The sequence below is a fragment of the Streptomyces desertarenae genome, assembly GCF_042681365.1.
Lineage (GTDB): Bacteria > Actinomycetota > Actinomycetes > Streptomycetales > Streptomycetaceae > Streptomyces > Streptomyces desertarenae.
Window position 1 is genome coordinate 1 of sequence record NZ_JBHUFU010000004.1, and the last position, 57,135, is coordinate 57,135.

The 57,135-nt window shown below is 76.0% G+C and carries 47 protein-coding genes (1 of these 47 only partly in view); 26 read left to right on the plus strand and 21 right to left on the minus strand.

Annotated elements, in window-relative coordinates; translation table 11 throughout:
• Window positions 1–320 precede the first annotated feature (320 nt).
• The 3 genes from ACFSJS_RS08060 to ACFSJS_RS08070 all read left to right on the plus strand — a co-directional run bounded on the left by ACFSJS_RS08060 (window position 321) and on the right by ACFSJS_RS08070 (window position 3,758).
• Entirely contained in the window at window positions 321–1,055 is a 735-nt protein-coding gene (locus ACFSJS_RS08060; protein WP_380898352.1) for an MIP/aquaporin family protein, read from the plus strand.
• 119 nt (window positions 1,056–1,174) lie between these two features.
• Entirely contained in the window at window positions 1,175–2,695 is a 1,521-nt protein-coding gene (gene glpK, locus ACFSJS_RS08065; protein WP_380898354.1) for a glycerol kinase GlpK, read from the plus strand.
• 184 nt (window positions 2,696–2,879) lie between these two features.
• A complete protein-coding gene (locus tag ACFSJS_RS08070; protein ID WP_380898356.1) occupies window positions 2,880–3,758 on the plus strand; it encodes a Rieske (2Fe-2S) protein in 879 nt (292 codons plus the stop codon).
• A gap of 111 nt (window positions 3,759–3,869) precedes the next feature.
• On the opposite strand, the gene ACFSJS_RS08075 is transcribed toward ACFSJS_RS08070, so the two are convergent.
• Window positions 3,870–4,274: a DUF742 domain-containing protein gene (locus tag ACFSJS_RS08075; protein WP_380898931.1), complete on the minus strand. Its 405-nt coding sequence runs from the start codon at window positions 4,272–4,274 to the stop codon at window positions 3,870–3,872.
• Between the two features lie 155 nt (window positions 4,275–4,429).
• On the minus strand, window positions 4,430–6,835 hold the full coding sequence (locus ACFSJS_RS08080) for a sensor histidine kinase (protein WP_380898358.1): 2,406 nt from the start codon (window positions 6,833–6,835) through the stop codon (window positions 4,430–4,432).
• Window positions 6,836–7,145: 310 nt separating this feature from the next.
• On the opposite strand from ACFSJS_RS08080, the gene ACFSJS_RS08085 reads away from it, so the two are divergent.
• The gene (locus tag ACFSJS_RS08085; RefSeq protein ID WP_380898361.1) at window positions 7,146–7,454 is read left to right on the plus strand and encodes a hypothetical protein; all 309 of its coding nucleotides are present in this window, start codon (window positions 7,146–7,148) and stop codon (window positions 7,452–7,454) included.
• Between the two features lie 202 nt (window positions 7,455–7,656).
• Here the strand turns inward: ACFSJS_RS08085 and ACFSJS_RS08090 are convergent, their stop codons facing one another.
• From ACFSJS_RS08090 to ACFSJS_RS08115, 6 genes are all read right to left on the minus strand, one after another.
• Entirely contained in the window at window positions 7,657–8,037 is a 381-nt protein-coding gene (locus tag ACFSJS_RS08090) for a VOC family protein (RefSeq protein ID WP_380898363.1), read from the minus strand.
• A 216-nt stretch (window positions 8,038–8,253) separates the two neighbouring features.
• Entirely contained in the window at window positions 8,254–12,912 is a 4,659-nt protein-coding gene (locus ACFSJS_RS08095; RefSeq protein ID WP_380898366.1) for a hypothetical protein, read from the minus strand.
• A 67-nt stretch (window positions 12,913–12,979) separates the two neighbouring features.
• On the minus strand, window positions 12,980–13,909 hold the full coding sequence (locus ACFSJS_RS08100; protein WP_380898368.1) for a hypothetical protein: 930 nt from the start codon (window positions 13,907–13,909) through the stop codon (window positions 12,980–12,982).
• The gene (locus ACFSJS_RS08105; RefSeq protein ID WP_380898370.1) at window positions 13,906–15,420 is read right to left on the minus strand and encodes a hypothetical protein; all 1,515 of its coding nucleotides are present in this window, start codon (window positions 15,418–15,420) and stop codon (window positions 13,906–13,908) included. The genes ACFSJS_RS08100 and ACFSJS_RS08105 overlap by 4 nt, the downstream gene beginning before the upstream one ends.
• 67 nt (window positions 15,421–15,487) lie before the next feature.
• Window positions 15,488–16,978, minus strand: a complete 1,491-nt coding sequence (locus tag ACFSJS_RS08110) for a HEAT repeat domain-containing protein (RefSeq protein WP_380898372.1) — start codon at window positions 16,976–16,978, stop codon at window positions 15,488–15,490.
• Between the two features lie 298 nt (window positions 16,979–17,276).
• Complete coding sequence (locus tag ACFSJS_RS08115; RefSeq protein ID WP_380898374.1) at window positions 17,277–18,785, minus strand: DNA-binding protein NsdB; 1,509 nt, start codon at window positions 18,783–18,785, stop codon at window positions 17,277–17,279.
• Between the two features lie 246 nt (window positions 18,786–19,031).
• Between ACFSJS_RS08115 and ACFSJS_RS08120 the strand changes: the two genes are divergently transcribed.
• A complete protein-coding gene (locus ACFSJS_RS08120) occupies window positions 19,032–20,156 on the plus strand; it encodes an aminoglycoside phosphotransferase family protein (RefSeq protein ID WP_380898377.1) in 1,125 nt (374 codons plus the stop codon).
• 248 nt (window positions 20,157–20,404) lie between these two features.
• On the plus strand, window positions 20,405–22,462 hold the full coding sequence (locus tag ACFSJS_RS08125; RefSeq protein WP_380898379.1) for an N-acetylmuramoyl-L-alanine amidase: 2,058 nt from the start codon (window positions 20,405–20,407) through the stop codon (window positions 22,460–22,462).
• Window positions 22,463–22,523: 61 nt separating this feature from the next.
• On the opposite strand, the gene ACFSJS_RS08130 is transcribed toward ACFSJS_RS08125, so the two are convergent.
• Window positions 22,524–23,021 carry a glycosyltransferase family protein gene (locus tag ACFSJS_RS08130; protein WP_380898381.1) on the minus strand — a complete coding sequence of 166 codons (498 nt, stop codon included), beginning with the start codon at window positions 23,019–23,021 and terminating at the stop codon, window positions 22,524–22,526.
• A gap of 101 nt (window positions 23,022–23,122) precedes the next feature.
• On the minus strand, window positions 23,123–25,963 hold the full coding sequence (locus ACFSJS_RS08135) for an ATP-binding protein (protein WP_380898383.1): 2,841 nt from the start codon (window positions 25,961–25,963) through the stop codon (window positions 23,123–23,125).
• A 293-nt stretch (window positions 25,964–26,256) separates the two neighbouring features.
• On the opposite strand from ACFSJS_RS08135, the gene ACFSJS_RS08140 reads away from it, so the two are divergent.
• From ACFSJS_RS08140 to ACFSJS_RS08150, 3 genes are all read left to right on the plus strand, one after another.
• Window positions 26,257–27,333, plus strand: coding sequence for an isoafricanol synthase (locus ACFSJS_RS08140; protein WP_380898385.1), 1,077 nt, complete (start codon window positions 26,257–26,259; stop codon window positions 27,331–27,333).
• Between the two features lie 53 nt (window positions 27,334–27,386).
• Entirely contained in the window at window positions 27,387–28,124 is a 738-nt protein-coding gene (locus ACFSJS_RS08145; protein ID WP_380898387.1) for a leucine-rich repeat domain-containing protein, read from the plus strand.
• Window positions 28,125–28,314: 190 nt separating this feature from the next.
• Window positions 28,315–30,171 (plus strand): serine hydrolase, encoded by a 1,857-nt coding sequence (locus tag ACFSJS_RS08150; protein ID WP_380898390.1) that lies wholly within the window; start codon window positions 28,315–28,317, stop codon window positions 30,169–30,171.
• 213 nt (window positions 30,172–30,384) lie between these two features.
• Here the strand turns inward: ACFSJS_RS08150 and ACFSJS_RS08155 are convergent, their stop codons facing one another.
• Window positions 30,385–31,845, minus strand: coding sequence for a serine/threonine-protein kinase (locus ACFSJS_RS08155; protein WP_380898392.1), 1,461 nt, complete (start codon window positions 31,843–31,845; stop codon window positions 30,385–30,387).
• Between the two features lie 235 nt (window positions 31,846–32,080).
• Between ACFSJS_RS08155 and ACFSJS_RS08160 the strand changes: the two genes are divergently transcribed.
• The 4 genes from ACFSJS_RS08160 (at window position 32,081) to ACFSJS_RS08175 (ending at window position 34,839) form a co-directional block, all read left to right on the plus strand.
• Window positions 32,081–32,833 (plus strand): phosphodiesterase, encoded by a 753-nt coding sequence (locus tag ACFSJS_RS08160; RefSeq protein WP_380898394.1) that lies wholly within the window; start codon window positions 32,081–32,083, stop codon window positions 32,831–32,833.
• Between the two features lie 83 nt (window positions 32,834–32,916).
• A complete protein-coding gene (locus tag ACFSJS_RS08165) occupies window positions 32,917–33,375 on the plus strand; it encodes a DUF4383 domain-containing protein (RefSeq protein ID WP_380898397.1) in 459 nt (152 codons plus the stop codon).
• Window positions 33,376–33,499: 124 nt separating this feature from the next.
• Window positions 33,500–34,447, plus strand: coding sequence for an MBL fold metallo-hydrolase (locus ACFSJS_RS08170; protein WP_380898399.1), 948 nt, complete (start codon window positions 33,500–33,502; stop codon window positions 34,445–34,447).
• Between the two features lie 137 nt (window positions 34,448–34,584).
• Window positions 34,585–34,839, plus strand: coding sequence for a hypothetical protein (locus ACFSJS_RS08175; RefSeq protein ID WP_380898401.1), 255 nt, complete (start codon window positions 34,585–34,587; stop codon window positions 34,837–34,839).
• A gap of 68 nt (window positions 34,840–34,907) precedes the next feature.
• Here the strand turns inward: ACFSJS_RS08175 and ACFSJS_RS08180 are convergent, their stop codons facing one another.
• From ACFSJS_RS08180 to ACFSJS_RS08200, 5 genes are read right to left on the minus strand one after another with little or no spacing between them, the layout of a single operon-like run.
• Window positions 34,908–36,281: a PP2C family protein-serine/threonine phosphatase gene (locus ACFSJS_RS08180; protein ID WP_380898403.1), complete on the minus strand. Its 1,374-nt coding sequence runs from the start codon at window positions 36,279–36,281 to the stop codon at window positions 34,908–34,910.
• Window positions 36,282–36,288: 7 nt separating this feature from the next.
• Window positions 36,289–37,317 carry a SpoIIE family protein phosphatase gene (locus tag ACFSJS_RS08185; protein WP_380898405.1) on the minus strand — a complete coding sequence of 343 codons (1,029 nt, stop codon included), beginning with the start codon at window positions 37,315–37,317 and terminating at the stop codon, window positions 36,289–36,291.
• Entirely contained in the window at window positions 37,302–37,772 is a 471-nt protein-coding gene (locus ACFSJS_RS08190; protein ID WP_380898406.1) for an anti-sigma regulatory factor, read from the minus strand. The genes ACFSJS_RS08185 and ACFSJS_RS08190 overlap by 16 nt, the downstream gene beginning before the upstream one ends.
• A 19-nt stretch (window positions 37,773–37,791) precedes the next feature.
• Window positions 37,792–38,205 (minus strand): STAS domain-containing protein, encoded by a 414-nt coding sequence (locus tag ACFSJS_RS08195; RefSeq protein ID WP_380898408.1) that lies wholly within the window; start codon window positions 38,203–38,205, stop codon window positions 37,792–37,794.
• Window positions 38,202–39,077: an STAS domain-containing protein gene (locus ACFSJS_RS08200; RefSeq protein ID WP_380898411.1), complete on the minus strand. Its 876-nt coding sequence runs from the start codon at window positions 39,075–39,077 to the stop codon at window positions 38,202–38,204. Before ACFSJS_RS08200 ends, ACFSJS_RS08195 begins: the two co-directional genes overlap by 4 nt.
• A gap of 479 nt (window positions 39,078–39,556) precedes the next feature.
• Between ACFSJS_RS08200 and ACFSJS_RS08205 the strand changes: the two genes are divergently transcribed.
• From ACFSJS_RS08205 to ACFSJS_RS08240, 8 genes are all read left to right on the plus strand, one after another.
• Entirely contained in the window at window positions 39,557–40,525 is a 969-nt protein-coding gene (locus tag ACFSJS_RS08205; RefSeq protein WP_380898413.1) for an anti-sigma factor RsbA family regulatory protein, read from the plus strand.
• Between the two features lie 85 nt (window positions 40,526–40,610).
• Window positions 40,611–40,979, plus strand: a complete 369-nt coding sequence (gene trxA, locus ACFSJS_RS08210; RefSeq protein WP_380898415.1) for a thioredoxin — start codon at window positions 40,611–40,613, stop codon at window positions 40,977–40,979.
• 419 nt (window positions 40,980–41,398) lie between these two features.
• On the plus strand, window positions 41,399–42,391 hold the full coding sequence (gene dhaK / locus ACFSJS_RS08215; protein ID WP_380898417.1) for a dihydroxyacetone kinase subunit DhaK: 993 nt from the start codon (window positions 41,399–41,401) through the stop codon (window positions 42,389–42,391).
• Window positions 42,392–42,562: 171 nt separating this feature from the next.
• Window positions 42,563–43,156, plus strand: coding sequence for a dihydroxyacetone kinase subunit DhaL (gene dhaL, locus ACFSJS_RS08220; protein ID WP_380898932.1), 594 nt, complete (start codon window positions 42,563–42,565; stop codon window positions 43,154–43,156).
• Window positions 43,153–43,581, plus strand: a complete 429-nt coding sequence (locus tag ACFSJS_RS08225; protein ID WP_380898419.1) for a PTS-dependent dihydroxyacetone kinase phosphotransferase subunit DhaM — start codon at window positions 43,153–43,155, stop codon at window positions 43,579–43,581. Before dhaL ends, ACFSJS_RS08225 begins: the two co-directional genes overlap by 4 nt.
• Before the next feature lie 87 nt (window positions 43,582–43,668).
• Window positions 43,669–44,127 (plus strand): RrF2 family transcriptional regulator, encoded by a 459-nt coding sequence (locus ACFSJS_RS08230; RefSeq protein WP_380898421.1) that lies wholly within the window; start codon window positions 43,669–43,671, stop codon window positions 44,125–44,127.
• Window positions 44,128–44,752: 625 nt separating this feature from the next.
• On the plus strand, window positions 44,753–45,316 hold the full coding sequence (locus ACFSJS_RS08235; protein ID WP_380898423.1) for a winged helix-turn-helix domain-containing protein: 564 nt from the start codon (window positions 44,753–44,755) through the stop codon (window positions 45,314–45,316).
• A gap of 285 nt (window positions 45,317–45,601) precedes the next feature.
• The gene (locus tag ACFSJS_RS08240; protein ID WP_380898425.1) at window positions 45,602–46,294 is read left to right on the plus strand and encodes a lysophospholipid acyltransferase family protein; all 693 of its coding nucleotides are present in this window, start codon (window positions 45,602–45,604) and stop codon (window positions 46,292–46,294) included.
• A gap of 40 nt (window positions 46,295–46,334) precedes the next feature.
• Here the strand turns inward: ACFSJS_RS08240 and ACFSJS_RS08245 are convergent, their stop codons facing one another.
• The gene (locus ACFSJS_RS08245) at window positions 46,335–46,976 is read right to left on the minus strand and encodes a GNAT family N-acetyltransferase (protein ID WP_380898427.1); all 642 of its coding nucleotides are present in this window, start codon (window positions 46,974–46,976) and stop codon (window positions 46,335–46,337) included.
• Between the two features lie 74 nt (window positions 46,977–47,050).
• Here ACFSJS_RS08245 and ACFSJS_RS08250 point away from each other — a divergent pair, with 74 nt between their 5' ends.
• The 4 genes from ACFSJS_RS08250 to ACFSJS_RS08265 all read left to right on the plus strand — a co-directional run bounded on the left by ACFSJS_RS08250 (window position 47,051) and on the right by ACFSJS_RS08265 (window position 50,891).
• Complete coding sequence (locus tag ACFSJS_RS08250) at window positions 47,051–47,500, plus strand: VOC family protein (protein WP_380898429.1); 450 nt, start codon at window positions 47,051–47,053, stop codon at window positions 47,498–47,500.
• Window positions 47,501–47,616: 116 nt separating this feature from the next.
• Window positions 47,617–49,041: an FAD-binding oxidoreductase gene (locus tag ACFSJS_RS08255; protein ID WP_380898431.1), complete on the plus strand. Its 1,425-nt coding sequence runs from the start codon at window positions 47,617–47,619 to the stop codon at window positions 49,039–49,041.
• A 245-nt stretch (window positions 49,042–49,286) separates the two neighbouring features.
• Window positions 49,287–49,655 (plus strand): VOC family protein, encoded by a 369-nt coding sequence (locus ACFSJS_RS08260; RefSeq protein WP_380898433.1) that lies wholly within the window; start codon window positions 49,287–49,289, stop codon window positions 49,653–49,655.
• Between the two features lie 828 nt (window positions 49,656–50,483).
• Complete coding sequence (locus ACFSJS_RS08265; protein ID WP_380898435.1) at window positions 50,484–50,891, plus strand: four-helix bundle copper-binding protein; 408 nt, start codon at window positions 50,484–50,486, stop codon at window positions 50,889–50,891.
• Between the two features lie 56 nt (window positions 50,892–50,947).
• Here the strand turns inward: ACFSJS_RS08265 and ACFSJS_RS08270 are convergent, their stop codons facing one another.
• The 3 genes from ACFSJS_RS08270 to ACFSJS_RS08280 all read right to left on the minus strand — a co-directional run bounded on the left by ACFSJS_RS08270 (window position 50,948) and on the right by ACFSJS_RS08280 (window position 53,802).
• Window positions 50,948–51,913: a hypothetical protein gene (locus ACFSJS_RS08270; protein ID WP_380898437.1), complete on the minus strand. Its 966-nt coding sequence runs from the start codon at window positions 51,911–51,913 to the stop codon at window positions 50,948–50,950.
• Between the two features lie 162 nt (window positions 51,914–52,075).
• Complete coding sequence (locus ACFSJS_RS08275; protein ID WP_380898439.1) at window positions 52,076–53,323, minus strand: DUF1266 domain-containing protein; 1,248 nt, start codon at window positions 53,321–53,323, stop codon at window positions 52,076–52,078.
• A gap of 194 nt (window positions 53,324–53,517) precedes the next feature.
• Window positions 53,518–53,802 (minus strand): GlsB/YeaQ/YmgE family stress response membrane protein, encoded by a 285-nt coding sequence (locus ACFSJS_RS08280; RefSeq protein ID WP_380898440.1) that lies wholly within the window; start codon window positions 53,800–53,802, stop codon window positions 53,518–53,520.
• A gap of 848 nt (window positions 53,803–54,650) precedes the next feature.
• Between ACFSJS_RS08280 and ACFSJS_RS08285 the strand changes: the two genes are divergently transcribed.
• Entirely contained in the window at window positions 54,651–55,322 is a 672-nt protein-coding gene (locus tag ACFSJS_RS08285; protein ID WP_380898442.1) for a histidine phosphatase family protein, read from the plus strand.
• 95 nt (window positions 55,323–55,417) lie between these two features.
• Here the strand turns inward: ACFSJS_RS08285 and ACFSJS_RS08290 are convergent, their stop codons facing one another.
• Window positions 55,418–57,135, minus strand: the 3' portion of a protein-coding gene (locus ACFSJS_RS08290; RefSeq protein WP_380898444.1) for an NADP-dependent isocitrate dehydrogenase. 502 nt of this gene lie beyond the right edge of the window; only the last 1,718 of its 2,220 coding nucleotides appear in the window; its start codon lies beyond the right edge, outside the window — the gene reads right to left on this strand; it ends in the stop codon at window positions 55,418–55,420.

Below are 57,135 nucleotides of genomic sequence, written 5' to 3' on the forward strand. Positions count from 1 at the left end.
CCGCCCGGCCGCGCACCGCGGCGGCCGGGCGGCCGGCGGACCGCCCTCCCGTACGGCGGCGCGGCGGACCCGGCCACCGCGCGGCGCCGATCTCCTTGACGCTTCCCCGGGCCGGGTGAACACTTCCGACTATCAGACGGTATCGCCGTATGTCGGGCACATGGCCGCGCACCCCAGGGGCGATTCCGCCGGACACGCGCGCCCGCCGCGGACGCCGGGCGGGCCACGGGCCCCGCCGTGCCGCCGGATCCGCCGGCGCGGTACGACGCACCCGCAGGGACGCCCGGGCGGCCGTCCGGGGCAAGGCACGAGGAGCGGCAATGAACTTCCCCAACGGCGACATCTTCCTCGGCGAGATCATCGGAACGGCGATTCTGATCCTCTTCGGCGCGGGGGTGTGCGCCGCCATCACCCTCAACCACTCCAAGGCGCAGAACTCGGGGTGGGTCGTCATCGCCTTCGGCTGGGGTTTCGGCGTCCTCGCGGGCGCGTACACCGCGGCGCCCCTGTCGGGCGGGCACATCAATCCGGCCGTGACCGTGGGCATCGCCGTGCAGAGCGGGGAGAACTGGGACAAGGTCCCGGTCTACCTCGCCGGCCAGCTCCTGGGCGCGATGCTCGGCGCGGTGCTGGCCTGGCTCGTGTACTACGCGCAGTTCTCGGCCAACCGCGACAGGGACACCGCGACGCCCACCCTCGGCATCTTCTCGACCATCCCCGAGATCCGCAGCCCGGTGGCCAACCTCGTCACCGAGATCATCGCGACCGTCGCCCTGGTGCTGCCGATCCTGGCCTTCGGCCTGACCACGGGCCTGGGGGAGTCCGGCGCGCTGATCCTGGTCGTCGCCCTGCTGGTCGTCGGGATCGGCCTGTCCCTGGGCGGGCCGACCGGCTACGCCATCAACCCCGCCCGCGACCTGGGCCCCCGCATCGTCCACGCGCTGCTGCCCATCCCCAACAAGGGCTCCTCCGACTGGGGCTACTCGTGGGTCCCCGTGGTGGGACCGCTGATCGGCGGCGTCCTGGCGGCGCTCGTCTACGGCCTCGCCTTCTGACCTCCCGGGGGGCGGGGGCGGGGAGGAACGAGCGGAAGCGGGAACAGCGGGGGGAAGGAGCAGGAGCGGGAACAGCGGAAGAACCGGGCAACCAGCAGAAGGGCACCGAGGTAACCGTCATGACGGACACCGCACCCACGTACGTCGCCGCGATCGACCAGGGCACCACGTCGAGCCGCTGCATCATCTTCGACCGCGGCGGCTCGATCGTCGCCGCCGACCAGCGCGAGCACCAGCAGATCTTCCCCAGGCCCGGGTGGGTGGAGCACGACGCGACCGAGATCTGGTCCAAGGTCCAGGCCGTGGTCGCCGGCGCGCTCGCCAAGGCCGGACTGCGCGGCCGCGACCTGGCGGCGATGGGCATCACCAACCAGCGCGAGACCACCGTGCTGTGGGACCGGTCCACCGGCCGGCCCGTCCACAACGCCATCGTCTGGCAGGACACCCGGACCTCGGCGCTCTGCCGGGAACTGGGGGGCGAGGCGGGGCAGGACCGTTTCCGCGACCGGACCGGCCTGCCGCTGGCCAGCTACTTCTCCGGCCCGAAGGCCGCCTGGCTGCTGGAGCACGTGCCGGGGCTGCGCAAGCGCGCCGAGGCGGGCGAGATCGCCTTCGGCACGATGGACTCCTGGCTGATCTGGAACCTCACCGGCGGCACGGACGGCGGTGTCCACGTCACGGACGTCACCAACGCCAGCCGGACGATGCTGATGAACCTGGAGACCCTCCAGTGGGACTCCTCGATCCTGGACGCCATGGGCGTGCCCGAGGCGATGCTGCCCGAGATCCGCTCCTCGGCCGAGGTGTACGGCGACACCGCGGTCGGGACGTCCACCGGAGTGCCGGTGGCCTCGGCGCTGGGCGACCAGCAGGCGGCCGTCTTCGGGCAGACCTGCTACGACGTGGGCGACGCCAAGAACACCTACGGCACCGGATCGTTCCTGCTGCTGAACACCGGCCACCGCCCGGTGCCGTCCAAGAGCGGGCTGGTGACCACGGTGGGCTACCGGCTCGGCGGCGAGCGGCCCGTCTACTGCCTGGAGGGCTCCATCGCCATCACCGGGGCGCTGGTGCAGTGGTTCCGGGACCAGCTCGGGATCATCCGGGAGGCGGCCGAGATCGAGCCCTTGGCGGCCAGTGTGGAGGACAACGGCGGTGCCTACATCGTCCCGGCGTTCTCCGGCCTCTTCGCCCCCTACTGGCGATCCGACGCGCGGGGCGTGATCACCGGCCTGACCCGCTACGTCACCAAGGCCCACCTGGCGCGGGCCGTCCTGGAGGCCACCAGCTGGCAGACGCGCGAGGTCGTCGACGCGATGTACCAGGACTCGGGGGTGGAGATCACCAGCCTCAAGGTGGACGGGGGCATGACCGCCAACGGGCTGCTGATGCAGCACCAGGCGGACGTGCTCGACGTGCCGGTGATCCGCCCGGTGGTCTCCGAGACCACCTGTCTGGGCGCGGCGTACGCGGCCGGCCTGGCCACCGGCGTCTGGTCCGACCTCGACGAGCTCAGGGCGCACTGGAGGAAGGACGCCGAGTGGACCCCGCGGATGGAGGCCGCCACCCGGGAGCGGGAGCACCGCAACTGGCGCAAGGCGGTCGAGCGCAGCCTCGGCTGGGAGGAGGACGCCGACTGAGCCCGCCCGGTCCGCCGGGGACGGGGACGTGCGGGTGCGGCCCGCCGGGCACCGTGCCCCCGGCGGGCCGTTTACGTTCCACACCGCTCGGGAACTGGGCGGTATGCCTGTTTACCGGAACATTCGTGCCGCTCTCTCGGCCGTGCGGTCGGTGCTCCCGGACCCCGAGGGCCCGGGACGGGTGATGACCGCCGTGGAGCGGCTGGAGGGCTCCCCCCGCCTCGACCCCGTGCTCGGACCGCTCCGGCGCGCCGTGTACGCGCTCCCGCTGGGCGACGCGCGCGACGTCCTCCACGGCCGCTGGGTGGGCCACCCCGTGCACCCCCTGATGGTCCAGGTGCCCATCGGCTCGTGGCTCTCCGCCGCCGTCCTGGACCTGCTGCCCGGTCAGCGCCGCGGCGCCGACACCCTGGTGGGGCTCGGTCTGGTCGCGGCCGCGCCCGCCGCCCTGGCGGGCTGGGTGGACTGGGCCGACCTGCGCAAGCCGCAGATGCGGGTGGGCCTGGTGCACGCGGCGACCAACATCACCGCCGTCGGCCTGTACGCCGCGTCGCTGGGCGCCCGGCTGCGCGGCCGGCGTGCGCGGGGACGCCTGCTGGGACTGGCGGGCCTGGCGGCGGTGGGCGTCGGGGGCGCGCTCGGCGGCCACCTCTCCTACCGGCAGGCGGCCGGGGCCAACCACGCCGAGCACGTCTCCGCCGTGGTCGAGCCCGGCTGGCACCCGATCGGCGACCTGGCGGACCTGCCCGTCGGCGAGCCGGTGCGGCGGCGGATCGACGAGACGTCGGTGCTGGTCTTCCGCGAGACCGACGGGACGGTGTACGCGCTGGCCGACCGGTGCAGTCACATGGCCGGCCCGCTGTCGCAGGGTACGGTCGCCGACGGCTGCGTGCGGTGCCCGTGGCACGGCAGCGTCTTCCGGCTGTCCGACGGCTGGAACGTGCGCGGCCCCGCGACGTCGCCCCAGCCGGTGTTCGAGACCCGGGTGGTGGACGGCCGGGTGGAGGCGCGCCTCGTCCGGGACCCGGCGCAGGCGCACCGCCCGGCCCCCAGGCCGGTCTGAGGAGCGGGGCGCCCCGGTCCTCCCGGGGCCTCCCGCAGGGCGGGCCGGTCCGCCTCCCGGCGGGTCCGGCACCTTTCCCCGTGCCCCTTCCGCCGCGCCGCGGCCCGGCCCTCAGAGCGCCCGCAGCCCGTCGATCACGTGGCGCAGGATCCGTTCGTCCGGCAGCTCCGCCCGGGGCACGGGACGGGTGACGCGGACCAGCCCGGCGGTGACGAGGTCGCCGACGAGGACCCGGACCACTCCCACCGGGAGGTCCATCCCGGCCGCCAGTCCGGCGACCGGCTGCGGCGACCGGCTGCACCGGGCGACGATCTCCCGGTGCTCCGGCCCGAGCACCCCGGTGCCTCCCGGTGGGCCGGGCGGTTCGGGCGTGTGCGGCCGGGCACGGGCCCGCCGTTCCTCCGGCGCACCGGACGCGCACGTCTGCGCGGCGCGCTCGGGCGCGTCCGGTTCGGCGATCACCACGGCGAGCGCGTCCAGATCCTCTCCGGCGCCGGTGGTGCGGCCGCGGGTCATGGCGTACGGCCGCACCACCGGTCCGGCCGCGTCGTCGAGCCACCTGTCCGTCACGGCGGCCTCACCCCGTCCCGCGGGCGCGGTACCGGGCGGTCCGCGGACGGGATCCGGCCCGCCCGGCGCGGCGGCCGGGCCGGGGGACGGCCCCGCCGGGCTCACCCTCCTGCCGGACGGCGTCCCCCTCCGTGCTCCGTGATGCGGTCATCGCCCGTCCTCCTCGAGTACGTCGGTCGCGGTGCCGCCTCGTCCGAGCCGTTCCCCCCGGCCGGTGCGTCCACACCCGTACCGGCCGGTGCGTCCGCACCCGTACCGCCCGGCAGCCCGGCGTTCCGCCGCCCGCGGCGCAGACCGTGCTGGAGGGAGGCCATCCGGTCGCGCGCCGCGGCGGCGTCCCCGGTCCGGCTCCGCTCCGGGACGCGGCCCTGCCCGCCGCGCCCCCCGCGCTCCCGGTCCCGCCCCTCCCCCGGGACCGGCCCGGCCTCCGCCCGGCGGTGCGCGCCGGAGCCGGGTCCCTCCAGGGCGTCCGGGGCCTCCTCCGAACCCCCGGTACCGCCCGGGGTTCCCCGCCCGCCGGCGGGCCGCGCGCCGCCGCGCAGCGGAAGCCCGGCGGCGGTGCGGACGCCGTCCGTGCCCCTTCCCCCGCCCCCGGCGTCCCGCGCCTGCGCACCGGCCTCGGAGAGCAGCCTCTCGGGGATGAGCACCACGGCGGTGGTCCCGCCGTACGGGGAGGGCTGGAGGGAGACGCGGATCCCGTGGCGCTGCGCGAGCCGGGAGACGACGAACAGGCCGAGCCGGTCGGTGTCCGAGAGCCGGAAGTCGGGCGTCTCGGCGAGCCGCATGTTGGCCTCCAGCAGCGCCCGGGGGGACATGCCCAGGCCCCGGTCGTGGATCTCCAGGGCGAAACCGCTGGGCACCCGCTCGCCGAACACCTGCACTCCGGTGTGCGGCGGCGAGAACACCGTGGCGTTCTCCAGGAGTTCGGCCACCAGGTGGGTCAGGTCGGCGACGGCCGGCCCGTCGGCCGCCAGCGGCGGCAGATCGCGCACCTCGATCCGCTCGTACTCCTCGACCTCGGCGACCGCGGCGCGCACCACGTCCATCAGCGGCACGGGGGTGCGCCACTGCCGCGACGGGGCGGCGCCGGAGAGGATGACCAGGCCCTCGGCGTGGCGGCGCATGCGGGTGGTGAGGTGGTCGAGCCGGAAGAGGTCGGCCAGTTCCTCGGGGTCCTCGGTGCGGCGCTCCATGGCGTCCAGCAGGGTGAGCTGGCGGTGCAGCAGCACCTGGCTGCGGCGGGCGAGGTTGACGAACACCTCGGAGACCCCGCGGCGCATCTCCGCCTGGTCGACGGCCGCTTCGACCGCGGCCCGCCGGAGGGTGTCGAGGGCCTTTCCGACCTGCCCGATCTCGTCGCGCCCGTACTCCCGGCGCGGCGCCTCGGCCTCGACGTCGATCTGCTCGCCGGCCGCCAGTCGCCGCATGACGCCCGGCAGCCGCACGCCCGCGGCCTCGCACGCCTCGCGGCGCAGCGCGTCCAGGTCGCGGACCAGGCCGCGGCCCACGCGGAAGGAGACGGCCACGGAGACGAGGACGGCGGCGAAGCCGAGGATCCCGGCGATCCCCGCGCGCAGCAGGACGGAGGCGGCCTCCGGTTCGACGCGCCGGTGGTGGCGGACGCCCGTCTCGGCGTCCATGCGGCGCAGCTCCTCCAGGGCCGTCTGGGAGACCCTGCGCCAGCGCTCGGGGTGGGAGGCTCCGACGGCACCCGCCGCGCCGGCCCCGATGATCCCGTCCTCGGCGGCCCGCAGGGCCCGGCCGTCGGGGCCGGCCCAGAAGTCCTCGTAGCGCTCGCGGTCCTCGGCGGGGAGCATCGCCAGGTGGAGGCGGTAGGTCAGCTCGCGTTCGGCCACCCGGTCGGAGAAGGCGCGCAGTTCGTCCCCGGACATCCGGCCGGTGACGAACGCCGCGGCCATCAGGGCGTCCTGGCGGGCGAGGTACTCGCGGGCGCGGGAGAGGCCGATGAGGGCGCGGCCCTCCTTGTCCAGGCGGACGTCGTCCAGGCCGCGCACGGCGGCGAGGAAGTCGTGGCAGGGATCGACGAGGGCGTTGTAGGCGTCGTAGGCGTCCCGCCGCTCGACGGTGTTGTCGGCGACCCCGGCACGGACCTTCTCCAGGCCGCCGAGCCTGCGCAGCAGCTCGTCCAGCCGCTCGCGGGCGTCGCCGTCGAGCTCGTCCCGGACCCGTCCGCCGGCGGCCCCGGAACGCAGGGCGGCCACCGCCCGGTCGGTCTCCCGCTGCCTCTCGCGCAGGGCGGACAGGGAGTCGGAGCGGCGCGGATCGGCGAGGTGGACCAGGACCTGGCGGCGCTCCCGCTGGACGGCCAGGACGGTCGCGCGGACCGGCCCGCCCAGCTCGTCCGCCACGGCGGCGGCGTCGAGCAGCCGGTCCGCCTCCCGACCGGTGATCACGGTGGCGAACGCCCAGATGGAGGTGAGCGCCACCAGGGGGACCAGCAGCAGCGCCACGATCTTCCGGCGGATCGACTTGCCGCGAAAGCGCATGGCCTCCCCTACGTCCGCCCCGCTTCGCAGGGGAACGGGTTTCCCCGGCGAACGGCGCGAGCCTACTACCGGCGGAGGCGGCCCGTGGGGCGTCCGGGCCGACCCGTGGCGCCGCGGTGGCCGTTCCTGTGCGGTCGGGGCGTTCCGCTGTGGTACTCCGGTCTCCTGACAGTGCGTGGGACGCGTCCACGTGCCGCGGGTACGGGGAGACCGGATGGGTGTGAGCAGCGACGACCGGGGGACGGGCGGATCCGGGCGGATCCGCCCGGAGGCGGTTGGGGATGCGGTGTACGAGGAGGGTGGAGATTGCATGGACATCTTGGACACCGTGGACGGGGAGTCCGGAATGCCCGATCCGGTGCGGGTGGCGGCGGTGCGTGCGGTGATCCTGGTCGCGGTGACGCTGGTGCTGGTGATGGTCGCCGTGCTGTGCTCGCTCGCCCGGGTGTGGCTCGCCCTCCCGATGGTGCTGGCCGCTGTGGCCGGCACGGTGGTCACCACCTGGGGCGTGCTGGACGTGTGGGTGACGCGGCAGATGTGGATCCAGCGCAACGGGGTGGTCTCGACGCCCGGCAGCGTGGCACGTGAACGTGCGGTCTTCCGCAGGAGGCACGGTTAGGGCCGGTCCCGTCCCCGCCCGTCGGCCGGGTCGAGCCGCCTCGCCACCGCCGGGGCGGCCGCGAGGTCTCCGGTGGACTGGTTCCGGGTCGGTGAACCCTCCACACCGGAGACCTCGCCCACGCCACGATCACGGCACGCCTGTCGCGCCGGATGGCGGGGCAGCCTCCGGGCACCTGGTGCCGGGGTGTGGCCGACGAGCGTCAGAGCGGGGCGAGACGGGCCTTGAGCAGGCAGAACTCATTGCCTTCGGGGTCGGCCAGGACATGCCACGACTCCTGCCCCGTCTGGCCGATGTCGGCCGGGCGCGCACCGAGCTTCACCAGGCGTTCGAGCTCGGCGTCCTGGTCGCGGTCGGTGGCGTTGACGTCGATGTGCAGCCGGGATTTCCCCTTCTCCGGCTCGTCCCTGCGACTGAGGACGATCGTCGGCTGCGGACCGCCGAACCCCTCGCGCGGCCCGATCTCCACCATGTCGCCGCCCTCGCGGTCGAGCACGACGAAGTCCAGGACCTCGCACCAGAACCGCGCCAGCGCCTCGGGGTCGCGGCAGCCCAGAACGAGTTCACTGATACGGCATGCCATGGCGAAACCTGCTTTCGGCTCGGGAACCGCCGGGGAGGCCCCACACGAACCCCGCGGGCTCCCCGGCAGCGAAGACCATGCCGTGACCGTACCGGAGGAGGCGGGCACGGGCGAGGCGATTCCGGGGCCTGCCCGTCCGGGCGGCCGGGCGGGGCCCGTTGGCCGTGCAGCGGGGGAGCCGGCGTCGCGGCGGCGCCCCGGTCCGCCGGCGGGGCGTCAGTCGGCGGCTGCCGCGGCCCGGTCCCCCTCCCGCCGCCCGGGCCGGTCCGGGCGGCGGAACATCCGGGTGGCGGTGATCTCGCCGTGCACCGGCTCCGACTCCGGATCGGGCTTGGGCAGTCCGGGCCGCAGATGCTCCTCGACGCTGATGTACTTCAGCCCCGCCCTCAGGTCGGCGTCGTTGCGCAACCGGATGACCAGCGGGAACTCCGCCAGCGCCGTGGTGTCGAACAGGCCGGTGGTGTAGATGAGCTGGACGCCCAGCGCATCGGCGACCGCCCGCTGGAGCTCCAGCAGGTAGGTGGCGTTGGCCCGGCCGATGGGGTTGTCGAGGAAGAGGGTGCCGGCGTGCCGGTGCCGGTCGCGGCCGCGGTCGTTGCTGCGCAGCGCGGCCATCGTGCAGTACAGGGCGATGGCCGCGGTCAGCAGCTGGCCCCCGGAGAAGACGTCGCCCATCTGCCCCACCGGCACCCGCTCGGCGCGCAGCACGGCGTCGGGCTTGAGGATCTCCACCGCCACCCCGCGCGGCTGGAGGGCGGCGCGGACACCGCGCAGCAGCAGGCTCATGCCGTCCCGGCGCAGGTCGGAGTTGCGGCGGACGGCGGCCCGCGTGGCCTCGTCGATCACCTCTCCCAGCCGCTCGGCGAGGACGGCGTGGTCCGGGTCGTCGAAACGGATGCGCAGGAACTCCTGGCCCGACCACTCCCCCAGGCCCTCCGGCAGCCGGGAGAGCCGCTGCGCGGAACGGAGGGTGGCCAGCGAGGACTCCACCAGTCCGCGCAGCCGGTCGACGATGCTGTCGCGGTTGCGCTCCAACTGCTCCAGCTCGTCGGTCAGCACGCGCAGCCGGGGCTCGAAGGCGGCGGCCCAGGCGGCGGCGTGGTCGGGCAGGGCGGCGGCGGGCAGCTCGCGGATCTGCTGCCGGGCCGGAGTGCGGACCTGCTCGTAGCGGGTGGCGTTGGCGTGCCGCACCAGGACGTCGCTCGCCTCCCGCACCGCCGCCTCGGCCGCGGTGAGGTCGGCCGCGCAGCCGCGCAGGGAGCGGCGGGCCTCGGCGGCCGCGCGGCGGGCCTGTTCCAGCGGCTCGGCGTACGGTTCGGGCTCCGCTCCGTCCTCGCCGCTGCCGCCGGTGCCGTGGGGATCGCGCAGCAGGTCGCGGAGCATGGCGGCCAGCTCGTCGAAGGCGGCGGCGGCGTCCTCGGCGGCGCGCTGGGCACGCACCAGCTCGGCGTGGGCGGCGCGGGCTGCCTCCAGGGCGTCGGTGCGGGCGGCGAGCTCGGAGTTGGCGCCCCGCAGCAGGGCCTGGGCCTGCTCGGCGTCGGCGGGCACCATCTCCCCGGGCAGCTCGGTGTACGCCTCCCGGTCCTCGCCCGGCGCCAGGCGCTCGGCCTCGCCGCGCAGCCGGCCCAGCTGCTCGCTGGCGGCCGAGGCGCGCGACTCCAGCATCTGGACCAGGGCCTCGGCGCGGGCGGCGGCGGCCTGCCGGGAGGGGCCGTCGGCCCCGTCGGGGCCCTCCAGGAGCTGGGCGGCACGGGTGCGGACCTTGTTGGTGAGCCGGTCCAGGGCGGCGCGGGCGGCGCTCTCGTCGCCCTCGGCGCGGGCCTGCTCGGCGCGGAGGTCGGCTCCGACGCCGACCTTCTCGTAGAGCTGGGAGGCCGCCCGGTAGGCCTCGCGCAGGGCCGGCAGGGAGGCGGGCGGCTCGGCGGAGGACCCGGAGGCGGCGTCGTCGAGGCCGTCCGGGGCGTCGGGGGCGCCCGCGATCTCGGCCCGCTCGGCGCGCAGCGCACGGGCGGTGCGGCGGGCGTCGTCGGCGGCGCGCTGGGCGGCGCGCCGGTCCTCGTCGGCGGCGCGGGCCCTTTCCAGGCAGACGCCGGCGCGGGCCTCGGCCTCGGCGGCCTCGTCGGCCAGCTCCCGCAGCCGGGTCTGCCACCTGGCGCGCTCGCGCAGCCGGAAGGCGAGTCCGGCCAGGGCGTCGGCGGAGCGGCGGGCCTGCTGGGCGCGCTCCTGCCGCTCGTCCCGGACGCGGGCCGCCTCGGCCGCGGCCTCCGCGGCCTCCGCCGCGGTGGCACGGGCCTCCTCCAGCCGCTGCCGCGCCGCCTCGGCCGCCTCGTCGGCGGCGCGGGCGCCGGCGGCCAGCTCGGCGAGGCGGCCGGGCGGGCAGCCGGTCCGCCAGGAGGCGATCCGGGCGGCCAGGGAGCGGTCGGCGGAGAGCCGCGCCGCCAGTGCGCGGATCTCCTCCTCGCGGGCGGCGGCGCGCTCGCGCAACTGCCGGCGCTCGGCGTCGGCCGCGCGCTCGTCGTGCATGGCCGGGTTGGGCGGCACCAGGAACACCCCGTCGGTGCCGGCCCCGTCGGCGCCGGCCGCGGGGACCGGGGCGAGCAGGGCCGCCGCGGTGCCGACCGCGACCGCCGAGCGGGGCAGCAGGGCCGCGTCCCTGAGGACCTCGCGGGCGCGGGCGTGGCTGTCGGGGTCGGTGATGACGACGCCGTCGACCAGTTCGGGCCGGGCGGAGAGCACGGCGGCGTGGTCGGCCGGGTCCACGGCCTGGGCGAGGTAGCGCCAGCCGGGCAGGGCGGGGATGCCGTGCTCGCCCAGGTACTCGACGGTGGCCAGGACGTCGGGGCCGGGCGGCAGCAGGCCGCCGTCGCCGAGGGCGCCGAGGATGCGGGAGTCGTCGGCGGCCGCGGTGCGCAGCTCGAAGAGCTGCCGCTCGGCGGCCGCGACGCTCTCCTCCAGCAGGTCGCGCAGGGTCTCGGCGGTGCGGTCGACCTCCTCGGCTCCGAGCGGGCCGCCCGCCGCGCCGGTGCCGCCCGCGGGCAGGCCCAGCAGCTCGGCCAGGCGCTCCTCCGCGCCCAGCGCCTCGGCGGTGCGGCGCTCGGCCGCGTGGGCGGCACCGGCCGCCTCGGCGGCGTCGACGGCGCGGGCCGCGGCCAGTTCGGCGCGGCCGAGCTCGGCCGCTGTCTCCCGGGCGCGCTCGGCGGTGCGGCGGGCGGCCTCCTTGGCCGTCTCCCAGGCGGCGACGGCGGCCTTCTCGGCATCGCTGGCGGCCAGGGCGGCACGGGCCGGGTCGGTGTCGGGGGCCGAGCCGTCCAGCCAGCCGGCCCGTACGGCCTCGGCCGTCTCCTGCTCGACCTCGGCCAGCCGCTGGCGCAGGTGCTCGCTCTCACTGCGGGCGCGCTGGGCCTCGGTGGCGGCCGCGGTGGCGTCGCGGTGGGCGGCCTCGCCCGCGGTCTGGAGGGCGGTGGAGCGCTCCTCCTCCTCGGCGGCGAGCTGCTCGGCCCTCTCCGCGGCGGTCTGCAGGGCGCGCACCAGGTCGGCGGCGGCGCGGGCGCGGGCGGCCAGGGCGGGGGCGGCGTCGCGCTCGGCCTCGCGGATGGCGGCGGCCACCCGGGCGGCGCGGTCGGCGGCGGCGCGGTGCGCCAGCACCGTCTCGGTGGCCTGCCAGGCGGCGTGCAGGGTGCGGGCGTCACCGAGCTCGCGGCGCTGGGCGGCGGCGCTCCTCTCGGCGGCGGCCAGCGCCAGGGAGGCGTGGCGGTAGGCGAGTTCGGAGGCGATGAGGGCGGCGCGGTCGCGGTCGCGTTCGGCGGTGGTGACGGCCCGGGCCGCGTGGTCGGCGCGCTCGGCGAGTTCGGCGGCGCGGCCGCGTTCGGCGGTGCCGCGGGCCGACAGGCGCCGGGCGAGGGTGCGGGTGCGCTGCTCGGCCCCGGTGTGGACGGCGCGGGCCTGCTCGCGGCGCCGGGCGGCCTCGTCGATGCGGCGCAGCAGGTCCAGCGAGCCGGCGGTGAAGTCGCGTTCGGCGGTGAGCTCGGCGCGGCGGCCGAGCTTGTGGGCGAAGCCGTGGACCAGGTCGGCCAGGCCGTCGGTGTCGCGGGTGTCGGTGACGGCCCGCAGCAGCAGGTCGGTGAAGTCGGAGTCGTTCTTGACCGAGAACAGGCCGGCGGCCTCGCCCTCGTCGGCGTTCATCTCGCGCTGGTAGCGGAAGAGCTCCGGGTCCAGGCCGAGGTTGCCCAGGTGCTCGATCCAGCGCTCGTGGACCTCCTCCCAGACCACGTCCAGGCCCGGGTAGGCCCTGCCCGCCTCGACCAGCACGTCGCGGAAGCCCTTCATGGTGCGGCGCCGCCCGCGTGCCGCGGAGGTCCCCTCGGCGGCGGGCCGCACCGCGTTGGACTCGGCGACCGGCAGGGAGTCCAGGCTCATGCCGGGGCCGGGCCGGAAGCTGTACCAGGCCTCGGCGAACTTCCGCGGGTCGCTGGAGACCTGCCGGCCGCGCCACTCGCTGACCTTGCCGACCACGACGGTCTCGCCGGTGAGGGTGTGCTGCCACTCCAGGGCGACGTGCCCGCAGTCGTCGGCCAGCAGGAACTTGCGCAGCACGCCGGAGCTGGCGCCGCCGAGGGTGTTGCGGTGGCCGGGCAGCATCACCGAGAAGATCAGTTTCAGCAGGACGGACTTGCCGCCGCCGTTCTCCAGGAAGAGCACGCCGGCCGGTGCCGGGCGGCGCGGCGGGCCGACCGGCTCCTCCTCGAAGAAGTCCGCCTGGGCGGGGGCGGGGCTGGGCACCGGCTCGCCGACCCCTCGCAGGTCCAGCACGGTGTCGGCGTAGCGCGCACCGGCGGGCCCGATGGAGTAGAGGCGGATCCGGGACAGCTCGTACATGGCGGTGCTCTCGTCGTCGAGGTGGTTCGGCTGTGTGGTTCGGTGCGGTCGGCGGTGGCCGCTTCGCTCAGCGGTGGAAGGGCAGCCCGGCGTCGACGACCGGGTCGAGGTCGTCGGCGTCGGGGGGCGGCAGCAGGGTGGCGCTGCCGTCGCTGACGGGCACCACGCCGAGCTCCAGCAGTTCGGCCATGGCGGCGCTGCCGGCCATGTCGCGGACCTGGAGCTGGTAGCGGGCCGTGGTGCGGTAGGTGCCGCCGGCGTCGTCGCCGGTGCGCTGGAGGAAGCCGGAGTCGGCGAGGAAGGAGGCGGCCTTGGCGACGATGCCGGTGGTGGAGCCGGCCAGCCGCCGGGCGTCCTTGGTGGCGCCGGTGGCGCTGCGCCGCGCGTACACCCGCCAGGCGGCCTCCAGACCGGGCGCGTCGCTGGCCGGATCGGTGTTCTCGCCCTCCCGTTCGGCGCGCTCCTCCAGCCGCCGGCACGCCTGGCGCACGAAGGCGTCCACCCCGTTGACGGAGATCCTGCCGACGTAGCCGTCGTCGGCCAGGTCCTCGGGCCGGGGGAAGGCCAGCGCGGCGATGGCCAGGTGGGCCAGGCCGTGCAGGAAGCGGTCGGCCGAGTCGGCGCCGGCGCGGCGGGCGTAGTCGCCCATCCGCACGGCGAAGACGGAGTCCTCGGCGGCGGTGACGGCCATCCCGGCGCGCGGGGAGACCTCCAGCACCACCAGCCCCAGGCCGGTGGCGACGGCGTCGGCGAGGCGGGCGAAGGCGGGCTCCTCCCGGTAGCGCCGCAGGAGCTCGGCGTACTCGGCGTCGCGGGCGGGCGACAGCTTGGGCTGGAGCCCGAAGGAGACCAGCCGGGCGGCGTCGGCGGCATCTGCGGGGGTGACGGGTGCCGGGGCGCCGGGGCGCCCGCCGGGTTCGGGCGCGTCGGGCGCGTCGGGGCCGCCGGGCCCGGCGTACGCGCCCTCGGCCGTCTCGTACGGGTTCTCGTCGTTCACGGTGCCACCTCCGAGCGGTCCGCTGCCATGCCCGCCGCGTCCAGCAGGGCGGTGCCCACGATGAGATCGGCGCCGCCGAACTCCGGGTCGTCCAGTTCGGTGCCGTCGTCCACGGCGAACAGCAGCCGCCGCTCCCCCTGCCGGTAGGCGGTGCCCACCGGCGGGCTGGCGGCGTGCACCGCCAGCAGGGCCACCAGGTAGGGCAGGTCCGGGTCGCGGCGGCGCGCCTCGGCCAGGAGGCCGGAGAGCCGGCGCGGGGCGTCGGCGGGGAGGTCCAGCAGCTCCGTGGCGGCTTCGAGCTGCTCCTCGCTGAAGCGGCTGTCGTCGGGCGTGGCGATCAGATCCGGCTCGGGCATCTCCGCGCCCAGGTGCTCGCGGGGGGCGGGCGGGGTCAGCAGCAGCTCGGTCAGGTCCCCCAGGCGGACGGCGGCGGGGGCGCGCAGCCCGGTGCCGCGGGCGAAGAAGGCGTCGGTGACCCTCGTGGCCCGCTCCAGGGGCAGGGGCAGCACCGGGGCGAGGAGCTGTCCGTACAGGTCCAGGCCCACCCGGGCGGCGGACGGGGCGAAGGCCTGCCGGTCCTGCTCGGCGCGGAACAGCGGGCCGGCCTCCAGCAGCCGGGACTGGAGCTGGGTGTGGCGCCGGATGCAGTCCTTGACGATGTCGACCAGTTCGGCGGCGCGCAGCCTGTGGTCCGCGCTCTCCGCCTCGTCGCGCGCCCTGCGGATGTTGGTGAGGATGGCGTTCTCGTGGCGGTAGCGGTCGGCGACGTGGTCGAGCGCCTCGGCGATCATGTCGGGCACGGCGTTCAGCCAGTCGACGGCGCGGACGTTGCGCCGGGTGGCCTCCAGGGTGCGGCGCAGCGTCTCGGCGTACTGGACGGTGCGGTAGCGGGCCTGCTCGGCGGCGAGCTGGGCGTCGGCGAGGCGGCCGCGGCTGATCAGCACCTCCAGCTTCACCTCGGCGGCGATCTGCGCGCTGGTGACGTCGGTGTCCAGGGCGCCGACCAGGACGTTGACCGCCTCGTCGGTGGTGCGCAGGTACACGCCGCCGCCGGGGCCGGGCACCTCCTCGATCAGTTTGAAGTCGTAGTCGCGCCGCACGTACTCCCCGTCGGGGCCGAAGGTGCCGTAGACGGCGCGGAAGCCGCGGTCGACGCTGCCGACGTTGATGAGGTTCTCCAGGACCCAGCGGGCGACCCGCTCGTGCTCGGCGGCGGGCCGCTGCGGGGCCTGGGCGGCGACGCGCGGCAGCAGCCTGGCCACGATCTCCTCGTGGTCGGCGCCGGTGTCGAAGTCCATGTGCAGGGTGACCAGGTCGATGGCGGCGAGCGCCACCTCCGCCATCGAGTACGTGCTGTACTCCCCGGCCAGGTTGGCCTTGCGCGCGTCCAGGTCGTGCAGGGGCGCGGTGCAGGCCAGCGCCCTCAGGCGCCGGGCCAGGCCCTCGTCGGCGGCCGGTCCGGGGGCGGGCCGGGCGGCGCCGGGGGAGGAGGCGGATACGGCTGTGGTCACGTGGCACAGATTAGGCGCTGCCACCGACAGAGATCGAAACGGCGGACCGGCGCCCCCGCCCGCCGCGTCAGCCGACGCGGCGGGCGGCGGAGCCGCCGGGGCCCAGCCGGCCCCGCACGGCGCTCTGCACGCCCTCCTCCTCGGCCGGGTCGGCGGCGAGCCGCCGCAGGCGCTCGACGACCCGGCTGTCGCCCGTCGCGGCGTGGCGGGCGGCGAGTTCGCGGGTGGACTCCTCGCAGTCCCACAGGCACTCGACGGCGAAGCCCGCCGCGAAGGAGGGGTCGGTGGCGGCCAGGGCGCGGGCCGTGAGCCCGCGCAGCTGGGAGGAGGCCGTCTCCCGGTAGACGTGCCGCAGCACGGGCGCGGCGCAGTGCACGGCCAGCCTGCCGGTGCCGTCCACCAGCGGGCGCAGGGCGGCGGCGTCCGGTCCCGCGGTGCGGACGGTGCGGCGCAGCGCGGCCAGCACCGCGTCGGCGTCCTCCGGTCCGCCGTGGCAGGCGAGCAGCTCGGCGGCCGCGCTCCCGAGCGCGTCCTCGCGCCGCGCCCACCGGCGGGCCCGCTCCAGGGCGGCGGCTCCGCGCATCCGGGAGAAGGCGGCCAGCGCGGACCGGGCGACGGCCGCGTGCGGGTCCTCCACGGGGTCCGCGGGCTCGGTCGCGGCGGCCTCGATCAGGTCCAGGGCGGCCGGGTCGCCGCGCTCGGCGAGGTGGCGCAGGGCGACGGCGCGGGCGGCGGCGGGGCCGCTCCGGGCCGCGGCGAGCAGTTCGGGACGGTCGTCGGGGCCGGCGACGGCGGCCAGGCAGCGGGCGGCGGCGGCCTCGCGCCGCAGCGGGTCGCGGGGCGGGGGGCCGGACGGGAACGGGCCGTCGTCCTGGGCCCAGCGGAGGACCTCCCGGACGCTCCAGCCGGGGCGCGGTCCGGTGGGGCGCATCTGGCGGCGCCAGCGGTCGAAGGAACCCGCCTCGCGGGCGCGCCCGATGCGTTCCGCCTGTCCGGGGCGGTCCGGGTCCTCGCTCCACAGCCGCCAGGGCCGCGGTTCGTAGGCGTCGCGGACCGCCTCGGCCAGCTCCGCGTCGCCTTCGGGGGTCTCGGGGAAGCGCGCCAGCACGGCGGGGCCCAGGGCGCGCAGTCCGGCGTCGTCGTCGCGGACGGCCAGCTCGTCCAGGGCCCACCGCCAGTTGGCGCCGCGCTCGGCGTAGCGGCGCAGCAGCAGCAGCGCGCCGCGGTCGCCGTAGGAGGCGAGGTGGCCGAGGACGGAGAGGGCGAGTCCGGTGCGCTCCTCGGCGGTGTCGACGAGGTCGGCGGGGTCGAACAGGTGCTCCTCGATGGCGCCGAGTCCGGCGTCCAGGTCCCTGTGGAGGCGTGCGTAGTACAGGGAGCGGTGCTCGATCTGCCAGTCACGCCGGGGGTCACAGCGCAGACAGTGGCTCAGCGCGGCGAGTGCCTCGGCACGCGGGGCCGCGAGAGCGTACAGCGTGCCGTCGCCGCGGCCCCTCTGGAGGAGGCCGAGCAGCGTACCGCTGGGCGCTATGTCGGAATCGACGGAATCGGCGAACATAGGGTCAGCATCCGGTGCGGGGTGTGGGACTGGCAACGGGATTTCCGCTTCCGGCGTCCGTCGCCGGCCGCCGCGGGTTCTCCTCCTGTTCGTCCCGTGGTTCCCCGGCGTCCTCGGTGTTCCGGCGGGAAGCGGCTCCCTGGCCGCCGAAGGATACCGGGGAGTCCGGTTCCGCGCCGCCCCGCGCGGGACCGGGCGGGACCGGGGAGGACCGCGGCGGAGCGGAGCCCGCCCCTCCGCCGCTTCCCCCCGCTCCCGCCCGGACCGCGCCCGCCCGGGGGCGGCAGCCGGGCGTCCCTCAGAGCGTCGCGGTCCCGCCCCACCGGGGCGCGGGGACCGGCGCGCCGTCCCGGGGCCGCTTCGGGGCCGCGGGCAGGGCGAGCTCGATCTCCTCGCGCAGGTCGCCGATCCCGGAGTACCCGGCGTACCGCGCGGTGAGCCGGTACATCTCCCGCAGCCGGTCCCAGGTGCGGTGCGAGGAGGTGCTGCCGATGGAGACCAGCGCCAGCCGCGCGTAGCGGTCGGCCTGCTCGGGGTCGTCGGCGATGAAGCAGGCGGAGGCGAGCGAGATGTAGTCGAAGATCTTCGACCGCTCGCGGCCGCTCCCCCGCAGCCTCAGCGCCTCCTTGGCGTGCCTCTCCGCGGTCCTGGCCGCCGACGGGTCGTGCTCGGCGAGGGTGCGGTAGGCCAGGGCCTGCATGCCGTGCAGGTCCGCCTCGTCGAACATCTGCATCCAGCTGGGCGGCGGGACGTCGCCCCGGTCGGAGACGAACAGCTCCTCCGCCTCGCCGAGGGTGCGGCGCATCGCCTGGCCGCGCCCCATCGAGGCCTGGGCCCACGCCTCGATGGTGCGGAGCATCGCACGGGTGCGCGGCAGGGCCTCGTCGCCGCAGCCCGACTCCGCCAGCTTCATCAGGTCCAGGGCCTCGTCGGGCCGCCCCAGGTGCACCATCTGGCGCGCGGCCCGGGACAGGGCCTCCCCCGCGCGCGGCCGGTCGCCGCCCTCGCGGGCGGCGTGCGCGGCGATGACGAAGTACTTCTGCGCGGTGGGCTCCAGGCCGACGTCGTGGGACATCCAGCCGGCGAGCACCGACAGGTTGGCCGCCACTCCCCACAGCCGCCGCTGGATGTGCGGCGGGTGGCGGTAGGCGAGCATGCCGCCCACCTCGTTGAGCTGGCCCACCACGGCCTTGCGCTGCAGACCGCCGCCGCGGGCCGCGTCCCAGGCGCGGAAGACCTCCACGGAGTGTTCCAGGGCCCCGACCTCCTGGGTGCCGACGGGCACCGCCTCGTAGCGGTCGAGGGAGACGGGATCGGCGGTGGCGGGCCCGCCGGGCCGGTGGGCCCGCGGAAGCGGGGAGGGATCGGTCCGGAGCCATTCGTCCATGGCGCTGCTGAGCGCCGATCCTGCGGTGAGCGCGGCGCCCGCGCCCACCAAGCCGCGTCGGTTGAGCATGAGGTCCATTCCCGTGAATTCGGTGAGGACCGCGGCGGTCTGCTCGGGTGCCCACGGCAGCCCGTGGACGGCTTGGCGTCTTCCCGCCTGCCCCGATCGTCCGAACCCGAGGTCCTCGATGGTCACGACACGGCCGAGTCGCTCGGTGAACAGGGTCGCCAGTACCTTGGGCACCGGGTCGCGCGGGGTCTCCCCCATGTCGATCCAGCGCCGCACCCGGGAGGTGTCGGTCGCCAGCTGCGGATGCCCCATGGCCGCCGCCCGCCGGTTCACGCGCCGGGCGAGTTCGCCCTTGGACCAGCCGGTGAGGCCGAACAGGTCCGCAAGGCGGGTGTTGGGTCCCTTGGTCACGTCAAGCCCCCAGGATCTCGGCTGGGTTGACAGTAGCCCCCGCCGGGACCCGCGCGAGGGGGCCGAGGCCATTCGCCAGGGTTCGCCAGGGTCCGCCAGATGGCGGGCCACCCGTGCACGGGTGTGCTGTAGAACCGCGCCACCCCGTCCGGTCGTGGGTCCGCCGCATTCCCCAGGGTGCGGTGCGGCTCCGGTCGGCCGGGTGGTGCGGCAACCTGTCGGCGCACGAAGGGATCCGGCTCGTCCATGAATCCAACACCGTCCCCCGTGTCAGCCCCGGCCCGGCCGCGTCCTCGGCAGCAGCACGCCACCGTCCGCACCGACCCGATGCGCGCCGCGCCCGTGGCCGGCGGTCTGCCGCGGCCGCGCAGGCCGTACGGCGCCGTCCCCCCGCCGGCCGGCGGGAGGCTGGACCTGTCCGGTCCGCAGGGCGCCCGGCTGCGCGCGGCCGTCGCCGCGGTCCACCGGATCTGCCCGGAGTTCCAGCCGGTGCAGGTGATGCGCAGGGGCGGGCGCTCGGTCATCCTGCTCGGCACCGTCGGCCGCTCCCCGGCGGTGGCCAAGTGCCTGCTGGACCACTCCCCCGCGCAGGCCGAGCGGTTCCGGCACGAGATAGCGGTCTACCGCGCCTTCGTGCGCAACCGGCCGCCGGTGCGGGTGCCCCGGCTCATCGCCGCGGACCCGGACCGCTGCACCCTGGTCGCCGAGCGGGCGCCCGGCCGGCCCGCCGCCCTCCAGCGCCATCCGCTGGATCCCCCCGCCCCCGCCGACCTGGGCGCCGTGCTGGGCGCGATCGGCAGGCTGAACGCCTGGCAACCGCCCGCCGGGGTGTTCGAGGCCCCGCTCGACTACGGCCGGCGGATCGCGCGCTACCACGAGCTGGGGCTGCTGACCGACCGTGACACGGACGACCTGGGGAAGCTGCTGCGCGGTCTGGCGCGCGGCGGCCGGGGCCAGTTCTGCCACGGCGACGCCCTGCTCACCAACGTGCTGCTCTCCCCGGCCGGCCCGGTGCTGGTCGACTGGGAGCACGCGGGCTGGTACCTGCCCGGCTACGACCTCGCCACCTTGTGGTCGGTGCTCGGCGACAGCCCGGCGGCCCGCCGCCGGATCAGCCAGTCGGCCCAGTCCTCCGGGCGCGACGCGCGGGACGCCTTCCTGGTGAACCTGATGCTCGTCCTCACCCGTGAGATCCGGGCCTGCGAGACGGCCGTGCAGCACACCATGCGGGACCCGGGCCCGGCCGCCGCCTGTGCCGACCGGGCGGGCCGGATGAGCACCGGTGAGGAGCAGCGGCTGCTGCTGCGCCGGCTGCACGAGGACTGCGCGATGGCCCGGCGGGCGGTGCGGGCGGCGGTCGGCACCCGCTGATCCGCCGCTCCGCCCGGCCTCCGCGGCCCACCCGGCGCCGTGGTGCCCCGGTGGGCCGCGGAGGCGCCACCGGGCTGGACCTGTGACGCGCCCCAGGCCGGGGGGCCGTCCGGGGGAAAGCCCGCGAAGACGGCTCTGACGTGCGAGTACTTGCTCCCCGCGCGTCGTTGACGGATCGTCGGGCGGCCGGTACCCCTGTGGGGCAGTCCCTCCCGCGCCACCGCGGGAACTCCCCCCTGGAGGCCGTCTTGCCGACTCCCGTCCCCACCGGCCCACCGCCCCGACCGTCCCGCTCCCCGCGCGCACCGCACGGCCCCGCCCGCCCGTCCCGCCGGGGGGCGGGCCTCCGGCGCCCGCTGCGCACGCTCACCGCCGCCGGAGCCGCCGCCCTGCTGCTGGCCCTCCTCCCGGCGGGTCCGCCGGCCGGTGCCGGGGAGTCCGACCCCGTCTCGCTCCAGCGGGCGTTCGCCCGTGCCGCCGACCGCCACGGGGTGCCCGAGAGCATCCTGCTGGGCGTGTCCTACCTCCAGTCCCGCTGGGACGGCCACCGCGGCGCGCCCAGCGTCGCGGGCGGCTACGGTCCGATGCACCTGACCGACCTGCGCACCGCCCTGGCCCGGGAGCGGCCGCACCACGGCCACGGCGCGGAGGACCCGCGCGGCGACACCGCCCGCGGAACCAGGGAGGTGCACGTCGAACTCCCCGACCCCAAGGAGCTGCCCGGGCGGCTGCGCACCCTGGAACGGGCCGCCGAGCTGACCGGGCTGGGCGAGGAGGAACTGCGCACCGACCCGGCGGCCAACATCGAGGGCGGCGCGGCCCTGCTGGCCGCCGCGCAGAAGGAGCTCGGGCTGCCGCCGAGCGACGATCCCGCCGAGTGGTACGGAGCCGTGGCCCGCTATCCGGGCTCCTCCGACGCCGGCGCCGCGGAGGTCTTCGCCGACGAGGTCTTCGCCGTGATCCGCGAAGGCGGGCGGCGCACCACGGACTCCGGGCAGGTCGTGGTGCTGGAGGGCGTTCCGGACCTGGCCCCGGACACCTCGCAGCCGACCGGACCCGACTCGCGGACCCCGGCCTCCGGGCGCGACGGACGCGTGGAGTGCCCGAGGTCCGTCTCGTGCGCGTGGATCCCGGCGCCGTACGAGGAGTACTCCGACCCCGACGGCTCGCCGAACTACGGCAACCACGACAGGGCGGACCGCCCCGAGTCGCAGCGGATCGACTACATCGTGGTCCACGACACCGAGGCGACCTGGGACACCACGCTGAAGCTGGTGCAGAACCCCCGGTACGTCTCCTGGCACTACTCCCTGCGCTCCTCCGACGGCCACATCGCCCAGCACGTCCCGCTGAAGGACGTGGGCTGGCACGCGGGCAACTGGTACGTCAACGCCAAGTCGATCGGCCTGGAGCACGAGGGCTTCCTGACCGCGCCCGACGCCTGGTACACGGAGGCGATGTACCGCACCTCGGCGCGGCTGGTGAGGCACCTGGCCCACAGGTACGGCATCCCGCTGGACCGGCAGCACATCCTCGGGCACGACAACGTGCCGGGCGTGACGGCGGCCGCCGTCCCCGGGATGCACACCGACCCCGGCCCGTACTGGGACTGGCGGCACTACTTCACGCTGCTGGGCGCGCCCTTCCACCCCACGGCCGGCCCGGACTCGGAGCTGGTGACCATCCGGCCCGACTACGACGAGCACAAGCCGGTCTACACCCGCTGCGACACCTCCGGCCTGCCCTGCCCGCCGCACGGGTCGAGCGCGGTGCGGCTGCACACCGAACCGAGCCCCGACGCACCGCTGGTGAGGGACGCCGGGCTGCGGCCGGGCGGCGGTGACTCCACCACCGGCGTCAACGACACCGGCGCCCGCGCCACGACCGGCCAGCAGTACGCGGTGGCCGAGCGCCGGGGCGCGTGGACGGCGATCTGGTACCTCGGCCAGAAGGCGTGGTTCCACAACCCCGCCGACGGGCCGACCGCGGTCGGCTCCCGCGGCTGGGTGGTCACTCCGCGGGAGGGCGTCGCACCGGTGCCCGTCTACGGCCGCGCCTACCCGGAGGCGTCCGCCTATCCCGAGGGCGTCCCGGCGCAGGCGATCTCGCCGCTGCCGTACGCGGTGGGGGCGGGCCAGGCGTACGCGCTGGGGCTGCGGACGAAGGGCGAGTACTACCACGCCAAGACCTTCGACCCCGCGCACCACGTGGTGGTGCGGGGCGAGGAGGAGTACTACCAGATCCAGCTCGGGCACCGGGTGGCGTTCGTCAGGGCCGCCGACGTCACGGTGCGCCGGGCGGGCTGACACCGGCCGCGCCCCGGCCCCGGCACGGCGGCGCCGTGCCGGGGCCGGGGCGCGGGTGCGCCTAGCGCTGGAACATCTCCGCGGGCAGCGGCTTCAGCAGCTGGTACAGGTCCTCGGTGATCGGCCGGTCCCAGCTGGCGATGGTGACCAGCACGCCGTCGCTGCGGTCGAACTGGACGCAGGAGATCCTGGTCTCGGAGCAGATGATCCGCCGCACGATGAGGAGGTTGTCCTCCAGCATCACCGGGCTCTCCTCCGTCCCGGTGACGGTGACCTCCTCGTCGTTCTCCAGGGCCGCCATGAGCTGCGCCACCTCGAAGGGCACCTGGCCCTCGGCGGTCTCGCGGGCCGGTGAGCCCTCCGGGAGGTTGCCGATGATCATCGCCGGTCCGCGGCCGCCGAACAGGTCGTAGCGCAGGAAGACGCCCTGGCAGCTGCCGTCCGGCGCGGGCAGCAGTCCGGCCCCGAGGTTGCCCGGCCAGTCGCCCGGGTCCATGGCCAGCACGTCGAAGTCGGGTCCGGCGGGGGTGGGGGCGCTGCGGCGGCGGAGAAAGGACATGCGGCCATGGTACGGGGCCCGCCCCGGCGCGCGGGTGGGCATCCGCGCCCTGCCGTGCCCGCCCCGGGCCCGTCCCCGGCGCCGCCGGCCCGTCCCGTCCCCTACCCCTGCCCCAGGGCCCTGGCCAGACCGGACCGGTCGGTGCCGAGCTTGCGGTAGACCGTGGACAGCAGCCGGGTCACGGCCTGCCCCGGCACGCGCATCTCCCGGGCGACCTCCTCGTCGGCCAGACCGCGTGCGACGTGCTCGGCGGCGGTGCGCTCGCGGCCGGTCAGGGCCTCGTTCTGGGCGTACCGCAGCTCCAGGGGGCGCAGTCCGGCGGCGGTCAGCTCCTCGCGCGCCCGCGCGGCCAGTGCGTCGGCGCCGCAGTGCACGGCCGTCTCCAGACCCCGGTAGAGCTGGTCGGCGGCCTCCTGCGGCAGTCCGGCACGGCGCAGCGCGGCACCGTGGTCGACCAGCGCGCGGGCCAGTTCGTAGGCGGCCGGGGAACGCTCCAGGTGGTCGACGGCCTCCCGCAGCAGCTCCGTCCGGTCCGCGCCGGCGGCGGTCTCGGCGGCGCACCGCAGCGCCTGGCCCACCGCGGAGGCGGCGCCGAACTGGCGGGCGCGCGCCACCGACTGCGCCGCCAGGTCCGCCGCCCGCTGCGGGGCGTCCTCCGCGACCGCGAGCGCGAGGTGCTGCTGCCAGGGGCACCAGGAGGGGTTGCGCATGCCGCGCCGGTCCAGACGCCGGCCGGCGCCGGCCAGTTCGTGCTCCGCGTCCCGCCTGCGGCCGCAGGCCAGCAGCAACTCCCCGTGGACGGCCTGGGCGTCGGGGTAGACGACGGCGCCGGGGACGGCGGTGCCGTACCGGTAGCGCTCGGCGACCTCCAGGGCCTCCCCGGGGCGTCCGCGCGCCAGCAGGGTCTGCACCAGGGTGCCGATCGCGGCGAGCTGCGCGGGGGCGCCGGACCCCACCCGGTCGGCGATCCGCAGCCCCTCGCGCACCAGGCCCTCGGCTTCGGCCAGCCGGCCGCGGCGGTAGCGGATGTAGCCCAGGAGGGTGAAGCCGAAGGCCAGGTGGGAGCCGCGCCAGCCCTTGCGCTCGCACTCGGCGATGCCCTCGGCGAAGACGGCCTCGGCCCGTCCGGGCTGGTCGCAGTAGAGGAACGTCAGGGCGGCCATGACGGGCACCTCGAAGCCCCAGTCCTCGTCCGTCCAGCTCAGACCGGAGCCCAGAGCCTCGTCGGCGAAGTACAGGGCGGTGGCCGCCGGCTCGCCGCGCACCACCGCGTCCCAGGCGCGCAGGGCGAGGATGTACCGCTCGGCCATGCCGCGGCCGGACAGGTGGCCGGCGATCCTGGCCAGGCGGCGCGAGCGGGCGGGCGAATCGGGCTCGTCGGCGCGGAAGGCGTTCCACATGAACTGCTCGGCCAGCATCCGCAGCCGGGTGCGGGCACTGGTGGCCCGCCGCGCCTCCTCGGCGACGAGGGCGGCGGCCTCCGCCATCCGGCCGCTGTGGCCCAGGGCCTGGGCCAGCCGGCAGGTGACGGCCTCGCGCAGCTCCGGTTCCAGTCCGGGCTCCTCCAGGGCGGCGCGCAGGTGACCGACCGTGGCGGCGGGCCGGATGAGCAGGCCCGAGCGGCCCAGTTCGAACAGGACGCGCGCCCGTTCGCCCGGTCCGGGCGGCTCGCGCAGGGCACGCTCCAGGCAGCGCTGCGCCGCTTCGGGGGCTCCGGCGCGCAGGTGCTCGGCGGCGGCCTCGCGCAGGGTGGCGACGACCCGCGGGTCACCGTCGGGGTGCACCTCCAGCAGGTGGCGGGCGGCGGCCGCGGCGCCGTGCCCCGCCTCGGCGACGACCGCCGCCGCCTGGCCGTGGAGGGCGACGCGCAGGGCGGCCGGGACGGCCCGGTGGACGGCGGAGGCTATCAGCGGGTGGAAGAACCGCAGCGGCTCGCCCTCCTCCGTCCCGCCGGCCAGGATGCGGGCCGCGTGCAGCCGGGCGCGGGCCTCGGCGGCCTCCTCGGGACCCAGGCCGGCGACGTCCGCGGCCAGGGCCGGCGACGTCTCGGTGCCCAGGACCGCCGCGGCCCAGGCCAGCCGCACGGCGCAGGGGCCCAGGCGGTCCAGGCGCTCGACCAGGCCGCTGCCCCGGACGGTGGTGGCCAGGTCGCGCAGTTCGGCGATGTTCTCGTGCCGGGGCTCGAGGCGGCGGTCGGCGACCTTGGCGGTCAACTCGACGACCTCGAAGGGGTTGCCGCAGGTGACCGTCCAGCACTCGTGGCAGAACGCGTCGTCCGCGTCCTCGCCGAGGGTGCCGCGCACCAGCCGGGCGACCGCCTGCGGAGTGAGGGCCACCAGCTCGAAGGGGCGCGAACCGTGCCGGGTGGCGAGCGCCTGGAAGGGGGTGGTGCGGTGGGAGCGCTCGTCGGGCCGGTAGGCGACGGCCATCAGCATCGGCAGCTCCTCGACGCGGGGCGCGAAGGAGGTCAGCCAGGCGAGGGACTCGGCGTCGATCCAGTGGGCGTCGTCGAGGAGCACCACCACGGGGCGGTTGCGCACGGCGAAGCGCGTGACCACCCAGTCGAGCCCGTCGCGGACGCCCTGGGGATCGGGCGAGCCGCCCCCTCCGGGGGCCACCAGGCCGACGGCCGGGGCCACGATGTCGTACCAGCCGCCCAGCAGCCGGCGGTGCTCCTCCTCGCCGACCGCGGCGAGGAGGGGCTGGACGAGCTGGCGGACGGTGTGGAAGGGCAGCTCCTGCTCCTGCTCGCCGCCCCGGGCCGACAGCACCGTGTAGCCGCGGGCCGCCGCGCGCCTGCGCACCTCGGCCAGGAGGGAGGTCTTGCCGAGCCCCGCGGGCCCGGCGAAGGCCAGCAGGCTCCCGGTGCCCGCGGCCAGTTCCGCCAACGCTCCGTCCAGTGCCCTGAGTTCGGACTCCCGCTCGAACATCGCCCGGTGCATTCGCCCCTGCTCTTCGTCCGCCGCATCGGTTGCCGCGCCGCTGTTCCACTGGCAGTTGCCGCCGAGCGTACGCCAGCGCGAACCGGCTGTGGCTCCCTGGGGCGATTTCCCGCCGAGAAGAACATCACCTCAGCTCACGGGCCTGCACGCCGTCCCGCGCCTCCCGCGCACGCCGGGGTGGGGAAACGGTCCTCTCCCTTGACCGGCAACCCCCGGTGGCCAAAGGTGACTTGAATATGCGTCAGGCACCCCGCCCCCAGCATGCCATCGCTCGCCGAGGGAGGCTCCGCTCCATGCCGCACACCACCACTCCAGAGGGACCCGCTCCCCGCAGCCCGCTCGCCCACCGGACGGCGCTGCTGGAGATACCCTTCGCCGGCGCGATCAGCTCCGACGTCGAGGAGGCCCGGCTGCACACCCTGTGCTGGCTCCGCGACTTCGGTCTGCTCCGGGACGGCTCCGACCTCCGGGAGTACGACGCCCTGCGGCTGGAGCGGGCCATGGCCCGCTTCTACCCCCGCGCCCGGGGCGAGGACCTGGCCCTGGCCACCGACGTCAACGGCTGGTTCTTCGTCTTCGACGACCAGTTCGACGGGGAGCTGGGGCAGCGGCCGGACGCCGTCGCCCGCCTGCTGGACTCCCTGGTGCGGGTCATGGACGGGGACGCCCCCTCCGCCGGCGCGGAAGCGGGCCCGCTGGTGGAGGGCTTCCGCGACCTGTGGCGCCGCGTCAACGACGGGATGGGCCCGCTGTGGCGGCACCGCTTCCGGGAGCACTGGCACGGCTACCTGCTCGCCCATCACCGCGAGGCGCTGAACCGCTCCGGGGACGCCCTGCCCGGCATCGACGAGTACCTGGCGGCCAGGCGGCACTCCATCGGCATCCAGCCCTGCCTGGACCTGGCCGAGCGCTTCGGCCGGTACACCCTGCCGCGGGAGCTGCACGAGGGCTTCCCGCTGCGGGAGATGCGGCGGATCACCGACGAGGTGGCGATCTTCGTCAACGACATCGTCTCGCTGGACAAGGAACTGGCCGTCGGCGACGTGAACAACGCCGTCATCCTCCTGGCCCGCGGCACGGGCCGCTCCGTCCGGGAGTGCGTGCCGGAGGTGTGCGCCGCCGCCAACGGACGGGTCGCGCGCTTCCTGGAGCACGCCGCGCTCCTGTCCGCCCGGCTGGAGGGCACCGGGACGCCCGGGGCCGTGCGGGCGCAGGTGGCGGACTACGTGGACGGCATGCGCAACGTGATGCGCGGCAACCTCGACTGGTCTCTGGAGAGCCGGCGCTACGACGACGCCGGGGTCGCCGCCGTCAGCGGCGGGCGCCGCCGGCCGTGGGCCGGCCTGCCGGTCCCGGTGGAGGCCGGCTGACGGGCCGCCGGGCACCGGACCGGGCGCGGACGCGGACGGTACGGTGCGCCGTCATGGACACCGAAGCCGCGGAGCCCGCGGCGAACCTGTGGCGGGCGGGCCTGGAACGCGTCCCCGACGCGGTGTGGCGGCGCGAGGACCTGCGCGTGCTGATCCTCGCCGGGAACGGCCTCACCTCGATCCCGCCGGACATCGGCCGGCTGCGGCGGCTGCACACCCTCGACCTGGGCCACAACGCCCTCACCGCGCTGCCGGAGGAGATCGGGGAGCTGACCGCCCTGAGCCGCTGCCTGTACCTGCACGACAACCGGCTCACCGCGCTGCCCCGTTCGCTGGGACGACTGCACCGCTTGACCTACCTCAACGTCGGCGACAATCCGGTGGAGGCGCTGCCGGAGGAGATCGGCGGGCTGGTCCGCCTGGTCGAACTGCGGGCGCAGCGGTGCCGGCTGCGCGAGCTGCCCGCCTCACTCGGGCGGCTCACCGCGCTGCGCGAACTGTGGCTGCGCGGCAACGCCCTCACCGCGCTGCCCCCCGGCCTGTCCCGGCTGCGGGAACTGCGGGAGCTGGACCTGCGCGACAACGCCCTGGCGGAGGTGCCGGGGGTGCTGCGCGGGCTGCCCCTGCTGCGCCGCCTGGACCTGCGCGGCAATCCGCTGCGCGCGGTACCGCCGTGGGTGGCGCGGGAGCTGCCCGCCCTGGAGCGGCTGGATTTGCGCTGGACGGGCGTGCGTCCCGCCCCGGAACCGGTGGGCGAACTGGAGCGGAGGGGCTGCGTGGTGCACCGCTGACCGCTCCGCCGGCCGTACCGTCCCGGGCCCGGCGCGGAAGGCCCCCCGGCACGTCCGCGGGCGCCGGGGCGCCGCACCGCCTGCGGGACGGCTCCGGCCGTGCCGCAGGGGTTGACAGGTGGCACGCTCTGGAAGAGAGTTCCGGCATTTTCCTGATCAGCTGAAAGATTCTTCCCGAGGGAGTCGCGGCATGACGGATTGCGCACGGGGTTCGGCACCGGGCTCAGCGGCACGGCCGGAGCCGGACCCGGCGGCACGCGCCGCCGGGGAACGGGGCATCGGGCGGCGGCAGCTCGGCCTGCGGGCCCTGGCGCTCGGCGGCGGCCTGGTGCTGGCCTCGGCGCCCGCCGCCGGGGCCGGCGCCCGGTGCCCGCACGCCCCCGCCCCCGGCGGCGCCCCGGTGCTGCGCCGGGGGCCGGCCCGGCGCGCCGGGCTGCTGGGGGAGCACCTGGAGCTCCTGGTGGAGGAGGCGCGGGCCTTCCTCGGCCCCTCCCCCGAGCACCCCTGGTACGCGGGCGCGGTGCTGCTGGCCGGACGCGGCGGCACGGTCGCCCTCCACGAGGCCATCGGCCACGCGGTGCGCTACTCCGGCTACGACGAGACCACCGACACGGGCGTCGAGCTCCCCGCCGGGCAGCAGGTCCCGGCGACCCCCGGGACGGTCTACGACCTCGCCTCCGTCTCCAAGCTGTTCACCGCGATCCTGGCCGTCCGGCAGATCGAGCGCGGCGCCCTGGACCTGGAGGCCCCCGCCGCCGCCCACCTGCCCGAGTTCGGCGCCGAGGGCAAGGAGGGCATCACCCTGCGGCACCTGCTCACCCACACCTCCGGGCTGGCCGCCTGGATCCCGCTGTACGCCGAGCCCACCCGCGCCGACCGGCTGCGGAGACTGTGGCGCGAGAAGCCCCTGGACCCGCCCGGCACGGTCTACCGCTACTCCGACCTGAACCTGATCACCCTCCAGCTGGTGCTGGAGAAGGTCACCGGCAAGACCCTGGACGTGCTGCTGCGCGAGGACGTCACCGAACCGCTGGGCATGCGGTGGACCCGCTACAATCCGCCCGCCTCCTGGAAACCGCGCATCGCCGCCACCGAGGACGCCCGCCGCCCCTGGTCCGGTCTGGACCGCGGCATGGTGCACGGCGAGGTCCACGACGAGAACGCCCACTCCTTCGGCGGGGTGGCCGGCCACGCCGGGGTCTTCTCCTGCGCCTGGGACCTGGCGGTGCTGTGCCGCACCCTGCTCAACGGCGGGGCGTACGGCCGTGCCCGGATCCTGTCGGAGGAGTCGGTGGACCTGCTCTTCCACGACTTCAACACCGACTTCCCCGGCAACGAGCACGGGCTGGGCTTCGAGCTGTACCAGCACTGGTTCATGGGGGCCATGGCCACCCCGCACTCGGCCGGGCACACCGGTTTCACCGGCACCTGCCTGGTGCTGGACCCGACCACCGACACCTTCCTGGTGCTGCTGGGCAACTCCGTCCACCCGGTGCGCACCTGGCGCTCGGGCAGTGCTCCGCGCGTGGCCGCCGCGACCCGCCTGGCCCGCGCCGTGCCGGTGCGTCCCGCCCACGGGAGCCGGGCGTGGTTCTCGGGGATGGCCGGCGGCGCCTCCGCCACCCTCACCCTGCCCGAGGTGACGCCGCGCGGCGCGGACGCGCGGCTGCGCTTCGCGCTGTGGTGGGACACCGAACGCGCGTGGGACGTGCTGCACCTGGAGGCGTCCGGCGACGGCGGGGCGACCTGGCAGCCGGTGCCCTTCACCACCGTCCGGCCCGGCGGGGAGCCGGTGGAGCGCGCCGACGGCACCGTGTACGGCTACTCGGGGCGCGTCTGGCACCGGGCCTCCGCGGAACTGGGCGGCCTGCGCGGCCGGCCGGTACGGCTGCGCTGGCGGTACGCCACGGACGGCCGCTACGCGGGACGCGGCGCGTACGTCGACGGCATCCGGATCGAGGACGGCGAGGACGTGCTGTTCGACGACTCCCGCCGAAGGGACGCGGGCCGCGTCGCGGCCGACGGCTGGACCGCCTCGTCCGACTGAGGGCTCCCTCCCGGCCGGGCCCCGCGGCCGAGGCCGTGCCCGGCCGGACGGAGCGCGGTCGCGGGCGGCGCCGGAAGGCCCCCCCCGCCGAGCGCCGCCGTCGCCGCGTCGTGCCCGGACCCGCCGCTCCCGCCAACGCCCCGAACGGCGCCCGAGCCGCACGGCAGCACGCCGGGACGGGTGACCCCGCACGCCGGCGGCCGGCCCGTCCCCTCAGCAGCCGCCGCCTCCGCGCTCCCGCCCCGGCACCGCCACCTCGCGGTACAGCTCGGCCGCCTCGGCGCTGCGGCCGAGCCGCTCCAGGCAGTGGGCCTCGTCGTTCCGGCTGGCCAGCGCGTCGGGGTGGTCGGGTCCCAGGACGCGGGCACGGGCGCGGGCGACCCGGCGGCAGACCTCCAGGGCCTCCTCCCAGCGGCCCAGCCGCCCCAGCGCCCGGGCCAGTTCGTGGCGGCTGGCGAGGGTGTCGGGGTGGTCGGCTCCCAGCACCCGCTCGCGGTCGTCGGCGACCGCGCGGTGCGCCCGTCCGGCCTCGTCCCAGCGGCCCAGACGGCCCAGGCTCAGCCCGGCGCTGTGCCGGCTGGCGAACACCGCGAGCAGCTCCGGTGAGGGGTGCGGCGGCCGCGGCGCGTCGGCGGCGGGGCCCGTCCAGGTGCCGTCCAGGGCGCCGGGGTAGCCCGGGGAGGCCGGAGAGGCCGGGTGCGCGGCCCAGCCCGTGACGGCCTTGGCCCCGGTGGTCATCCCGCGGGTCCACGCGGGCAGCCGGCGGGCCGTCCGCGGCGGGGTCGGCGCCCCGGCGGACCCGCCCGGTCCGGAGCCCGAGACGGCACGGCGTACCCCGGCGGCGCGGCGGAGGAGCTCGGCGGCGTCCTCCGGCCGCTCGTCGGGGTCCTTCGCCAGCAGGTCGAGGACGAGCCGGTCGAGGCCGGCGGGCAGGTCGGGGCGCAGCTCGCGCGGCGGCCGGGGCTCGGTCTCGCGGTGGCCGACGAGGATGCCCCAGGTGTCCTCCCGGTCGAAGGGCGGCGCCCCGGTGGTGATCTCGTACAGCACGCAGCCCAGGGAGTACAGGTCGCTGCGGTGGTCGAGGGGAGCCCCGGCTATCTGCTCCGGCGACATGTAGTGGGGGGTGCCCATGGCCACGCCGGCGCCGCTGAGCCGGGTGGTGAAGCCGGCGTCGTGGCCGAGTCTGGCGACGCCGAAGTCGCATATCTTCACGGTCCCGTCGGCGGTGCGCATCACGTTGGCGGGCTTCAGGTCGCGGTGCACGATGCCCTGGTCGTGGGTGTAGGCGAGGGCCGCGGCGACCTGCTCGGTGATGTCGAGGACGTCGGGCACGGGCAGCGGCCGGCCGCCGTCCGCCTCCATCAGCTGGCTGAGGTTGTGGCCCTCCAGCAGCTCCATCACCAGGTAGAGCACCCCGTCGTGCTCGCCGAAGTCGTGGACCACGGTCACCCCGCGGTGCTGGAGGGAGGCCGCGACCCGCGCCTCGCGGCGGAACCGCTCGCGCATCGCCCGCACCGCGGACGGCTCGGTCTGCCGCCCCAGCGGCTTGAGGCACTTGACGGCGACGGTCCGGCCCAGCGACTCGTCGTACGACCGCCACACCTGGCCCATGCCGCCGCGCCCGACGACGTCCAGCAGCCGGTACCGGCCCTGGAGCAGTGTCCTCTCCCTCATCCCGCGCCGCCGCCCCCTCCCGCCTGCTGCCGCCCCCCGGCCCGCCCAGTATGGGGCCTCGCCCGATCGGGTGGTAAGGCGGTGGATCCGTGTCGGAGTGTGCCGGTTGCGCACCGGGGCGCCGACCGGCCGCGGTGTGCGCGGGTTTCGTCTCCCGCGCAGCGGCAACTGGGAGCGGGAACGGCCGGACGGCCCGGCGGGACCGGACGAACGGCCGGACGGAACAGGAGGGGCGATGTCGGGATCCCTGCGCGCGCTCGGCACCCGGACCGGCTTCCGGTGGCTGGCCCGGATGCGCCGCGCCCCCGCCTTCCACCCCGAGGGCCTCGGCTGCACCGGCGAGCTGGTGATGCCGGGGCTGTCCGGAAAACCCTGGGGCGTGCCATGGCTGGACGGGCTCGGCCGGTACGAGTGCGCGGTGCGGCTGTCGCGGGGCGCCGGCCTGCCGCCGCCGCTGCCCGACTGGCTGGGACTCGCCGTCCGGGTGCAGGACGCGGGCGGGCCGGGGCACTCCCTGGACCTGCTGCTGACCGGCAGCTCCCGCCTGCCGGTGCTGCGCCACCTGCCGCTGCCGCGCGGCGACGCGCTGGGCGGCCCGTACAGCACCCTGCTGACCTACCGGGTCGGGGGGCGGGGCATGGTGCTGGCCGCCTTCCCCCGCCGCCGGCTGCGTCCGGTCCACGGCAGCCCCGGCCCCCTGCGGAGGGCGCTGGAGCGGGGGCCGCTGGTGTTCGACCTGCGGGCGGCCGAGCCGCTGGGACGGTGGCGGACCTTCGCGGTGCTCACCGTCCGCTCGCCGCTGCCCGCCCCCACCCGCTCCACCCCGGGCTTCGACGTCTACCGCAACAGCCTGCCCGGCCTGGAGCCGGGACCGGGGCTGGCGACGGTGCGGCCCGCGGCGTACGAGGGGTCGCGGGAGGGCCGCTCCCGCGCGTCCGGAGGGCTCGGAACCCACGGCACGCCGGGGTCCGGAACGTCCGACACCTGAGGTTCCGTCATCCGGGCCGTTTCCGTCCCGGTTCGGCGGGTACTTCGAACCGGCCGGTAATCGATCACAGGGAGATGATGACGATGGCCAACACGGGTCAGGGCACGGCGGGAACGGCTCACCGATCCCCGCTGATCACCGCGGCCAAGGTGGTGTCGGCGGTGTTCATCCTCGTGGGCATCCTGGGGTTCATCCCCGGGATCACCACGAACTTCGGCGACATGGGGTTCGCCGGACACCACTCGGACGCCAAGCTGCTCGGCCTGTTCCAGGTGTCCGTCCTGCACAACCTAGTGCACCTCGCCTTCGGCATCGTCGGCCTGGCGATGGCCCGCAGCGCCTCCGGCGCCAAGGCGTTCCTGATCGGCGGCGGCCTGATCTACCTGCTGCTGTGGCTCTACGGTCTGATCATCGACAAGGACAGCGGTGCGAACTTCGTCCCGCTGAACGCGGCCGACGACTGGCTCCACTTCCTGCTGGGCCTGGGCATGATCGGCCTCGGTGCCCTCCTGGGCGGTCGCGGACGCGCCGCCAGGACCTGAACCGGCACCCGGTGCGGCCCGGCTCCCTTCCCCGACCGGACACCGGGCCGCATCCCCGTATCGGACGTGGAGCTCCGCGCCCACCGGGGAGCCGAGGGCGCGCGCACGAGGAGGAGAGCCCGCCATGCCGATCCCACCCCCGCCGGGGGCCGCCGAGATCCTCTTCGTCGGCAACGCCACCCTCCTGATCCGCTACGGCGACCTCACTCTGCTGACCGATCCCAACTTCCTGCACCGCGGCCAGTACGCCTACCTGGGCAAGGGCCTGCTCTCGCGGCGCCGCACCGAGCCCGCGCTGCGGATCGGCGACCTGCCGGAACTCGACGCGGTGGTCCTGTCCCACCTGCACGGCGACCACTGGGACCGGGTGGCCCGCCGCGGCCTGCCCCGCCACCTGCCGATCGTCACCACCCCGCACGCCTCCCGGCGGCTCCAGGGGCTGCACGGCTTCAGCCGCGCCACGGGCCTGCCCACCTGGCACGACCACGTCCTGGTGCGCGGCGCGAGCCAGGTACGGATCACCGCGCTGCCCGGCCGGCACGGACCGGGCCCGGTGAACTTCCTGCTGCCCCCGGTGATGGGCAGCCTGCTGGAGTTCGGCGACCCGGGCGGGCAGGTACGGCTGCGGATCTACGTCTCGGGCGACACCCTGGTCTTCCCCGGCCTGCGGGAGATCGCCCGGGTGTGCCCCGACATCCACCTGGCCGTGCTCCACCTGGGCGGCACCACCCTCCCCGGGGGGCTGCTGGTGACCATGGACGCGCTCCAGGGCGCCGACCTGGTCTCCCTGCTGCGGCCCCGCCACGTGCTGCCCGTGCACTACGACGACTACACCGTCATGAAGTCCCCGCTGTCGGACTTCCTGCGGGAGGCCGCGCGGCCCGGTTTCCCCGCCGGGGTGGTGCACTGCCGCCGGGGGGAGCGGGTGACGGTGGACGCCACCGGTCCGGTCGCCCCGGCCACCCCGGACGGTCCGGACGCCCCGGACGGTCCGGACGCCCCGGACGGTCCGGACGCCCCGGACGGTCCGGACGGTCCGGACGCCGGCCGGGGCGGGGGGACCGCCCCCTGACGACCGGGGCGGCGCGGGCCCCCGGACTTCCCGCCCGCCGGCCGGGCACACGAAGGAGGACGGGGGCTCCCGCCGGCCGCACCGGCGCGCCGCCGGCCCGAGAGATGCCGCACCGACCCGAGAAGGAGGCCCGCGAGGTGCCGAGCGAGATCACGGCCCAGCACGTACGGGAGCTGCTCGACTCCCCCGACCCCGACCCCCGGCTGGTCATCCTGGAGGGGCGGGCCCAGGTGGTGCCCGCCGGGCGGCTGGGGACCGACTCCTACCGGGGCGCCGTCGAGGTGGTCTCCCGGGACGACCTGACCGCCCGGCTCGGCGGCGACGCCGCCGGCCGCGACCCGGACACCCTGGCCGCCCGGCTCCAGACCGTGGTGGACGGCATGGGCGGCTGACGCCCCGCCCCCCCCCGTTCCGCCGCCACCCCCTGCGCGCCTCGCGCGCCGCCGTCCCGCGCCCCGGCTCAGGCGCGCGGGACGCGCACCGCCAGGGCCAGGGTGTCGTCGGGGTGCAGGATGATCGTGTGCATGTCCTCGGCGATGGCGCCGGGGATGCGCTCGATGGGGCGGTCCGCGTGGCGGCGGGCCGCCTCGACCAGCCGGGCCTCGCCCTCCTGCGGGTCGCGGCGGCTCTCGGTGAGGCCGTCGGTGTACAGGACGAGCAGGTCGCCGGGGGCCATCTTCACGTGCAGCAGCCGTTCGCTGCCCGCCAGCGGGTAGCCGATGCCCCGGCCGCGCACCTCCAGGTACCTGGGCTCGCCCTCGGCGGGGAGCAGCAGCGCCGGCGGGTGGCTGCCGTTGGCCAGGTACAGGTCGCCGGTCGCCGGATCGATGCGGGCGAGCAGCACGGTGGACATCAGCTCGCTGTCGAAGGGCATCAGGATCTCGGCCGTGCGGGCGACGATCGACTCCAGCGGATGCCCCTCCAGTGCCAGGGTCCGCACCGCGTGGGTGACGTTGAGGGCGCCGCGGGTGCTGGTCACGCCGTGCCCGAGGGCGTCGACGACGGTGATGTGGACGGTGCCGTCGGGCAGCTGGAGCCAGTCGTAGAGGTCGCCCCCGGTGGGGGCGTCGGTGCCGGCGGGCGCGTAGTGGACGGCCATCTCCAGGCCCTCGACCTCGATCGGCGGGGGACGCAGCGCGTCCTCCAGCTCGCGCAGGGTCTGGCCGTGGGCCTTGCGCAGTTGCTCGTCGCGCTCCTCCAGCTGGACGTAGAGCGCGAGGGTGCCCCGGTTGGTCTCGGCGAGCTCGTGCTTGAGCCGCCGGTGCTCGGCGGTCAGGGCGTCGATGCGGGCCAGGGCCGTCCTCAGCTCCTGCTCCACGGCCTCGGTCTCGGTCTCGGCACCGGCCCCGGACCCGTCCGCCTCCGGCCGCCCGGCGGGCTCGGCGGGCCGTGGGCCGGGGGACGCCTTGGTCCCCGGGCCGCCGTTGTGGGACTGGGCCGGGACGGCGGTCCCCGAAACGGCCGGGGCGTCCGCGGCGCCGGACGCGTCCTCGCCCCGCGGACCGGGCAGCGGCAGGCGCCAGGTGGCGGTGCCACCCGTGGTGATCTGGGCCGGCAGGGGAAGGTCGGCGGCGCCCTCGTCGTAGCCCGCCGTGAGGTCGCCGAGGGTGTGGAGGGTGACGACGAGGTGCCCCGGCGAACCTTGGGAGGGCGGCTCCACGGAGGCCGCCAGCCGGACGGGCCGTCCCGCCGCGATCTCCGTGCGCGCCAGGTCCACCGCGGAGAGCACCAGCCGGGCCCGGAGCTCGGCCGGCAGCCGGTGGGCGCACGCCAGGCGGCGCACCGCCCGGCGCAGGCTCGGCAGTGTGGGGTGGGGGGACTGGGTGTCGGTCATGGAACCTCTATGCCGCCTGGACCGCGAGCACGGTGGCGTCGTCGCGGATGCGCCGGTGGCGGTGGGCCAGGGCGGCTGCCAGCAGGGGCGGGGGGAGCCGCAGCAGGAACGTGGGCGGGTTGTGGGACCAGCGGGACTCTATGCCGTCGCTGTGCAGGACGACTCCCGCGCCGGGCCCCAGCGCCACGGTGCGCGTCCGGGGCGTGGGGACGTTCCAGCCGACGATGCCGGGCTGGCCGGCCATCCGGTGCCCGATCTCCCCGCCGGAGAGCACCACGGCGCGCACGTTGCCGATGCCGCAGTACTCGGCGCGGTCGGAGTGCAGCCGCAGCACCCCGGCGGCGGCGCCGCGGGTGTGGCGCAGCGCGCGGTGCAGCGACGCCAGGACGTCGTCCAGGGGGCGGTCGGGGGCGGTGCGGAAGGAGCGCAGGGCGGAGCGGGCCGCCTCCGCGGCCGAGGCGCCGTGCCCGAGGCCGTCGACGACCAGGCCGGTGAGGGAGTCGCCGGTCTCGGCCACCGCGCACGCGTCCCCGCAGTACCGCTCCTCCTGGGCCGGCAGGCACACCGAGCCGGTGCGCCAGCGGGTCGGCCGGACCGCGCCGGGCACCGTCAGCCGGGCGTTGACCAGCGTGCCGGAGCCGGGGTGGGTGCGGATGGCGAACTCGGAGGCGATCCGGCGCACCGCGCCCAGGCCCGCCCCGAGGGAGCCGGTCGCGGTGGTGTAGCCGTCGGCCAGCGAGCGGTCCAGGTCGGGTATGCCGGGGCCGCGGTCGACGGCCGTGATCTCCACCCCCTCGCCGTGCGGGAGGAGCTGGACGAAGACCGTGCCCCCGGTGGCGTGCTTGACGAGGTTGCCGGCCAGTTCGCTGGCCACGACGGCCGCCTGGTCGGGCATGGCGCCGGGCAGGCCGGCCTGCCGCGCGCGGTTGCGCGCGGCCGAGGCCGCCAGCGGGACCGCGCTCTCGTGGTCGACGCCGATCTCGTCGGTCAGCCCCTCCGACGGCAGGGACGACAGGTCGCTCACTGCGCGGTCCACCGGGTCACGCTGATCGTGGTTCCCCTGCCGGGCTCGGTGTGCACCTCGAACTCGTGCATGAGCCGCCGGGCGCCCCCCAGCCCGTGCCCGAGGCCGGCGCCGGTGGTGAACCCGTCGACGAGTGCGGCCTCCAGGTCGGGGATGCCCGGGCCCTCGTCCCGGACGACCAGCCGGACGCCGCGGCGGCCGGCCGAGCGCGGGAACTCGATGGTCACCGTGCCCCCGCCGCCGTGGATGTAGGCGTTGCGCGCCAGCTCGCTGGCGGCGGTGACGACCCGGGTCTGGTCCACCAGCCCGAAGCCGACCTCGACGGTGGCGGCCCGCACCGCGTGGCGGACGGTGATCAGGTCCTCGTCGGTGCGGACGGGGTACGTCGCGGGGGCGGCCTGCGGGGCGCCCGCCGAGGAACCCGCGCGCGAACCGCCCGTCCCGTCGTCTCCGGGCGCGTGGGCCAACGGGGTGCCTGCCCTTCGCTCATCCGAGAGTTTCACGTCGGGTCCCCCCTTCCGGGGGCCGCGGGGCATGGTGCCAGCCCAGTGCTGCCATGCCCTGCTCCGCGTTGAGCGCGGTCTCCACCCCGGTGAGTTCGAGACCGAGCTCGACGAGGGTGATCGCCACCGGCGGCCGCATGCCGGCCACGATCACCCGGGCGCCCAGCAGCCGGGCCATGGTGCTCAGCTCGGTCAGGGCGCGGGCCACGAAGGAGTCGATGATCTCCAGCCGGGAGACGTCGATGAGGACGCCCCTGGCCCGCTCGGCGGCGATGCGCTCGGTCAGCTCCTCGGCGAACACGGACGCCGTCTGGTCGTCGAGCTCGTTGATGAGGCCGGTGACCAGCACGTCGCCGAGCCTGAGAATGGGGATGTCCATGGACTGGCGGCCGGTCATCGGTTCTTCTGCGCCCCGCCGGCCGGCGAGTCCTGTCCGGTCATCTCCACCGCGGCGGCCAGCGCGTCGGCGAGGGTGGCGCGGGTGAGGATGGTGGACAGGTCGATGCCCAGCTGCGCGATGGTCTGGGCGATGGAGGGCCGCACACCGCTGATGAAGCAGTCCGCGCCCATCAGCCGGACCGCGTTGACGGTCTGCATCAGGTGCTGGGCGACGGCCGTGTCCACCGTCGGGACACCGGTGATGTCGATGATCGCCACCCGGGCCTCGTGGGACTGGATGGACTGGAGGAGGTTCTCCATCACCACCTGGGTGCGCGCGGTGTCCAGCGTGCCGATCAGCGGCACGGCCAGGATCTGGCGCCACAGGTGCACCACAGGGGTGGACATCTCCAGCAGCTGGCGGCTCTGCCGCTGGATGATCTGCTCCCGGCGCTCGACGTAGGCGGTGAAGGAGAGCGCGGCGGCCTCGTCCAGCAGCCGGTTGATCATCAGCGCGGCGGGGAAGAGCTCGCGCGGATCGTGGTTGTCGCGCTCCACGGCCTCCAGCAGGGCGTCCTTGAGCGCCAGGATGGCCAGGGAGGTGGCGGTGGGCGTCGCGCCGGTGCGCTCGCGGCGCAGGGAGAGCTCCATCACCGCGTCGCGCAGGTCGCGGTGGGCGTCGACCACGCTCTCCATGCCGTGGTCGCTGTCGTTGAGGGCGCCGCCGAGCAGGACGAGGAGGGCGTCGGCCTCCTCGCGCAGCTCACCCTCCTCGATGCCGATCGCCGCCCGCTGCTGCTGGAGCTGCACCCACCGGTCGGCGATCTCGTCGCCGCGCTCCCTGATCGCGGTCGTCAACCGGTCCCGCACGGCTGCGTCGCTGGCGTTCACCACAGGCCCTTCTCAACAGTCCTCGTCGCCGGCCCGCGTCCGTGACGTCTGCGTCCGGCTGGTTGCACAGGGCGACAAGACACTGCTCCCCGCCCCTTTTGTTGCTGTTCGGCACATGCTAGCAGCGGCCCCAAGAGGCCCTGGAGGGAACCGGATTCCCCCTCCGGCCGCACCGTACCGGAGCCCGGCGGAGCCCGCCGTCCCTCCGTGGGCCTTCCCCCGATCCTCCTTTTGATGCGCCCCGTCCTGCCGGTCTGCCCCGGCCCACGGCACTCCCCCGGCTCCGCCGCACCCTGCCCGTACGGCCGGACCGGTGTGCGCCCGGTGCTTCCGGGGCAGACGTAGCCCTTGGCGGAATCCAGGGCCGGACGGAGGCGGCCACCGACGTGCCGACACCGGCGGCGTGCCGGTGCGACCGGCGCGTCCTCCCCCGCGGCCGTCCGCCTCCGCCCGACCCCGCCACACCAGAGGTGGTCCCCGTGACCGACGCAGAGGCTCCCGCCCCCGGGCGGGAGGACCTCGGGCCCTTCGTCCATCCGGCGCTCCTCTACCGGACCCCCGAGGAGTACCTCGACGGTGTGGGCGGCTTCGTCGCCGGTGCGCTGGAAGCCGGCGACCCCGTCCTCGTCGCCGTCCCCGGCCCCCGCCTGGAGCTGCTGCGGGGCCGGCTGGGCACGGTCGGCGCCGACCGGCTCCGCCTCACCGACATGACCGACTTCGGCCGCAACCCCGGCCGCATCCTGGCCGGGCTGCGCGACTTCGCCGACCGGCACCCCGGCCGGGCCGCGCGCATCGTCGGGGAGCCCGTCTGGGCCCGCCGCTCCCCCGCCGAGGTGGTGGAGGCCACCCGGCACGAGGCGCTGATCAACGCCGCCTTCACCGGACGCGCCGTGACCGTCCTGTGCCCCTATGACGTCTCGGAGCTCCCCCCGGCGGTGTGCGCCGACGCCCGCCGCACCCACCCGGTGCTGTGGGAGGGCGGACGGGAGCGGCCCAGCCCGCGCTACGCCGGCCCCGCCGCGGTCAGCGCCGAGTGCGACGCCCTCCCCCTGCCCGCGCCCCCGCCGGGCGCCCGCACCCTGGCCTTCGCCGCGGGCGACCTGGGCGAGGTCCGCCACCACGCGGACGCCCGGGCCCACCGGGCCGGCCTCGACGCCGCGCGCCGGGGCGACTTCGTCCTCGCCGTCGCCGAGGCCGCGGCCAACTCCCTGGCCCACGGCGGAGGGCGCGGCACCCTGGTGCTGTGGGGGGAGGACTCCTCCTGCGTGGCGGAGGTCCGCGACCGCGGGCGCCTCACCGACCTGCTGGCCGGGCGGCGCCGTCCGACCCTGGACACCGCCGACGGCGGGCGCGGACTGTGGATGATGCACCAGCTCTGCGACCTGGTCGAGACCCGCTCCACCCCCGGCGGGCTGACCGTGCGGCTGCACATGACCCGCCGCGCGTAAGACCGCGCGGCACACCGGGAATGTTCTCCCGGCACCGGGCGTTGCCCGGCCAGGGGGTCCCACGAGACGACCGGAAGGAACCCGCGTGAGCACCGTCGACCTGACCGCCGCCGACTTCGAGAAGACGGTGACCGACAACGACATCGTCCTCGTCGACTTCTGGGCCGCCTGGTGCGGTCCCTGCCGCATGTTCGCCCCCGTGTACGAGCGCGCCTCCGAGGCCAACCCCGACATCGTCTTCGGCAAGGTCGACACCGAGGCCGAGCAGGCCCTGGCCGCGGCCGCCGACATCACCTCCATCCCCACGCTGATGGCCTTCCGCGAGGGCGTCCTGGTGTTCGCCCAGCCCGGCGCCCTCCCCGCCCCGGCCCTCGACCAGGTGATCGACGCCGTCCGCGGGCTCGACATGGACGAGGTGCACGCCTCCGTGGCCGCCGAGAACAACGGCGGCTGACGCCGGGCGCGGCGCCCCGGCGGGCCCCCGCCCGCCGGAACGCACCGATCCGCCCGTTCCCGCGCCACCGCGCCCGGTCCCCGCGACCGGGCGCGGTGGCGCGGTCGCGTCCGCGCCGCACGCCGCCCCGCCCTCCGCACCCTGGTGCCGAGAGCCGCTCGCCCCCACCGACTCGCTCGGGATGCCGGCGCACGTGACCTTCGCAGCCGCAGGGCCGATACTGCCTTCGTAGGACTCCGGTCGGCATGCCCCCGGTCCGCCGCAGGAACCCGGCACAGCGTCGCCACAGTCGGCGTCGCTACCGCCGCAGCCCGCTTCCGGCCGCTGCGGGCCGCCCGGATCGAGAACCGCCCGAACATGCTCCGACCAGCAAAAACGCAGGCCGACGACCCACCTGCCGAGCTTACTGGGAGGCACCCGTGAAGATGCTGATCAACGTGCCGGAGACGGTCGTGGCCGACGCCCTGCGCGGCATGGCCGCCGCGCACCCCGAGCTGACGGTCGACGTCGAGAACCGGATCGTGCTGCGCCGGGACGCGCCGGTGGCGGACAAGGTGGGACTGGTCTCCGGGGGCGGCTCGGGCCACGAGCCGATGCACGGCGGGTTCGTCGGGCACGGCATGCTCGACGCCGCCTGCCCCGGCGAGGTCTTCACCTCCCCCGTCCCGGACCAGATGGCGCGGGCGGCCGCCGCCGTGGACAGCGGCCGCGGCGTGCTGTTCGTCGTGAAGAACTACACCGGCGACGTGCTGAACTTCGACATGGCCGCCGAACTGGCGGAGGACGAGGGCGTGCAGGTCGCCAAGGTCCTCGTCAACGACGACGTGGCGGTGGTGGACAGCACCTACACCGCCGGCCGGCGCGGCACCGGCGCGACGCTGTTCGTGGAGAAGCTGGCGGGCGCGGCGGCCGAGGCGGGCGCGCCGCTGGAGCGGGTGGAGGCGGTCGCCCGGCAGGTGGTGGAGTCCTCGCGCAGCTTCGGCGTCGCGCTGAGCGCCTGCACGACCCCGGCCAAGGGCGGCCCGACCTTCGACCTGCCGCCCGGCGAGCTGGAGCTGGGCATCGGCATCCACGGCGAACCCGGCCGCGAGCGGCGCGGCATGATGACCTCCGGGGAGATCGCCGACGCCGCGCTGGACGCGGTGCTGGAGGACCTGCGCCCCGACGGGCCCGTACTGGCCCTGGTCAACGGCATGGGGGGCACCCCGCTGCTGGAGCTGTACGGCTTCGCCGCGGAGGTGCACCGGGTACTGGGCGAGCGCGGCGTGGCCGTGGCCCGCACGCTCGTCGGCAGCTACGTCACCTCCCTGGACATGGCCGGCTGCTCGGTCACGCTGTGCCGGGCGGACGAGGAGCTGCTGCGGCTGTGGGACGCCCCGGTGCGCACTCCCGCGCTGCGCTGGGGCATGTGACGCCGTCCTGCGGGGCAGGCACAGACCGCGGACCGGGCAGCCCCCGGGTCCGCGCCGGGCGCTCCGGCCGCGCGCCGGAGCGGGGCACCACCGGAGCAACCGAACACCTGGACACCGACAGAGGAGACCTTGGTGACCGTCGCACTGGACGCCGCCTTCTTCCGCACCTGGATGTCGGCGGTCGGGGCCGCCGTGGACCGGGAGGCGGACCGGCTGACCGAACTGGACTCGGCCGTCGGCGACGCCGACCACGGCGCCAACATGCGGCGCGGCTTCACCGCCGCGCTCGCCTCCCTGGAGGAGGAGCGCCCCGCGTCACCGGGCGCGGTGCTCGCCCTCGCCGGGCGCCGGCTGATCTCCACGGTCGGCGGCGCCTCGGGACCGCTGTACGGGACGCTGCTGCGGCGCGCGGGCAAGGCGCTGGGCACCGAGGAGACGGTGGACGCGGCCCGGCTGCGCGAGGCCCTGCGCACGGGGGTGGAGGCGGTGGCGCAGCTGGGGTCGTCGGCGCCGGGGGACAAGACGATGCTGGACGCCCTCTTCCCGGGCGTCGAGGCGCTGGGCGCGTCGGGCGCGGACTTCGCCGCGGCACGCGCGGCCGCCGAGGAGGGAGCCGCCGCCACGGTGCCGATGCAGGCACGCCGGGGCCGGGCGAGCTATCTGGGCGAACGCAGCATCGGCCACATGGATCCCGGAGCGGCCTCCTCCGCGCTGTTCTTCGCCGCGCTCGCCGAGACCGCCGAGGCGTCGGGGGTGGCGGCGTGAGCGGGGAGCGGGGGGCCGGGGAGCAGCAGCCGGTCGGCGTCGTGCTGGTGTCGCACAGCAGGCAGGTGGCCGAGTCCGTCGCCCGGCTCGCCCTGGGCCTGTCGGGCGGCGGCGGGAACGTCACGGTGACGGCGGCCGGGGGCACCGGCGACGGGGGGCTGGGCACCAGCTCGGAGCTGATCGCCCAGGCGGCCCGTCGCGCCGACCGGGGCGGGGGGGTGGTGCTGCTGGCGGACCTGGGCAGCGCGGTGCTGACGGTGCGCACCCTCCTCGCCGAGGGCGGCGAACTCCCCGACGGGGCGCGCCTGGTGGACGCGCCGTTCGTGGAGGGTGCCGTCGCTGCCGTGGTCACCGCCTCGACCGGGGCGGACCTGGAGGCGGTGGCGGCCGCGGCGGCGGAGGCCTACGACTACCGCAAGCTCTGAACGGCCCCGGGGCCGTGCTCTCCCGCGCCCGCCGGCCTGCCGGGTCCCGGCGGGCGGCGGGGCGGCCGGGTGGCCGATAATGCGGGCATGCGGATCTCGGCGAGAGCGGACTACGCGGTGCGTGCCCTGCTGGAACTGGCGGCGTCGGGCGACGAGGGTCCGGTCAAGGCCGAGGCGATCGCCAGGGCGCAGGGCATCCCGCACAAGTTCCTGGAGGGCATCCTGACCGACCTGCGCCGCGGCAGGCTGGTGGTCAGCCAGCGCGGGGGCAGCGGCGGCCACCGGCTGGCCGCGCCCGCCGACAGCATCACCGTCGCCGATGTGATCCGCGTGGTGGACGGGCCGCTGGTCTCGGTACGGGGCGCCCGCCCGCCGGACCTGTCGTACACGGGGCCGGCCGAGTCCCTGCTGCCCCTGTGGATCGCGGTGCGCGCCAACGTCCGCAAGATCCTGGACGAGGTCACGCTGGCCGACGTGGCGGCGGGCCGGCTGCCCGCCCTGGTGACCTCCCTGGCCGAGGACCCGGAGGCCTGGACCAACCCCTGATCCAGGCGCCCCGCCCTGCGGCCGGGCACGGCGACCGCTTCCGCGCCGCTGTCCGCACTGTGGACTTCCCCTTGACCGGGCGGAGGACCCGCGAGAAAGTTTCCCTACTTATCAACTAGGGAAAGTAGGGAAGCAGGGGCGTTCCCGACGCACGGTCACCGGCCGCCCCGCGCGCACTCCCCTCCGGATGGCGGTCATCCGGAGACACCGCGCGGCGACGACGGGTTCCGGACCGCGGAACCCGTTGTCGCCGCGGCCTTCTCCGGTGCCCTTTCCCTCTTCTCTCCGCAGGACGAGACGAATGCACCGGAACATTGACGGAACCCACCGCGGAGCACAGTTCCTGTACGCCATGAGGAACGCCGAGACCCTCGCCACGCGCCGGCACGTCGATCCGCGACGCCAGGCCGGCGCCCTGTGTTCCGCGGCCCGTTGAGCCGCGTGACCGGCCGCCGGCCCCGAGCCCGCCCGCGCCCGGCACCGCCGGCGGACACGGGAATCCGCCCACCGGTCCGGAACCGCCGGCAGGAGAGGCCCTGCCGCCCTCCCCGGTATTCCGCATCCTCGCCCGCGCGGAATACCGCGCACTGTTCCAACCCGCCCTCCTCGCACCAGGGAAGTCCTCATGAGCCGCATCCTCGCCCTTTCGGAGAACTCCTCCCGCCGCCCCCGCACCGCCGTGCCGGCCGGCGGCGGGACATCCGCGCCGCTCGTCGCCTACCTGGTCCTCGCCCCCGGCGACCTCAGCCCCGACGACCTGTTCCCCGCGCACCTCACCGTCCACCGGGCGGACGCGGCAAGAGGCGCACCCGCGATCCCCCTCCCCTCCGCGCCCCCTCCCCCGCACCGCCCCGAACGCCCCTCGCCGGTCCCGCCGGTCCCGCCGGTCCCCCCGGGCCCGGTCCGGGGCCTGCACGTCGACACCGACCGCCGCACGGCCTCGGTCGACGGACGGCCCCTGGAGCTGACCTACCTGGAGTTCGAACTGCTGGCCCACCTGGCGGCGCACCCGCACCGGGTGCACACCCGGGCCCGCCTGGTGGAGGCGGTGTGGGGATACGCGCACGTGGGGGACGGCCGCACCGTCGACGTCCACGTCGCCCGGCTCCGCCGCAAGCTCGGCCCCGCCCACCGGCGGAGCATCGCCACCGTCCGGCGGGTCGGCTACAAGTACGTCCCCGCGGACTGAGGACCGGCGGGGGCGGCGCGGCCCGGCACGGGGTCGGCCACGGCGCGATCCTCGGCACCGGCTCCGCGGTCACCGCCGACGCACCCGACGACGGCATCGTGCGCGGTGACCGCGGCCTGCCTCCTCCGTTCCCTCTTGTTCATTGCTTGGCACACTATTCATCGTCTTCCGTACGGGTGCGGGTGCGGAGATGAGTACGGCTACTCAGGTGCCCCGGGGCACCGGCGGGCGACGATGGGCCCGCCCCGCCTCCGCGACGCCCGGAGAACGCACAAGGAGACCACCGTGCTCAGCACCGTCGCCCGTACCGTCGTCCCCGTGCTCGGCCGCCTGCGGGTCACCTCCGACCCCGGCGCGGAGCTCGCGCCCGGCAGCATCGTCGCCGCGAACCACACCTCGCTGGTGGATCCCGGCGTGGTCCTGGCCGCCCTTCACCGGTTGGGCGCCGACGAGCCCGTCGTCCTGGCCACCGCCGGGCTGTGGCGGATCCCCGGGCTGCGCCACGCGCTCGTCCGGGAGGGGCACATACCGGTGCACCGCGGCACCTGCCGGGCCGCCGCGTCCCTGGAGGCCGCCGCCGGAGCACTCGCGGCGGGGCGGATCGTCCTGGTCTACGGCGAGGGAGGGCTGCCGCGCCGCTCGGACGCCGGCGAGGCGGCACCGGGGCCGTTCCGCAGCGGTCTGGCGCGGCTGGCGCTGGCCACCGGCGCCCCGGTCGTCCCGCTCGGGCAGGCCGGTTCGCGGCGCATCAGCTCCGGGTCCGCCGCCAAGCAGGTCGCCGGGTTCGTCACGGCGCCGCTGCGCCGTCCCGGTGTCCACGTGCACGTCGGTACGCCGCTCCGCCTCTCCGGCGACGTGGTCACCGCCACCGCCCGGGTCCGCCGCGCGGTCGTCGGCGCCTGGCGGACCGCGGCGGAGCGGGCCGGTCACCTCTCCGCCGGGCCCGCGGCCGCACCGGACCTCGACGCCGCCGCCTGACCGGGCGGAACGCCGTCCGCGCCCTTCCCGCCGTCCGCGGCTACCCCTCGAAGAGCGCCCGGCACGGTTCCAGGCCCTCGATCCCGACCTCGACCGTGCGGTGCGCCCGCCAGTCCTCACGGCACAGGCGCAGCCGCCGCAGGGTGCGGGCCTCGCCCCGCACGGCCGCCGTCTCCAGGCCGTCCGGGCGGTAGCCGAGCTTGCGCGACACCGCGAGGGACGCGGGGTTGTCGGTCATCGCCGCGGACGTCGCGGCGTGCGCACCGAGCCCCTCGAACGCCAGGTGCAGCACCGCCGCCCGCATCTCCGTGCCGATGCCCCGGCCCTGGTGCGCCAGGCCCAGCCACGACCCGGTCCGCGCCTCGCGGGTGACGGGGAAGTCCGTCGCGCTCAGGTCCTGCCGCCCGACGGCCCTCCCGTCGCACAGCACCGCCAGGCTCAGCGTCCACTCGTGTGCGGTCCAGTCGGCGACGGTGCCCAGGACGTGCCGGAACGTCGCCCGGGCGCGCTCCCGGGGCGGTGAGTCCGTCCACGGGACGGTGAACGGCATGCGCGACGCGTCGTGGACGCCGTCGGCGGCCACCGCGGACAACTCCTCCAGGAGGTCGGTGCCGGGGAGGCGCAGTTCCAGGCGCGGCGTGGTGATCCTCAGGCCGTACAGGGGCCAGATCGGGTGTCCCATGACGGGAGCCTGCCAACCGACCCCGCTGCCTGTCGACCGCATTACGCGCCCCGCGCCTGTGCGAGTCTTGGGGCATGGCAGACCGTCCTCCAGGCATCGAAGCCGTCGTCGTCGACTGCACCGACCCCGAGGCGCTGGCGTCCTTCTGGTCCCGTGTGCTGGGCAGGGGCGTCCGGGCGCGCTTCGGCCCCTACGTCTGGCTCGAACGCGGCGACGGGCCGGTGCTCGGCTTCCAGCGGGGCGCCGGGCCGAAGACGGGGAAGAACCGCGTCCACATCGACCTCGCCTCGCCGGACCCGGCCGCCGAGCAGCGGCGGATCGAGGAACTGGGCGGGCGGCGCCTGCACCGGTACGACGAGGGCGGATTCCTCGTCATGGCCGATCCCGAGGGGAACGAGTTCTGCATCATCCCCGAGGGCTCGTTCGACATCGACGGCGAGGGCCGCGCGCACTACCTCGACGACGTGGAGGAGCGGTCCGGGAAGGCCGGTCCCGGCGCCCCGCCCTCACCCGGCGGCGGCTGACCGGGCCGGATCCGGCGGCGGCCGGGGCCGCGCCCGCCCGGCCGGCGTGCGGACCGTCTCCGGCCGGCGTTACGGTCGAAGGGAGGCCCGGCGACGGCCCGGGCGAAGGGGGCGGCATGGCAGCCCACAGCGCGTCCCGCGGTGCGGCCGGCGGCCCGCCCGCCGCCGCGGCCCTGGCCGGTTTCCGCGCCGGGTTCGGCGGCGGCGTCGTGGTGCCGGGCGACGCCGCCTACGACGAGACCCGCGCCGTCTTCAACGCGATGGTGGACCGGCGGCCCGCCGTCATCGCCCGGTGCGGGACGGCCCGGGAGGTGGCCGAGGCGGTCCGCTTCGGGCGGGAGCAGGGGCTGGAGATCGCGGTGCGCGGCGGCGGGCACAGCGTGGCGGGCACCTCGCTCGCCGAGGGCGGGCTCGTCGTCGACCTGCGGCCGCTGCGCACGGTCACGGTCGACCCCGAGGGCCGCAGGGTGCGGGTCGGCGGCGGCGCGACGATGGGCCTGCTGGACCGGGCCGCCGAACCCTACGGCCTGGCCACCACCGGCGGCCGGGTGTCCACCACCGGCGTGGGCGGTTTCGTCCTCGGCGGCGGCACCGGCTGGCTGGACCGCAAGTTCGGCCTGGCCTGCGACAATCTGCTCTCGGTGGAGCTGGTGACCGCCGACGGCCGCACCGTCCGCGCCGGCGAGGACGAGCACCCCGACCTGTTCTGGGCCCTGCACGGCGGCGGAGGCAACTTCGGCGTGGCCACCTCCCTCGAACTCCGGCTCCACCCGCTGCCGGTGGTGAGCGTCGCGCTGCTGATGTGGCCGCCCGAGGCGGGGCCGGAGGTGGCGCGCGTCTACCGGGACTTCCTGGAGTCGGCCCCCGACGAGGTCGGCGGCGGGCTGATCCACCTCACCGCGCCGTCCGAGGACTTCGTCCCCGAGGAGATGGCCGGGAGGCTCGCCTGCGCGGTCCTGGTCACCTACGCGGGTGTGATGCAGGAGCTGCGGGACGTGGCCGAGCCCGTCCTGGGCCTCGACCACCACGCCGAGATGTTCGCCGAACTCCCCTACGCCGACCTGCAGTGCATGCTCGACGATCCGCCCGGCTACCGGAACCACTGGTCCGCCGAGTACCTGGCGTCCCTCCCGGACCGGGCCGTGGACCTCTTCTGCCGCCGGGCCGACGACATGATCGTCCCCTCGCCCTCCCAGCACGTGCTGTTCCCGCAGGGCGGGGCGGTGGCGCGGGGGCCGGAGGAGTTCCCGGTCCCGTGGCGCGGGGCACCCTGGGTGGTCCATCCCTTCGGGCTGTGGGAGGACCCGGCCGACGACGAGCGCGCCGAGCGGTGGGCGCACGACGCCCGTGCGGACGTCGCCCCCTGGTCGACCGGCGCGGTCTACCTCAACTTCATCGGGAACGAGGGGGAGGACCGGGTCGTCGCCGGGTTCGGCGCCGGCAACCACCGCCGCCTGGCCGAGGTGAAGGCCCGCTACGACCCCGGCAACGTCTTCCACCTCAACCACAACATCGCGCCCGCGGGTCCCGCGCCCGGCTGAGCGGCGACGGGTCGCGGAAACCCTCCCGGCGGCGGGCGGGCACGTCCGGCGGACGGCTCCCTCCTCCGCGCACTGGGGTTCCGCCGCCTTGAGGCGGCTGGCCGGCGGGCGGTGACGTGACGTCGTTTCAGGGTGCTCGTGCCGGCCGTGTGCGGTGCGGGCCGTCCGGCGGGGTGGTCCCGCCGATGAGTTCGCCGTCCTCGAACGGTCCAACCGGCGACACGACCGTTCCCGACAGGAGTGCCATGTCCACCATCCAGCCAGTGATCGTTACCGCCGACCAGGACGTCCTGCTCGACTTCTACACGAAGCTGTTCGGCGCCGAGGAGGTCTTCCGGGTTCCGGCGGAGGGCCCGGTCTTCTACCGCGGCCTGCGCATCGGCGACACCGACCTCGGGCTGGTGGCCAAGGCGGACCCGGGGACCGGGGCGGAGCCGCGGATCCTGCTCAGCATCGGCGTCGACGACGTCGATGAGACGCTCGGCCGGGTGGAGGCGCTGGGCGGCTCGGTCCGCGGCGGCCCCGACGACATGCCGTGGGGGCAGCGCGTCGCCCACATCCGGGACCCCGACGGCAACCCGGTGAACCTCACCCAGCCGATCCCGGTTCGGTGACGCCGTTCCGCGCCGGCCGCCGGGGGACCGGGCCGGCGGCCACCTGGACCGCCGGCGGCCCGGTCTCCGTGCGCTCGTCGGCGGGCTGCCCGCTCGTCCGCTGCTCCACCCGCTCGGCCACGGCCGGCGCGGCCCTTCCGGAACGGCAGCGCGCCCACCCCCTGGCCGGCCACTTCGAGGGGGCGCAGTTTCACGGCACGGATGTCCGAAGATGACGGCTTTCGTGAGCCTCGTGTTTGTTCCTGCGTGAGAAGGGTTGGCTGTGTGCGGAGGGCTCGGATACCGGCGGCCGGGCGCCCCGCGCCTCCCCCTCCGCCCCCCGCACCGTCCGGGGAGGGCGCTCCCCTGCCCCTCACCCGTCCGTTCCACCGCCGCGCCGGCGGGCGCGCTCGCCCTCCTCGTCGCGGCCGTCCGCCGCCGGGCGGCGGACGGCCCGGTGACGGGCATCACACCGATTGCCCCCTATGGCACGGAATGACCGGGCGGGGGCGCCGGTTGTACCCCACGCGGGTTCCGGTGGTGGGACAGTGTCCCCGGGCCTCACCCATCGCCTGCGAGGACGATCGTCCGGCTGAAGCCTCGCAGTGCCACTCGCCGAGAGGCGACCGCCACCACCGGCACCCGCACCCCGCAGACCGGCGCCGGCCAGGCTCCCCCCTCCTGGCCGGCGCCTTCCCCTGCCCGCTCCCGCGCCGGAATCCGGCGAAACGGATCCATCCGGTGGTTTGCCACCCGTTCCGGGGTGTTACCCGCACGGAAGGGCGTCATGGGTCTGGTCACCGGCCCGGACCGCCCGCTCCCGGACGAGAAACGGAAAGGGTGAAGGCCATGACCACGATGGTCAAGGACATGCTGCGGACCTACCCGGCCGACCTCGGCGACGTCAACCGCTCCGCCATGGAGCGGTGCATCTCCGAGTGCTTCGACTGTTCGCAGACGTGCACCGCGTGCGCGGACGCCTGCCTGTCGGAGGAGATGGTGGCCGAGCTGCGCAAGTGCATCCGCACCAACATGGACTGCTCGGACATCTGCGAGGCGACCGGCAAGATCCTCTCCCGGCACACCGGCTACGACGCCAACATCACCCGTACCCAGCTCCAGGCCTGCGCCATGGTGTGCAAGTCCTGCGCCGAGGAGTGCGAGCGCCACGCCGACATGCACGAGCACTGCCGCATCTGCGCCGAGGCCTGCCGCCGCTGCGAGCAGGCGTGCAACGAACTGCTGGCCACCCTGTGACCGCACCCGCGCTCCCGCCGGCGGCCTGACTCCCGGCCCGTGCGTGCCGCTGCCCGTCAGTGGCCGTGCGGGCCTTCTCCGTGACCGGCTCCGGGGGCGGGGGCGTCCGCGCCCCGTCCGGTGCCCGCGGTGACGGTGAAGGCGGCCGTGCGCACCTTCCCGTCGTGCTTGAACTCCAGGAAGAGCCGGTAGGTGCCGCTGCTGGGCGCGGTGGCGGTGAAGGAGACGCCGGGGCCGGCCCCGGCGGCACCGCCGCCCGGCGCGCCCTCGGGGTGGACGTGGAGGTAGCCCAGGTCGCCGGCGCGCAGGGCGACGAGGTGCCCGGAGGCGCCGAGGTGGGGCTCCAGATCGGTGACGGGGCGGCCGTCCCGGGTGACCTCCAGGTCGAGGGTGCTCTCCCGTCCGGGCCCGAGGGTGCCGTCGAGGGTGACGGTGTAGCCGTCGACGGTGGCGCGCGGGGACGGCTCGGGGAGGGCGGCCGGCTCGTAGGCTCCGGAGACGGCCAGGTCGGCTCCCAGGGTGACGCTTCCGGCCCCTTCCGCGTCCGGGGTGAAGTCCGCGAAGACGCGGTAGTCGCCGGCCCGGGGCAGCTCCACCGGAGCACTCCAGGTTCCGTCGCCGGCCCGGACGGGGTGGAGGTGCCGGTAGGTGGCCAGGTCCCGGGAGACCAGGACCAGGTGCAGTTCCCTCCCGTGCTCGGCGCGGTACGCGGTGACCGGCCGGCCGTCGCCGTCCCGGACGGTGAAGCGCAGCTCCGCCTCCTCGCCCGCGGCGATGCGCGGGGTGGCCAGGTCGAGGGCGTACCCGTCCTCGGCGACCCGCAGCCCTCCCACCGGGGCCTCGCCGCCGAAGCCCCCGCGCGCCCCGCCTCCGCCGTCCGGCCGGTGCCCCTCGCGCTCGGTGTGCACGGTGGGAGCGGGTCCGGCTCTGGAGGGCCCGACGGCGCTCCCCACTCCGTACGCGCCCCCGAAGGCGGCCGCGAGCGCGGTGGCGAATCCGGCGATCTTCACTGCGGTGTTCATGGCGCTCCCCTCCGCCCATCGCTCCGCGACGGGCTGCAACACCTCCATCCTATACCCCCTAGGGGTATATGGCGACGTCTGCCGGCCTGTCCGGCGGCGCGTCCGGTGGTGGTGCCGCCTGCCCGGCCGCCCTCGGCCGCGGACGGTCCGGGAGGGCGGCGGTCACTTCCAGGGGATGGTGAGCCAGGGACTTCCGGGGTCGGTGGTGAGCACCCGGTGGGCGTTCAGCATCTCCTCGTACCAGCTGCCGAACTCCTCGTCGTCGAAGTGCAGGCAGCGCCCGAGGACGTAGCCGGCCGAGAACGCCTCCCACGACCGGTACTCGAGGCGGCCGGCCCGGCCGGCCCGCACCACGGCCCGCTCCGCCTCGCCCACGTCGCAGAAGCGGGCCCCCAGGCCCCAGCGCGCCATCTTCGACGCCCGGCCGTAGTCCCAGGCCAGGACGGACGTCACGTACTCGCCCTCGCGGAGCAGACCGTCCGCGCGGAACCGGGCCTCGTAGCGGACGATGCGGCCGATGAGGTGCTGGAGCCGGCGGGCCTCCGCGCCGGGGTCGGAGGGACCGGCCGCACCGCGGGCGGCGGCCTGCTCGGCGCGCCCGCGCACGACGCGCTCGACCACCTCGCGCCAGTGGTCGATCTCGACCGCGCCGCCGTACTCGCGGGCGATCGCCCGCCGGACCTCCAGCACGAACTCCCAGGAGGAGTTGCTCATCTCGCCCTTCAGGAGCCGCTCCAGGGCCGACAGCCACTCCTCGCGGGTGGTGATGCCCCACCACTCCGCCAGCCGCCCCCGCTCGCGGTCGTAACCCGTTCCGTGCCAGCCCATCGCGTTCCACAGGGAGCCGTTGGAGACGCACAGCAGCGCCCCGCAGGCCAGGCCGTGCGCCACGGGCCCCTGGAACACGCCGCCCACCCGCAGGGTGCGCAGCCGTCCCTTCCTCGTCCACCCCGACATCCGCTGGGCGTGGTGGGTCCAGAGCCGCCGGTGCTCGGGGGTGGCCGCGAAGTACGCCTCGCACGGGGTGCCGGGGTTGACCGCCAGCCACCAGTCGGGGTCCTTCCACGTGGCGGCGTACCAGCCCAGCGAGTTCTCCATGTACACCGGGTCGGGCGCCGGGCAGGGGAGCATGCCCTCGGTCAGGACCGTCACGTAGTGCCGGCGCGTCCTGGGATCCCAGTGGGGGAAGAGGCGGACGTACCCCGGGTTGGCGTCCGCCCACGGACGGGAGACCGCGTGGAACAGTTCGGTGGCGGCCAGGGCGTCCAGATAGGCGCTCCAGTCGCCGCGCGCCTTGGCCTCGTACAGGCGCTGCTCGATGTCGGTGGGCGGCTGCCAGGGTGCGTACGGCGGACCGCCCTGCCCCTCCCCCGCCGTCCATCCGGGGGCCGTTCCGCTCCAAGTGCTCATGACGGGCTCACTCTACAGAGTGAGCCCGTGACCGTCCGGCGTGCGGGCGGAGGAGACCGGGCCGGACGTCCGCCCGGTGCCCGGCCCGGGGGACGTGCCGCCGGACGCGCGCCGGCCCTCGGCGGTCCGCTCCGGTGAGCGGACCGCCGAGGGCCGGCGGGTGCCCGGGGGCCGGCGGACGTCCGGCGTCCGGGTCAGGCGTGGGCGCGGCCGCGGCCGTGGCTGCGGCCGGTGACCATCCGGTAGACCGCGAGGATGATGACCGAGCCGATGATGGCGGCTATCCAGGTGGACAGTTCGAAGAATCCGTCGATGGATTCCACGCCGAATATCACCTTGCCCAGGAAACCGCCGAGGAGGCCTCCGAGAATTCCGATGAGCATGGTGACGAGAATGCCGCCGGGGTCCCGGCCCGGCATGAGGGCCTTGGCGATCAGACCGGCGAACAGACCGATGAGAATCCACGCGATGATGCCCATGTCTGGATACCTCCTTGTTGTCTTCACCGGACCGCCTTGCCCTGAACACGACTTCCAAACAGGGGAGTTCCGGCCCGTCGCGGGAACGGGGCTCCGGGCAGCGGTTCTCCTCCGGACCGGAGGACCCCTCCCGTCGTGCCGGCCCCGGCCCGACCCCCGGGCGGCCGCAGGGCGTTGCGGCGCCGGTGGGCGGGGGCCGTCCGGACCGCCGGCCGGAGCGGGGGCTCCCGCGCCGCGGCGGGGGAGGCGCACGGTGCGCACCACGACCGTCCGGCGGGAGCGGCCGGCGACGGCCCGGTAGGGGGCGGTCGGGGCGGAAGGCGGGGCCGTGTCCGCCGCCGCGCCGGGCGCGGTGGTCCGGGCCACCGGGCGTCCGCGCCGTTGAGCGCCGCCCGGCGCATTGGCTACCCTCGCGGTCACGGCGACGCCGCCCCGGCGAGGAGCCGGCCGCGAGGTCCCCTCCGCCGCGGATGCGGAGGACCGTCCGCGCCGGCCCCCGGAGGAGCCGCACCACCGCGGCCGGGCCCCGGGATCCGCGCCCGTCGGCCCGACAGCAGGAGACGCACGGGAAGGCACCGCATGAGCGTCCGCCGGAGCGCCCTCGTCACCGGGGCCGGCGCAGGACCGGGCGAGCGGGCAGCCCGCGGCCTCACCGCCTCCGGGGCCGGTGCCGCCGCGCCCTCCGGGGGCGTCCGCGCCGAGCCGCCGCGCGCCCCGGTCGAGGCCGTCGCCCCCTTCTCCGGCCGCATCGCCCCGGTCCGAGCCGGCGCGGGCGGCGAGCCCGTCGCACCACCGCCCGGGCGGGCCGCCCCGGACGACAGCGATCACCGACAGCAAGGAGGGCAGCGATGCCGGTCATCCATCTGGTCCGCCACGGTCAGGCGTCGTTCGGCGCCGGCACGGCGGAGGGGTACGACGTGCTGTCGGACCTCGGCCGCCGGCAGGCGGAGGTCGCCGGAGCCGAGCTGGCCCGGCGCGCGCCGCGCGACCCGCTGGTGGTCTGCGGCACCCTGGAGCGGCAGCGGGACACGGCCGAGCTCCTGATGAAGGCCGCCGGCCTGGCCGGGGCGCCGCGCACCGACCCGCGCTGGAACGAGTACGACCACGTCGGCCTCGTCGGCCGCTACGGCGCGGCCCCCGGCGGCGACGGCGGCGTCCCCGCCGGCAACCGCGGCTTCCAGGCGCTGCTCGACCGCGCGCTGGAGGCCTGGATGGAGGACGACGCGGACGACGGCGGCTGGGAGCGGTTCGCCGCGGGCCCCTCCGAGGCGCTGCGGGAGCTGGCCGGTGAGCTCGGGCCGGGACGCGACGCCGTCGTGGTCACCTCGGGCGGGGTGCTGGCGGCCCTGTGCGGTGCCCTGCTGTCCGCGCCGCCCGCCGGCGTCGTGGCGCTGAACCGGGTGGCGGTCAACGCGGCGATCACCACCGTCGCCGCGGGCTCCTCCGGCATCAGCCTGCTGTCCTTCAACGACCACGCCCACTTCGCCGGGGACCGGCGCCCGCTGCTCACCTACCGCTGACCGCGGCCACCGGGGCGGCGCGGACCGGACGGGAACCGCCCCGGCCGGACCGGGGTCCGGCCGGGGCGGGAAGCGCACCCGGGAGGGGCGGCCCGTCAGGCCAGCGAGGCGATGGCCTCGTTGAAGGTCCGCGACGGGCGCATGACCGCCGAGGCCTTGGCCGGGTCGGGGCGGTAGTAGCCGCCGATGTCCGCCGGGGAGCCCTGGACCGCGGCCAGCTCCTCGACGATCTTCTGCTCTTTCTCGGTCAGCGTCCGGGCGAGCGGGGCGAACGCCGCGGCGAGCTCGGCGTCGTCGGTCTGCTCGGCCAGCTCCCGAGCCCAGTACAGGGCCAGGTAGAAGTGGCTGCCGCGGTTGTCGATGCCGCCCAGGCGGCGGCTGGGCGACTTGTCCTCGCTCAGGAAGGTGGCCGTGGCGCGGTCGAGGGTGTCGGCGAGCACCTGGGCGCGCGCGTTGCCCGTGGTCTGCGCGAAGTGCTCGAAGCTGACGGCCAGGGCCAGGAACTCGCCCAGGCTGTCCCAGCGCAGGTAGTTCTCCTTGACCAGCTGCTGGACGTGCTTGGGCGCGGAGCCGCCGGCGCCGGTCTCGAACAGGCCGCCGCCGTTCATCAGCGGGACGACCGAGAGCATCTTGGCGCTGGTGCCCAGCTCCAGGATCGGGAAGAGGTCGGTCAGGTAGTCACGGAGCACGTTGCCGGTGACGGAGATGGTGTTCTCGCCGCGGCGGATGCGCTCCAGGGAGAACTTGATGGCGTCCACCGGCGCCATGATCTCGATCCGGAGGCCCTCGGTGTCGTGCTCGGGCAGGTAGGCCCGGACCTTCTCGATCAGCTTGGCGTCGTGGGCGCGGCCCTCGTCCAGCCAGAACACGGCCGGGTCGCCGGTGGCGCGGGCGCGGGTGACGGCGAGCTTGACCCAGTCGCGGATCGGGGCGTCCTTGGTCTGGCACATGCGGAAGATGTCGCCGGCGCCGACCGTCTGCTCCAGGACGACGTTCCCCTCGTCGTCGGTGACCCGCACCGTGCCGGTGGTGGGGATCTCGAAGGTCTTGTCGTGGCTGCCGTACTCCTCGGCCTTCTGGGCCATCAGACCGACGTTGGGCACCGAGCCCATGGTGGCCGGGTCGAAGGCGCCGTTGGCGCGGCAGTCCTCGATGACGGCCTGGTAGATGCCGGCGTAGGAGCTGTCGGGCAGGACGGCGAGGGTGTCGGCCTCCTGGCCGTCGGGGCCCCACATGTGGCCGGAGGTGCGGATCATCGCCGGCATGGAGGCGTCGACGATGACGTCGCTGGGGACGTGCAGGTTGGTGATGCCGCGGTCGGAGTCGACCATGGCCAGGTCCGGGCCCTCGTTCAGCTCGGCCTCGAAGGACTCCTTGATCTTCGCGCCCTCGGGCAGCGCCTCCAGGCCCTTGAAGATGGTGCCCAGGCCGTCGTTGGGGCTCAGGCCGGCCGCGGCGAGGGTCTCGCCGTACTCGGCGAACGTCTTCGGGAAGAAGGCGCGCACCACGTGGCCGAAGATGATCGGGTCGGAGACCTTCATCATGGTGGCCTTCAGGTGCACGGAGAACAGCACGCCCTCGGCCTTGGCGCGCTCGACCTGCTTCTTCAGGAACTCGCGCAGGGCCGCGACGCGCATGACGGCGGCGTCGACGACCTCACCGGCCAGGACGGGCACGGACTCGCGCAGGACGGTGGTGCTGCCGTCGTCGCCGACCAGCTCGATGCGCAGCGAGCCGTCCTTGCCGACGACCGCGGACTTCTCGGTGGAGCGGAAGTCGTCGACGCCCATGGTCGCGACGTTCGTCTTGGAGT

Coding starts and splice junctions, on each gene's coding strand:
- ACFSJS_RS08275 (WP_380898439.1), bottom strand. CDS start 53,323: ATGAGCACTTGGAGCGGAACGGCCCCCGGATGGACGGCGGGGGAGGGG.
- ACFSJS_RS08235 (WP_380898423.1), top strand. CDS start 44,753: ATGAGCCGCATCCTCGCCCTTTCGGAGAACTCCTCCCGCCGCCCCCGC.
- ACFSJS_RS08160 (WP_380898394.1), top strand. CDS start 32,081: ATGTCGGGATCCCTGCGCGCGCTCGGCACCCGGACCGGCTTCCGGTGG.
- ACFSJS_RS08250 (WP_380898429.1), top strand. CDS start 47,051: ATGGCAGACCGTCCTCCAGGCATCGAAGCCGTCGTCGTCGACTGCACC.
- ACFSJS_RS08150 (WP_380898390.1), top strand. CDS start 28,315: ATGACGGATTGCGCACGGGGTTCGGCACCGGGCTCAGCGGCACGGCCG.
- ACFSJS_RS08140 (WP_380898385.1), top strand. CDS start 26,257: ATGCCGCACACCACCACTCCAGAGGGACCCGCTCCCCGCAGCCCGCTC.
- ACFSJS_RS08195 (WP_380898408.1), bottom strand. CDS start 38,205: ATGACCGGCCGCCAGTCCATGGACATCCCCATTCTCAGGCTCGGCGAC.
- ACFSJS_RS08110 (WP_380898372.1), bottom strand. CDS start 16,978: ATGTTCGCCGATTCCGTCGATTCCGACATAGCGCCCAGCGGTACGCTG.
- ACFSJS_RS08080 (WP_380898358.1), bottom strand. CDS start 6,835: ATGCGCTTTCGCGGCAAGTCGATCCGCCGGAAGATCGTGGCGCTGCTG.
- ACFSJS_RS08170 (WP_380898399.1), top strand. CDS start 33,500: ATGCCGATCCCACCCCCGCCGGGGGCCGCCGAGATCCTCTTCGTCGGC.
- ACFSJS_RS08060 (WP_380898352.1), top strand. CDS start 321: ATGAACTTCCCCAACGGCGACATCTTCCTCGGCGAGATCATCGGAACG.
- ACFSJS_RS08090 (WP_380898363.1), bottom strand. CDS start 8,037: ATGGCATGCCGTATCAGTGAACTCGTTCTGGGCTGCCGCGACCCCGAG.
- ACFSJS_RS08145 (WP_380898387.1), top strand. CDS start 27,387: ATGGACACCGAAGCCGCGGAGCCCGCGGCGAACCTGTGGCGGGCGGGC.
- ACFSJS_RS08245 (WP_380898427.1), bottom strand. CDS start 46,976: ATGGGACACCCGATCTGGCCCCTGTACGGCCTGAGGATCACCACGCCG.
- ACFSJS_RS08075 (WP_380898931.1), bottom strand. CDS start 4,274: ATGACCCGCGGCCGCACCACCGGCGCCGGAGAGGATCTGGACGCGCTC.
- ACFSJS_RS08165 (WP_380898397.1), top strand. CDS start 32,917: ATGGCCAACACGGGTCAGGGCACGGCGGGAACGGCTCACCGATCCCCG.
- ACFSJS_RS08085 (WP_380898361.1), top strand. CDS start 7,146: ATGGACATCTTGGACACCGTGGACGGGGAGTCCGGAATGCCCGATCCG.
- ACFSJS_RS08180 (WP_380898403.1), bottom strand. CDS start 36,281: ATGACCGACACCCAGTCCCCCCACCCCACACTGCCGAGCCTGCGCCGG.
- ACFSJS_RS08280 (WP_380898440.1), bottom strand. CDS start 53,802: ATGGGCATCATCGCGTGGATTCTCATCGGTCTGTTCGCCGGTCTGATC.
- ACFSJS_RS08135 (WP_380898383.1), bottom strand. CDS start 25,963: ATGCACCGGGCGATGTTCGAGCGGGAGTCCGAACTCAGGGCACTGGAC.
- ACFSJS_RS08285 (WP_380898442.1), top strand. CDS start 54,651: ATGCCGGTCATCCATCTGGTCCGCCACGGTCAGGCGTCGTTCGGCGCC.
- ACFSJS_RS08095 (WP_380898366.1), bottom strand. CDS start 12,912: ATGTACGAGCTGTCCCGGATCCGCCTCTACTCCATCGGGCCCGCCGGT.
- ACFSJS_RS08230 (WP_380898421.1), top strand. CDS start 43,669: ATGCGGATCTCGGCGAGAGCGGACTACGCGGTGCGTGCCCTGCTGGAA.
- ACFSJS_RS08155 (WP_380898392.1), bottom strand. CDS start 31,845: ATGAGGGAGAGGACACTGCTCCAGGGCCGGTACCGGCTGCTGGACGTC.
- ACFSJS_RS08255 (WP_380898431.1), top strand. CDS start 47,617: ATGGCAGCCCACAGCGCGTCCCGCGGTGCGGCCGGCGGCCCGCCCGCC.
- ACFSJS_RS08260 (WP_380898433.1), top strand. CDS start 49,287: ATGTCCACCATCCAGCCAGTGATCGTTACCGCCGACCAGGACGTCCTG.
- ACFSJS_RS08265 (WP_380898435.1), top strand. CDS start 50,484: ATGACCACGATGGTCAAGGACATGCTGCGGACCTACCCGGCCGACCTC.
- ACFSJS_RS08130 (WP_380898381.1), bottom strand. CDS start 23,021: ATGTCCTTTCTCCGCCGCCGCAGCGCCCCCACCCCCGCCGGACCCGAC.
- dhaL (WP_380898932.1), top strand. CDS start 42,563: ATGTCGGCGGTCGGGGCCGCCGTGGACCGGGAGGCGGACCGGCTGACC.
- ACFSJS_RS08120 (WP_380898377.1), top strand. CDS start 19,032: ATGAATCCAACACCGTCCCCCGTGTCAGCCCCGGCCCGGCCGCGTCCT.
- glpK (WP_380898354.1), top strand. CDS start 1,175: ATGACGGACACCGCACCCACGTACGTCGCCGCGATCGACCAGGGCACC.
- ACFSJS_RS08070 (WP_380898356.1), top strand. CDS start 2,880: ATGACCGCCGTGGAGCGGCTGGAGGGCTCCCCCCGCCTCGACCCCGTG.
- ACFSJS_RS08270 (WP_380898437.1), bottom strand. CDS start 51,913: ATGAACACCGCAGTGAAGATCGCCGGATTCGCCACCGCGCTCGCGGCC.